The sequence below is a fragment of the Hoeflea sp. AS16 genome (assembly GCF_038900095.1).
Classification (GTDB): Bacteria; Pseudomonadota; Alphaproteobacteria; order Rhizobiales; family Rhizobiaceae; genus Hoeflea.
Map to the genome: position 1 here is coordinate 324834 of NZ_JBBMQQ010000002.1, position 57397 is coordinate 382230.

Consider the following 57397-nt stretch of genomic DNA (forward strand, 5'->3'; position numbering starts at 1 on the left):
CCGGGCATTCTTGAGATGTTCGAGTGAATCCTTTGACGAGGCCAGCATCATTTTGGCGGTGGCATCCACCTGGTTGATGATCGATCTTGCCGACAGCTTGAGCACCTTGGCGCGTTCGCCGTGCGAGATTGCGACCAGGCCCATGCTCGAAAGCGCCTGCATTGCTTCCCGGATCGCCGGCCGGCCAACCTTGAAGCGGGCCATCAGTTCACGCTCCGAAGGCATGTCGTCACCCGGCTGGAGTTCACCCTCGGTGATCAGGTGCTTCAACCGTTCAAGCACCTCATCGGATAGTTTGCGTCGAATTATCGGCCCGGATTGGGTCATGGCGGGGGTGCACTCCTGTTGCGTGCGGTACGAAAGCTGAATCAGCCATGCCACATCTGGAAACCAGCTGCCACCTGTGTGCAATATCCGACCTGTCCAACTGTTAGGATGAGTATACCAGAGCGCTTGCCAGATGGAAGGGCTGACATCTGCCTCGGCGGGGACAGGCGCTGCCGGCAGACCGCTTACCCGTTCGATAGCGCTTTGATCCCGCCCTTCATGTCACCCCGTAGCCCATTGGAGTGTCCCCTGAAAACCCGTAGATTCTGACCAGGCGATCCCGAGGTTCGGTCCGCGGCGGCGGTCGTTGGGTCCGATGGCAAACAGCAGTGTGGCTCTGAAGCGCGGACATCCGCCGATCCTTTTTCAGACGCTTGGTAATGTGAGGAGGTTTCGCGCGGTTGCCGTCAATCCCTGATTCCAAGACGATGGGCCTGTCTTGAAGAAACAAGGATCAACCCATGGAAACCCGAAGCCAGCACCCGGCACAGATCCTGGTAACCGCGCTTGAGCGCCCTGCCTTTACGCTGATGATCGTCTGCCAGATGCTGATTGGCCTGGGGCTGGCGATTGCCCTGGTGTTGAAGGTCTACATGCTGATCTTCACCGACCAGGTTTGCCTGGCAGACGGAAACACGCTCGGCAACATGATCCGCTGCGCGCAGACGGTGGAGCTGCTGGCGCAGTTCCTGATCACGATCGCGGGCTTCCGGTTTGCCGCGCTGATGTTCACGATGGAGCCCTTCCAGCTGCTGGAGCCGTTGCTGCTGACGCTGACGGGAATTCTGCTGCTGTTTCTGTCCGATCTCAGCATTGCGACGGCAACCTGGTACGTTTCGCTGATCATGCTGGTCCTGTTTGGCGCCATCAGCAGTGTTTTTGTCGCGCTACGGGTCTGGGGGCCTTCCAGCCCGCTGCGGAAAGCCGCTGTCGATCCCAAAAAATAAGACGAATGGGTACACAGGCGCACTGCCGGAGATCGGGGATAGGGTCTTCATCCGCCAATCTCTCGCTATCCCCGTCTGTGTCCGGGCTGGACGCAGGGACGGGGGAGTTCAATTGGGAGGAATACGATGAAGAAGGTACTTTTGGGGTCATTGTCCGTGCTTGCGCTTGTCGCAGCCAACGCGACAACAGCGGCAGCCGATGACAAATCCGGGGTTCTCAAGGTTGGCGTTCTCGCAACGCTCGAAGGAACTTACACGGCTCTCGGCGAAGACAGCATCCGTGGCTTGAAAACCGCACTCATGGAAGCGGGCAACAAGGCGGCTGGACGGGAAATCGAAGTCATCATCCAGTCTACCGATACTTCGCCCGACAGCGCCTTGCGCGGCGCGCGCAAGCTGGTCGAGCAGGATGGCGTTTCCATTGTCATCGGGCCGGTCTCAGGATCGGAAGGCATCGCCATCCGTGACTACTCCAAAACGCAGCCGCAGACGACATTCATCAACGGGATTTCCGGTGCCATGGAAACCACGTTTGTGGAGCCGTCCGAGAACTTCTTCCGCTTCAACATCGATGGAGCGCAGTGGTCGGCCGGCCTTGGCAACTACATCTACAACGAAAAGGGCTACAAAAAGATTGCGACCGTAGGCGAGGACTACTCGTTCATCTACACGCAGGTGTTTGGCTTGGTCACCGAATTCTGCGCCGCCGGCGGGGAAGTGTCGGAGCGTCTGTGGGTGCCGCTCGGGACCAAGGACTTCGGTTCGATCATCGCGGCGTTGCCCGATGATGTGGATGCCATCTACCTCGGTCTTGGCGGCGGTGATGCCGTCAACTTCCTCAACCAGTACCAGCAGGCAGGTGGTGATGCCCATTTGGTCGGCGGTACCATCATGGTCGACGGCACGGTGCTGTCTTCCGAAGGCGCGGCCAAGCAGGCGCTGATCGGTACTCCCTCTTCCGGACCGCAAGCCGACACATGGGACGATCCCAAGTGGCAGGCTTTCGTGAAAGCCTATCAGGATGCCTTCGAGCCAGATCAGCGGTTCCCGACACCGTCGATGTTCGCAACCGGCTATTACAACGCCACGAATGCGATGTTGCAGTGCATGGACACCGTGGGTGGCGATCTGTCTGACGGCCAGGTCGCGTTTCGAGGCTGCCTGAGCAATCTGGTTCTTGAAACACCCACCGGGACCATCAAGCTTGATGAAAACCGCCAGGCAATCGGCTCAAACTTCGTATCCGAAGTTGTCGAACTGCCCGACGGTACGCTGGCTACCGAAATGGTTGCCAGGGTGGACAATGTGAACCAGACTTTGGGTATTGATCCCGAAGCCTTTGCCGCCATTGGCCTGCCGAGCCGCGACACCCCGGCTTGCAAAGCCTCTTACTGATCGGTCGCTCATCCGGGCGTCGCTAGCTGCGGCGCCCGGACATTTTCCCTGCAGGCCTTCGGTTAAAGCTATGACGCTCATCACGTATCCGACGCGTGTCCATTTTGCTGATGATGTTGTGGAGATGGCGCTGCATTCCGAGCTGCAGCAGGGCGGATACAAGACGGCGCTTCTGATTTGCGACAAGTCCCTGGCCGATACCGAATTCTACGAACGGGTCAGGGGTGGTTTGCCGCCCAGGATCAAGCCCAGCTTTCTTTGCCTGGAGGAGCATTCGGCACTTTCAGGCGTGGCGAAGAGCCTGCCCGGTCTTTACGACGGCGAGCAACTGGACGCGATCATCGCCTTTGGCAGCGTTCGTGCGTTGGAGATGGGGCGCAAGGCAAGGCGCGCACTGCAGGATGCAACCGGCCATCGGCCAATGCTTTATGCCATACCGGGCGTCGACGGGCTGCCAGATCCCTGCACACGGCAGATTGAAAGCTGGCGCAACGGTTTGCCTTCGGTGCTGATTTTTGATCCGGCCCTGATTCTTTCGACAACCTCGGTACAGACCATTCCATCGGCGATCGTCAGCCTGGTGCGGTGTATCGAGAGTTATCTCAGCGAGGCCTACAACCCGCCCGCCGACGGCATGGCGCTGGACGGTCTCATCCGCGCCGTGGCGGTTTTGGGTGCCTCGGAATTCGGCAGCGACCTGACCATTCGCCGGGAACTCATGGCGGCATGCCTGAATGCAGCGCTGGCCCAGGAGAAAGGTATCGGCCCGACGCAGCTTCTCTCGCGGGCCCTGGCATCTGAATGCCAGACCGTGAAGACCGCCGACGCGGCACGGCTGTTGTTGCCCGGAATCATCAAGGTGACCGAACATGACAGCCGGAAGGAAGCCATCCTGCAGCAGATCATCGCACCCGAAGCGCCAGATCTCGATCAGGCACTCAGGGAGTTCCTGTCCCGCATCCCGCTTTCCTCGCGGCTTTCCGAAATGGGAGCCGTCCCGCAAAACCTGCAACACGCCATTCAAGCCATATCCGGGCGCAACGACATTACCGAGACTGCGGCGGTTGCCGCTCTCGAAGATGTTTACTGAAGGACCACAGCAATGAAACCAATGCTGATCGGTGGTGAATGGGTCACCACATCGCACGGTGTCGAGAACATCAATCCCTCGGATATCAGCGATGTTGTCGATATCTACGCGCAGGCAGGCAGAGCCGAGACGCAGCAGGCGATCGCCGCCGCACAGGCGGCAGCCCCGCAATGGGCGCTGAGCGGTCCCCAGGAAAGGCACGACATCCTTCACCGTGCGGGGGACGAAATCCTGGCGCGAAAGCAGGAGCTTGGCGAACTCCTGGCCCGTGAGGAAGGCAAGGTCCTGCCGGAAGCGATTGCCGAGGTTCAGCGCGCAGGCCAGATATTCCTGTTCTTTGCCGCCGAGGCCTTGCGCCAGCGCGGCGAGATCGTGGCGTCGGTCCGGCCAGGGGTCGGGGTCGAGATCACCCGTGAACCGGTCGGCGTGGTTGGCATCATTGCGCCCTGGAACTTCCCGATAGCGATCCCTGCCTGGAAAATTGCTCCGGCGCTTTGTTACGGCAACGCGGTTGTGTTCAAGCCGGCGGAGCTGGTGCCGGGGTCCGCGTGGGCCTTGGCTGACATCCTGCACCGGGCCGGCGTGCCGGCAGGCGTGTTCAACCTGGTCATCGGTGCCGGCTCGGTCGTCGGCCAAACCATGCTGGATGACGAGCGCATCGATGCGATCACGTTCACCGGATCGCAGGCTACCGGTACGCGGGTCGCCAGCGCCAGCCTGCCGTTCATGCGCAAGATCCAGCTCGAAATGGGCGGCAAGAACCCGTTGGTGGTGCTTGATGACGCTGATCTCGATCTCGCAGTCCAGTGTGCTGTCGACGGCGCCTTCTTCTCGACCGGACAACGCTGCACGGCGTCATCGCGCCTGGTCGTCACACAAGGCATCCACGACCGCTTTGTCAGCGCCGTTGCCGAGCGGCTTGCGTCCCTGCGTGTCGGCCACGCACTTGATGCCGCCACGCATATCGGTCCGGTGGCCGATGCGGCCCAGCTTGCGCAGGATCTGGACTATATCGCCATCGCCCGGTCGCAGGGAGCACATCTGCGCCAGGGCGGAGAGCTCGTCCGGCGTGAGACTGAAGGTTACTTTTTGTCACCTGCATTGTTGACGGAAACTCTACCGGCGATGCGGATCAATTGTGAGGAAGTCTTTGGCCCCGTGGCTTCGGTCATCAGGGTGCGGGACTATGAGGAAGCCCTGTTCGTCGCCAACGATACCGAGTTTGGACTGAGTGCCGGTATCTGCACGACGAGTTTGAAATATGCCAATGATTTCAAACGCAAATCGCAAGCCGGCATGGTCATGGTCAACCTGCCGACAGCCGGCGTCGATTATCATGTGCCGTTTGGCGGGCGCAAGGCGTCGAGCCATGGTTCTCGCGAACAAGGCAGCCATGCGGCCGAATTCTTCACCATTGTAAAGACCGCCTATACTGCCGCTTAAGGTGAATATTTGCATGAATACACGCGGGAAAACAAAGGGATTACGAAATAACCTAGAGTATGAATTTTATGCCTTATGGCTTGCCAATGGCGGTTTTCTACGCCCAGTCTGGTGAGTGTTAAGGGAGCACTGATATGCTGACGCCTCGGCGCAGCGCGATTTGGGAGGATCGCTCGGTGAGTTATGCAGTCTCAGTTTACCACGGTGAATTCGGCCGCGCAGCGCTGTATCACCTGGACAAGACAATCGTCACCCATGCGCATCGCGAGGGGCATCTGATTTTCTACGTTGACGGTGCTGACGCGCAGGTTGAAGTCGGGGAGGAGATGACCGATCTCAACGCTCGCTACGGCACGGCAGTCAGTCCGTGGGAACCGCACAGCTTTCAGGTTGAAGAGGGCACCGCCCAGTTGTGTCTGGTGCTTTACATCAAGCCGATGTGGTTTCTCGAAAACAGCCCATCCGCCGAATTCGCCCTGCGGTTCGGCAATCGGAGGCTGCGCCTGACCCCGGAGATCAATGATCTCGTCATGCGCCTGACCTCTCTTCTGCTCGATGATGACCAGCGTGTGCCGTTTGACCAGCTGTTGTTCGGCCTGACGAAAGCCAGTTTCGACCATTCCTGGCAGACCGTGGTTGAAAACTGCCGCACGGAATCCCTGCGGCGGTTTACCGATTTCCGGGTTCGCCGGTCGTTGCGCCTGATCCAGGAATGCGTCGGCGACAATTTCGAACTTGAAGTTCTGGCACGGCAGGTGGGGTTGTCCCGGCCGCATTTCTTCAAACTGTTCAAGCAGCATGTTGGCGTTACGCCGAATGTTTACATGAACACGTTGCGAAGCGAGCGGGCGATTGACTCCCTGCTGACCGGCGGCAAGTCGATTACCGACATCGCGTTTGACCTTGGGTTTTCGTCCCAGGCGAGCTTCACCCGGTTCTTCTCGTCCAATGTCGGCATATCGCCCAGCGACTATCGAAGGGTTGCCCACGTCAACCCGCCGTCTTTTCCGATGATGTGAAACCCGAACAGACTTGTGGGTATGCGGTTTGCGCAGCCCAACGCCTAATGTCCTCTCATGGCTCCGGATAAGGAGTGAGGAGGAGAAGTCAGGTGAGTAATGGTCGCCCCATGGACGGCGCAGCTGTGCCGGACCCGCGCAGCGGGCCAGTCAGGAAGTTTGCCAGCCGGCATCCCGTCTGGTCGGCGATCATCGTACTGGCGGTTGCCGTACTTCTCTGGTTGATCTTTGCGATATGGCCCGAGGGCCTGGTCGATGCCATCGGCAAAAAGAAGATCTTTCTCAACGCGTTGTTCAACGGCATCACCCTGGGTGGGCTCTACTTTCTTGTCGCCAGCGGTTTTACCCTGATTTTCGGGCTCATGCAGAATGTCAATCTCGCCCACGGGACGCTCTATCTGATGGGCGGTTACGTGGGATTTCATGCCGCGAAGATCACGGGCTACTGGCTGCTGGCGTTTCCGGTGGCCTTTATCGTGGTCGGCGCCTTCGGCATATTGCTGCAGCTGTTCGTCTTCCGCCGGATGGAAGGCGAAGACCTGCGTCAGACCCTGGTTACAATCGGTATCTCCGTGGTCGTGGCGGACCTCATGCTGTGGGGCTTTGGCGGCGACTTCATCAACATCTCGCCCCCGTCATGGCTGTCCGGCCCTGTGACGACATTCCTGGTGACCGCCCAGCGCAGCTCGGGCGAGCTGGTGCTGCTCAAGTACCCGATGGTCCGGATTGTCATTTTCCTGGCCGCGGTTGTGCTGGGCATTGCCATGTGGCTGGCGCTCAACAAGACCCGGATCGGCATGATGATCCGTGCCGGGGTGGATGACCGCGAGATGCTGTCCGCCACCGGCGCCCGTATCCAGATTGTCTTTGTCGGTGTGTTTGCCTTCGGCGCGGGGCTTGCGGGAATGGCCGGCGTGGTCGGCGGAACATTCCAGTCGGTCGCGCCGGGAGAGGATATCCGCTTCCTGCTTGCCAGCCTCGTTGTCGTCATCGTCGGCGGCATGGGCTCGATCCCCGGCGCTGCTCTGGGCGCCCTGCTGATCGGCCTCGCCGAGCAGTTCGGGTCTGTCTATTTCCCGACCTACGCCGTCGTGCTGACGTTCGTCATCATGATTGTCGTCCTTGCATTCCGCCCGCAGGGCCTGTTGGGGAAGGCGTAGATCATGACCGTTCTCGACAGATCCGAAGAGCCGGCCGGCGAAGTCCGCAACTGGTTGGAGCGTGTGCCGCCAGCCTACTGGGTTCTCGGGCTGCTGCTGCTGGTTGTTCCTGCCTTCGTCAGTGACTTCGTCATGTTCCAGATTTTCGGCTGGGCATTCATTCTCGGCCTGATCGCCCTGAGCCTGATGTTTCTGGGTGGTTATGGCGGCATGGTCAGCCTGGCGCAGATGGCCCTTGCAGGCTTTGCCGGGTACATGGTGGCCATCTTCGGAGACAGTGCCATTTCCGGCATTTCGCAAGGCTGGCCCTGGTGGATCACCATCCCGCTTGCCCTGGCACTGACCGTTGTCGTCTCCTGCGCCGTTGGCTGGCTCGCTGTCCGCACGGTGGGGATCTATACCATCATGATCACGCTGGCGATCGCCGCAGCGTTCTTCTACTTCACCCGCCAGAACTACGATCTGTTCAATGGCTTTCAGGGCTTCAACACGGTTCTTCCGCCGGAACTGTTCGGCGTGAACTGGCGCGGACCGGTCGCGTTCTACTATCTCTCGCTGTTCTGGGCCGTCGCGGGCTACGGCGCCGTGCTCTATGTCAGCCGCGCCCCCTTCGGTCTTGCGCTTCAGGGCGTTCGCGACAATCCGCGCCGGATGGCAGCGCTTGGCTACAATGTTACCGCGCACCGGGTTTCCGCCTATGCATTTGCCGGCCTGATCGCCGGGGTCGGCGGCATCCTGCTGACCTGGCAATCCTCACAGATTTCTCCGGGAACAGTGGGTATCGGGGCTGCGATCGACATTCTGGTCATTGCCGTGATCGGTGGCCTGGGTCACCCGATAGGGGCCTTCATCGGTGCCTTTATCTACGTTCTTCTGAAGACCTTCGCGGTTGACGTGCTGGTGGTTCTGGGGCTGGCCGGCGAGCGCTTCCAGCTGGTTATCGGCATCGGGTTCCTGCTCATCGTCTTTTTCTCGCCTGACGGCATTCTCGGTCTGTGGGCGCGTCTGCGTGCACGCAGCAACCGGGATCCGCTCACCGGGCAGGACCGTGGAGGTGACCGGACATGAATGCTGCGACACTCAACCCCGGTCAGGCCGGAGTGGAAAAAGGGGCAGGATTTGCGCTGGAATTGCGCGATGTGTCCAAGTCATTCGGCGCGCTCCAGGCGCTTGGCGGGATCAACATCCAGGTCGGTCCGGGGGAGCGCCGCGCGGTGCTGGGATCGAACGGCGCGGGCAAGACCACGCTGTTCAACTGCATTACCGGGGATTTTGCGCCGACTTCGGGTGCGATCAGGTTTTTCGGTGAGGATGTCACCGGGTTCCCGGCTCACGAGCGGATCAGGCGGGGGCTGCGGCGGACCTACCAGATATCGCTGCTGTTCAGCGGCTTGACGGTTCTCGACAATGTTTATCTGGCCTGCCGTGGCGTGTCGCGCGGGCGCTTTTCCTTCCTCCGGCCGCGCCGCTCGGATCCGCTCGTGCAGACGGCGGAAGAGCTGGTTGAGACGGTCAACCTGGCCGATGTGCGCAACACCAATGTGAGCGATCTTTCCTATGGCCAGCAGCGCCAGCTGGAGATCGCCATGGCGCTGTCGGGAGCTCCCCGGTTCATCCTGTTTGACGAGCCAGCCGCGGGATTGTCGCCAACAGAGCGCCGCGAACTGATCAGCATTCTCAACCGGCTGCCAAGCCATGTCGGTTTCATCATCATCGAGCACGACATGGATGTTGCGCTGCGCGTCAGCGAGCAGGTGACGATGATGCACAACGGCCGCATCTTCAAGGAAGGCAAGCCGGCCGAGATCGAGGACGATCCTGAGGTTCAGGCCCTTTATCTGGGAGGTGAAGCGCATGGCTGAGTCCCGCTCCGGCACCCCTATCCTCGAAGTCCGCGATCTCCACGTCAATTACGGCCAATCGCGCGCACTGCAGGGCGTCGACCTGACGCTGGGCTCGGGCGTTCTGTCCGTGGTCGGCCGCAACGGCATGGGCAAGACGACGCTGTGCAAAGCCATCATGGGCCTGGTTCCCACGACTTCCGGGTCGATTGCCTTCAATGGGCAGAACCTTGCCGGGCTGTCTTCGTCCGAAATTGCCCGCCTGGGCATTGGCTATGTGCCGCAGGGACGGCGGCTTTGGAAATCGCTTACCGTCGATGAGCATCTGCGGCTCGTCGCCACCAAGGGCGGAGCCTGGACGCCCGAACGCATCTACAGCGTCTTTCCGCGTCTGGCCGAGCGCAAGACCAACGGCGGCGCGCAGCTGTCCGGTGGTGAGCAGCAAATGCTCGCGATCGGCCGGGCGCTGCTTCTCAATCCGAAGCTTCTGGTGATGGACGAGCCGACCGAAGGGCTGGCGCCGGTGATCGTCAACCAGGTGGCCGAGATGCTGGTCAACCTGGGGCGCGAGGGCGATATCGATGTTCTGGTGATCGAGCAGAATATCGGCGTGGCCTGCTCTGTCGCGGAACAGGTTGCCATCATGGTCAATGGCAAGGTCAACCGCGTGATGGATGCGGGGGTGCTGGCCGCGGACCGCGACCTGCAGCAAGCCTTGCTCGGTGTCGGCCGTCATGCGCATGACGAGACGCCTGCGAGCGAAACACCGGAAGCGCGCCCGGCGAGTGCCCCGGAAGCGCAGAAAATCACCAAGATATACGTGTCCAATCCGAAGCTGCCGACCCGCTGGAGCGCACCCGTCCCGATCAGTGTGATCCGGCAATCGGCAAGGACGGTCACGCCGGAAGCTGCTGCGGTCAAGACAGCGATGCCGCGCGTGGATACCGGCCGGACCGGCGTCGTCTATATTTGCGGCACGCTTGATACCAAGGGCGACGAGTTGCGCTTCATGCGCGATATCATCAAGGCGCAGGGTGTGCGCGTGGCACTTGTCGATTTGTCGACAAGCGGCAAGCCTTCCGGCGCCGAAGTGCCGCCGACGGCCGTGGCCGGGTTCCACCCGCGCGGTAGCTCCGGTGTGTTTACCGGGGATCGCGGAACCGCCGTCGCCGGCATGACGCTCGCTTTCGAACGCTGGATCGCGCAGCGAAACGATGTGGCCGGCCTGCTGGCCGCCGGCGGTTCCGGTGGAACGGCCATTGTTGCCCCGGCGTTTCGCGTGCCGCCGGTCGGTGTGCCGAAAATCATCGTCTCGACCGTCGCGTCGGGAAACACCGCCCAGTATATCGGCCCGTCCGACATCACCCTGATGCCTTCGGTTGCCGACGTTCAGGGGATCAACTCGATCACCCGCGAAGTGTTGGGGAACGCCGCCAATGCAATGGCGGGAATGGCCAAGGCGCGCAGTGCCGCGAAGCCTGTCGAAGACAAGCCAGCCATCGGCCTGACCATGTTCGGCGTAACGACACCCTGCGTCCAGGCCGTCGCCGCAAAGCTTGAAGCCGATTACGACTGCCTTGTCTTCCATGCCACCGGCACCGGCGGGCGGGCAATGGAGAAGCTGGTATCCTCGGGCATGCTGGCGGGCGTTCTGGATCTGACGACCACCGAAATCTGCGACATGGTCGCCGGCGGTGTGTTTGCAGCCGACGAGACCCGCTTTGACGCCATGATCGACAGCGGCGAGCCCTATATCGGCGCTTGCGGCGCGCTGGACATGGTGAATTTCAACGCGCCTGACACAGTGCCGGAGCGCTATCGCGGCAGGCTGTTCTACGAGCACAATCCGCAGATCACGCTGATGCGGACCACCGTGGACGAGAACATCGCCATGGCCAAGTTCATCGGTGAAAAGCTCAACCAGATGAACGGTCCGGTGCGCTTCTTCCTGCCTGAAGGCGGTGTTTCGGCACTGGATGCGCCGGGCAAGCCGTTCTGGGATCCGGCCGCCGACAAGGCCTTGTTCGAAACGCTCGAGCAGACCGTGCGCCAGACGGCAAACCGGCAGCTGATCCGGGTTCCGCACAACATCAATGACCCCGCCTTCGCCGAGCTCGTGGTCAAGACTTTCCGGTCTTTCCACGCCCGCCCTTCACGACCAGCCAAGAGAGCCTGAACCATGTTTGACCGAGACCAGCTGATCAAGAAATTCCGTGCGATGCGCGATGCCGGGGAGCCGATCATCGGCGGCGGCGCGGGCACCGGGCTTTCGGCCAAGTGCGAGGAAGCCGGCGGGATCGACTTGATCGTGATCTACAATTCGGGCCGTTACCGGATGGCTGGACGCGGGTCCCTTGCCGGGCTGATGCCCTATGGCGACGCCAATGGTGTGGTGATGGAAATGGCCGGAGAAGTCCTGCCTGTCGTCAAGCAAACCCCGGTGCTGGCCGGCGTCTGTGCTTCCGACCCGTTCCGGCTGATGGACAAGTTTCTCGACCAGGTAAAGGACGCCGGGTTCAGCGGCGTGCAGAACTTTCCGACCGTGGGTCTGATCGACGGCACCTTCCGGGCCAATCTCGAAGAGACCGGAATGTCCTACCAGCTCGAGGTCGACATGATCGCGATGGCCAGCAAGAAGGGCTTGCTGACTACGCCTTATGTCTTCTCGGAAGCCGATGCCGCGGCGATGGCGGGAGCCGGCGCCGACATCATTGTCGTGCATCTTGGTCTGACCACCGGCGGTTCCATCGGAGCGGAGACAGGGGTGAAGCTGGCGGATGCACCGGCCCTGACGGATGCCTGGGCCAAGGCCGCGCTGGACGTCAATCCGGATGTCATCGTGCTGGTTCATGGCGGCCCGGTCGCCAGCCCCGAGGACGCCGACTTCGTTCTCAAGAACACGAAATACTGTCACGGATTTTACGGGGCGTCCTCGATGGAACGGCTTCCGACCGAGATCGCGCTGACCGCGCAAACCAAGAAATTCAAGCAAATCGGCCGGTAAGGCCCAAGACGACAGGCGCACGCGCGCAGGAGGATAGACATGACCGGAGAACTCATAGGGCAGCTGATTTTGTGGCTGATCATGGCCGTGATCGTGATCTTCATCGCCTACTGGGTGATGAACTGGCTTTATCGGCGTTCGACCAAGGAAATCGCCTTCGTCCGCACCGGCTTTCTCGGCGAGAAAGTGGTGATCGACGGCGGCGCCTTCGTCTGGCCGATCATTCACGACATCACGCCGGTCAACATGAATTCCATGGACCTTCACGTGGTGCGCGACAAGGAAAACGCGCTGATCACCAAGGACCGGATGCGCATTGATATCGAAGCGTCGTTTTACGTGCGCGTCGAGCAGAGCCGCAAGGCCGTGACCCTGGCGGCGTCGACACTGGGCCGGAGAACACTCGAACCCGAACGCATTCACCAGTTGCTGTCCGGCAAGTTCGTCTCCGCCTTGCGGACCGTGGCCGCCGACATGACGATGGAAGAGCTGCATGAACAGCGCGGCGACTATGTCCGCCGGGTGATGGAAATGGCGCAGGAGGGGCTCAACAAGAACGGGCTCGAACTCGAAAGCGTCGCCATCCTCGATATCGACCAGACCGAGATCGAGTATTTCAATCCGTCCAACCGGTTCGATGCTGAAGGTCTGACCTCGGTGATCGAGGCCATCGAAGGCCGCCGCAAGCTGCGCAATGACATCGAGCAGAGCACGATGCTGCAGATCCGCGCCCGCAACCTGGAGGCGGAGAAAGAATCGCTGAACATCGAGCGCGAGAGCGAAAGCGCCCGCCTTGAACAGGAACGGGAAATCGAATTCCGCCGGGCCCAGCAGCGCACCGACCTGGCCCGCGAACGTTCCGAGCGGGAGAAGGAAGCCGAACAGGCGACCCTGTCGAGCCGTGAGGCGATCGAGACCGCACGGATTTCCAACGACGAACAGATCGCGGCGGCGCGGATCGCTTCCGAACGGCGGATCCGCGAGCAGGAAATCGAACGCCAGCAGGTTATCGACGAGGCTGAAATTTCGACCCGTCAGACTATCGAGAAAGCCAGGATTTCACAGGAGAAGGTTCTCACCGAAGCCCGGATCCAGACCAACCTGGACACCGAGTCTGCAGACATCGCTGCCAAGGAAGCGATCGAGAAGGCCCGCATCGCACAGGAACGCGTGCTGACCCAGGCCCGCATTGCCAAGGAACTGGAAACCGAGGCCAGCGAGATCGACCGCAAGCAGAAGATCGATGCCGCCGGTATCAATGCGCAAGAGATGATCGAGAAGGCAAGGATTGCGCAGCAGCAGGAAATCACCGAAGCAAGGATTGCGCTCGAACGTTCGACGCGCGAACGCGAAATTGCCCGCAACCTTGCCATAGAAGAAGCCGAGATCGCTGCGCGCGAAGCCTCCGAAAAGCTGCGCATTGCGCAGGAAAAATCGGTCTCCCAGGAGCGGATTGCAGCCGACAAGGCCACCCGCACCCTGGAAATCGAGCGCAAGAAGATTCTCGAGGAAGCCGAGATCGCTTCGCAGCAGGCGACGGAAGCCGCCAAGATTGCCCGCGAGAAGACACTTACCGCAGAACGGATTGCATCCGAACTGGCGACACAAAGTCTCGAGATCGAGCGTCGCAAGACACTCGAGACGGCGGAGATCGAAGCAACGGAAATCACGTCCCGCGAGCGCATTGGCCAGCAGGAACGTCTGCGTGCCCTCGAGATCGCCCGCAACGAAGCCATCGATCAGGCCGAGATCGCCAGCCGCGAGGCTGTCGAGAAGGCGCGGATCGCCACCGAGGCACGTACCGCGGTCGAGCGGATCGAGAACGAGGAACGCACCAAGGAGCGCGACCTGGCCCGCGATCTGGCCATCGCCCATGCCGAAACCGCCAAGCAGGAAGCGGTCGAAGCCAAGCGGATCGCCAAGGAAAAGAAACTGGCCGCCGAACGCATTGCCTACGAGCAGGACATGCGCGAACGCGAGATTGCCCGCAACCGGGCCGTCGAAATCGCCGGCGTCTCCGCCCAGGAGGTCATCAACGCCGCCAAAATCAACGAACATGGCAAGACACGTGCCGCGGAAATCATGCGCGATGCTGAAATCCGCAGCCGCGAAATCGAGAAGCAGGAGGCAATCGAAGCCGCCGAGATCTCCAGCCGTCGCCTGATCGAAGGTCAGCGGATCGAGAAGGAAGCCGAAACAACGGCCGAAAAGATCGCCCGCGACCAGAAGATCCGGGATCTCGAGATTGCCCGCAACAAGGCACTCGACGGCGCCCAGATCGCTGCAGACGAGGCCATCGAGGCGGCGAAGGTCTCCAAGCAGAAGACCGTGGACGCCGAGAAGATCCTTGCCGAGCAGGAGCTTGAAGCCAGGAAGCTCGAGCGCAAGAAGGCTCTCGAACAGCTCGAAATCGCCCGTGTCCAGGTCCTGCGCGAAGCCGAGATCGCCAGCCAGGAAGAGATCGAGCGTGCACGTATCGCCTCCGAGCGTGGACTGGACGATGCCCGCATCGGTCACCAGACAGAGCGCCGTCGTCTCGAGATCGCGCGCGAGCGGGCTGTCGAAGAGGCGACAATGGAAAAGGCCATCGCGCTTTACCAGAAATCTCTGGACCAGAGTGCGGCTGCCATCGAGGCGGAAAGTGCCCGGGCCCGTGCTGTGGAAGCTGCCGAGAAGACCAAGACCGCCGGCGAGAAGGAGATCGCCATGCGGGCCAAGACGATCGGTGTCACCGCGGCCGAACTGGAAGCAGAACGCAAGCGGATCGGCGCCGAAGCCGAGAAGATCCGTGCAGCGGTCGAGGCCGAAGCGCAGAAGCTCATCAACGAGGCCGAGAACGTTCTCACCGACGGCGCACGTGCAAGCCTGTTCAAGCGCAAGATGCTGGAACACGTCGAGGGCATCGTGTCTGCGTCCGCCAAGCCGCTTGAGAAGATCAACGACATCCGGATCATGCAGCTGGGCGGCTCCGGCACCCAGGGGCTTGACTGGGCCAATGGCGGCAATGGCGGCGGCAGCGGCGGTGGTGGCAGCGGTTCGCCGAGCCCCACCGACGAGGTCATGAACTCCGCCCTGCGCTACCGCGTCCAGGCACCGTTCGTGGACAGTCTGCTCAGCGACATCGGCATCGACGGGGCCAACATCGCGCGCTCCGACATCTTCCGCAATGCCAGCGACATGTCGCGTGCGGTCACGGAATCCGCCCGCTCGAAGGCAGCCTCCAAGAAGGATGAAAAGTAATGGCCCGCGTCTTTGTTTCATCCGTCATCAACGCCGAAGCCAGCGCTGTCTGGGAGAGGATCCGCGATTTCAACGCCATGCCCAAATGGCACCCGCGGATTCGCGACAGCCGGATCGAGGAGGGATTGCCGTCTGACAAGATCGGGTGCATCCGCAACTTCCACCTTCAGAACGGGGACATGATCCGCGAGCAACTGGTGGGCATGTCGGACTACGACCTGTTCTGCAGCTACGTGATGCTGGAAGGGCCGATGCCGCTTTGGGATTACATGGCCACTTTGCGGCTGACTCCCGTCACTGACGGCGGCCGGACCTTTGCGGAATGGTCGGCGGAGTTCTCCTGTGACCCCGACAAGGAAACCGATCTTACCAATGGAATTGCAACCAACGTGTTCAAGGGCGGTTTCGATGCGCTCAAGCGGCACTTTGGCGGCTGAAGCATACGGTCGAATTCAAGCTGAACCAGGGAAACAGGGTCATGGCAAAGGTTATTCGCAGCACGGTTCTGCCAGCTCCCATCGAGGTGGTCTGGGACGTCCTGCGCGATTTCAACGGGCATGACCGCTGGCATCCTGCGGTGGCAAGCAGCGAGATCGAGCGTGGGCGGGATGCGGACCGGGTGGGGAGCATCCGCCGCTTCAAGCTGACAGACGGATCGGAACTCAGGGAACAGCTGTTGACGCTCAGCGATGCGGAGACCGCCTACAGCTATTGCCTGTTCGATACCCCGATCCCGCTGTTCAACTATGTCAGCCACCTGCGGTTAATGCCGGTAACGGACAGCGACCATACGTTCTGGGAGTGGGAGGGGCGTTTCGATACGCCCGCAGACCAGCATGACGCCATGGTGCGGCTGGTCGGGACAGATATTTACGAAGCAGGGTTCGGAGCAATCCGGACGCACTTGGGATTGGAGAGCTGACATGCTGTCAGTCGAAACATATCAAACAATGGCCGAGGCGGCCGGGGCCATGACCGACCGGTCACGCTTTCTGGGTGGAGGAACCCTGGTCATGCGCGCGGTCAATTACGGTGACCAGAGTTTCGACCGGATCATCCGGTCGCGCCAGATCGAGAACTCGATAAGGTCAGAGTCCGGCGGCATTCGCATCGGGGCCGGCGCAACAATGGCCGATATCCTGGCATCGCGGGAGGTCTCTTTCCTGCACCAGGTCGCACGGCTGATCGGCGGCCCGGCAATCCGCAACATGGCAACTGTCGGGGGCAATCTGTTTGCTCCCCATCCCTACGGAGATCTGGCAACAGCCTTGCTGGCGCTCGACGCACGGGTGGTCATGACCAATGGCCAGGCAGAGCCGATGGAAAGTTTCCTCGCTGGCCGGTCTCATGCCCGCAACCTGGTGACGGCCGTCATCGTTCCGAACGTCAGTGAAACCGAATTCCGCTTTGCCAAGATCAGCCGCGTCAAACCGAAGGGCGTTGCGCTGTTGTCGGTTGCCGCATGGCTGCGTCGCGGCGATGTCCGGCTGGCATGGGGTGGCATGGGACCGACACCGCTGCGTTCGAAGGCGGCTGAACGGGCTCTCAGCAGCGGCGGGCAACTGGATGAGGCGGGTATCGCGCCTGCACTCGCGGTCTGCACGCAGGATCTGCAACCCGCCGACGATGCGCTGGCCACGGCCTGGTATCGCCGCGAAGTGGCGCCGGTTCATCTCAAACGACTGTTGCTGAACGGAGGGCGCCTCTGATGGCAAAAACCCCAATCACCTTCACCCTCAACGACAGCGAAGTGGCGCTTTTCGCCGATCACGGGGCAGCCCTGATCGATGTGTTGCGCCGCGGTGTCGGAGACCTCACGCCGAAACAGGGCTGCGCCCAGGGAACGTGCGGTGCCTGCACCGTGCTGATCGACGGTCAGCCGCATTTGTCCTGCCTGACGCTTGCCGAGACAGTCGAAGGCCGCCGGATCGATACGGTTGGCGGACTGGCCAACGGGCAGCACCTTGATGTCTTGCAGACCACCTTCATGGAAGGGTTTGCGGCGCAATGCGGATTTTGCACTTCGGGCATGCTGCTCGCGGCAAAGGCATTGCTGGAGCGGGTCCCCAATCCTGACCGCGCCGAGGTGATCGAGGCGATTTCAGGAAACCTGTGCCGCTGTACCGGTTATGAGCCGATCGTCGACGCCATCCTGCTGGCGGCCGCAAGAATGCAGGGGAGGGCCGTCTGATGTCATCTGTCGAATTTCGCAAAGACCTGTTTGCCAACGAACGTGACGACACGCTCAAGGAGATCGGCAAGCCGACGATCCGGCAAGACATTCTCGGTCATGTCACCGGCCGTACCCCGTTTTATGACGACCATCTGTTCGACGGGCTGCTGCATATGCGCGCCGTCCGGTCGCCGCATCATCATGCCCAGATAAGATCCATCGACACATCGGCAGCCGAACGCATGCCCGGCGTCCGCCGGGTCGCCACCGCCAAGGATGTGCCGAACAATCTCAACACGCTGCTTTCGCTTATCAACTTCGGCCGTGATGACGAGCCGTTGTGCGCGCATGACAAGGTTCGCTATTTGGGCGAGGCTGTCGCCTGGGTGATCGCCGACACCGAACGCCAGGCGCGTGATGCCTGTGCCGCGGTGCGGGTGGACTATTCGGTGTTGCCGCACGTTCTCGATCCGGAAGAAGCACTGCAGCCGAATGCGCCGGTGGTCAACGAGGTCTATCCCAACAACACCTTTGATTATCACAACACCTACGATCACCAGAAGCTGCGCTTTGGGGATGTCAACGCCGCCTTCGCCCGTGCCGATCATGTTATCGAGGCCGAGTACCAGATGTCCCCGATCGAGCAGGCGCCGATGGAAACCTGCGGCGCTATCGCCGCGCCGGAGACCAACGACCGGTTCGTCTGCTACACCAACACCCAGGCCTTGTTCTTCTCGCTCGGAACCACTGCCAAATTGCTCGACATCGCATCGTCGCGGCTGCACTTCATCGGCGGCACGGTTGGCGGCGGTTTCGGTGGAAAGGTGGATTCGGTTGTCGAACCGACTGCCGTTCTGGGGGCGATGCTTACCGGCCGGCCGGTGAAGTTTGCCTGGGACCGCTACGAGGAAATGCAGGTTGGCGCTCCGCGCGGTGCGGAACGCTGGCGGCTGAAGGACGGGCTGACGCGGGATGGCAAGATCATCGCGCGCGAACTCACCGGGTTCTTCGACAGCGGTGCCTACATGCGGCTGTCGCCCTACGCGATCATCAAGGGAACCGGCCATGTTCCGGGGCCGTATTTCATTCCGAATGTCGCTTCCAACGTGTTTTGCTGCATCACCAACCGGACGCCGGCGACAGCCATGCGCGGCTTCGGCATCACCGCGGTGGATTTTGCGATCGAGTGCCAGATGGACCGGGGAGCCGAAGCAGTCGGCATGAACCCGATCGAGTTCCGCATTCTCAATGCCTACCGCGACGGTGACATGAAGGCGCACCGGCGCAAGGCCAAGAACACCGCCTTGATCGAGTGCTGCCAGGTGGCGGCCGGCAAGGCCAACTGGCCGATCTCGGCGGAGGCTGCCGCGCAGTCGTCACTGACTGGCGGCGGTACGCCGGAACGCGTCGCCATCCCCGAAACGGTAATTGATTCCGAGGGCCGCATCGGTGAACGGCGCGCCGGCCGGACCAGCAGCACGTCGCCTGCCAAAAACGGCACCGGACGCGTGCCTGCGGGTACGCATGGTGTGGCGGTCAGCGGTGCGCCGGTTCAAAATCCGGACATGCAGATCGATGCCGAACGGATCGGTCACAGGATGGGGGCCGAACCCGTGAGTGCACCGCCCGTCGCGGCCGCTCCGGGTGCTCCTGTACGACCGGCGGCTGCGCCATCCTACCAGGCACCGCAGCCGACGCCGCCCATTGCTGCGCCGTCCGGTCCTGCGACCCCAAGCTACGCGCAGCCGGCGCCGCCAACATCAGCACCGGCACAGGCGCCAACCCCAGCCCCGGCACAACCCGCATCCTATGCGCCCCAGCCGGCATCACCGCCGACGCCGCCTGCAGCGCAACCGGCACCCTATGCGCCGGCCCAGCCGTTCTCGCGGGGCGTGAAGCGGCCCGGATCCTCTCCCTTTACCTCCGGCATCAGGAGACGCTGACATGACCATTCACAAAGGTCGGGGCTTTGCCTGCATCAACTATCCGATCGGCATGAACCTGGGTGGCGACCCGTCCCAGGCTCTGGTCCATTCAACCCCGGACGGCAAATTCATGGTTGCCCTGTCCTCGATCGATCTCGGGCAGGGAATGAAATCCGTGACCCGGCAGATCGCGGCTGAAACGCTGGGTGTCCCGGTGGCCGACGTCTATGTCGATACTGCCGACAGTGATACCGGCCCGCACTGCATGGGGTCTTTCGCCTCACGCGGAACGCACCGGGTTGGCAACGCCGTCATCCGGGCCGCCGCGGAAGCGCGCAAGCAGATGATGGAGGCCGCCGCCGAGGAACTGGAGGTCAATGCCAGCGATCTCGATACCGACGGCAAGGGCAACATCCACGTCAAGGGTGCGCCCAGCCGCTCGATCACCATTGCCGAAACCGCCATTGCCGCGCAGTTCAAGCAGGGACGGACCTTGTCTGGGCGAGGCATCTTCCTGATCCCGCCGTCGGAGGCAGATGCCGACACCGGCGAAATGACGCCGGTCACCTGCTTTGCCCACGCCGCCCTCGTCATTGATCTTGAAGTTGATGACGAAACCGGTGAGGTTGAAGTCAAGGAGATCAATTCGGCCTATGAAGTCGGACGCGCCCTGAACCCGCGGCTGGTCGAGCAACAGCTGATCGGTGGAGCATGGATGGGCGTCAGCCACGCGCTCTATGAAACGACGGAACCCTATTATCCGGTGCGCGAGCATGGGCCGGAGGATTTCAACACCTACCTCATGCCTGGCCCCGGCCAGATCGTGCCGCACAACATTGCCGTGCTTGAACGACCGGCAGAAGACGCGCCCTTCGGCGGCAAGGGACCTGGCGAAATGTGCGCCAACCCGGTGCTGCCCGGTATCGCCAATGCGATCTACAATGCGGTCGGCGTGCGTTGCGACCGCCTTCCGATCACGCCGGAGAAAATCCTGCGTGGCCTGCGTGAAAATGGTGGCGCCCGGCCCAAGGGGATGCCCGCCTGATGGCCGTCGTATCCAACATATCGGGGATTACCGATCCCACCGGCTTGCAGCGCGCCCTGATCGACGCGCAGTACCTGGCTGACGATGCGTTGGCTACGACCGCCTATCTGGCGCTGGCGCTGGGCAAGCCGCTTCTGCTGGAAGGCGCTCCCGGCGTTGGCAAGACCGAGGCGGCCAAGGCCCTTGGCGGGGTTCTCGGACGCAACGTCATCCGCCTGCAGTGCTTTGAGGGCATCGATGCGGCGGCTGCCCTGTACGAGTGGAACTACCCGCGCCAGATGCTGGCGATCCGGCAGGCCCAGGAAGGCTTCGTCAACCTCTATTCCGAGGATTTCCTGCTGCAAAGGCCGCTGCTGGAGGCGCTGAGAAACCCCGCGGATTCCCTGCTGCTGATTGACGAGATTGACCGCGCCGACCACGAGTTCGAGGCGTTTCTTCTGGAGTTCCTCTCGGACTTCAGCATTTCCATTCCCGAAACCGGGACCGTGCGCGCCACACGGCCGCCGGTGGTGGTGCTGACATCGAACCGGACGCGCGACCTGCACGAGGCGTTGCGCCGCCGCTGTGTCTATCACTGGATCGACTATCCCAATCCGGAACTCGAAGCCCGCATCGTCATGGCGCGTGCAAGCTCCGTCGCCCATGCAACAGCTGAAGCCGTGGTGGCTTCGGTCGGTTTGCTGCGTGCAGAGCCGCTGGCAAAACCGCCCGGCGTGGCCGAAACCGTGGAATGGGCCGAGGCGGCAACCCTGCTCAATTCGCAAGGCGTTCACTGGCCCGAAGCCTTCAAGCGCGCCATCGGCGTGGCGATCAAGGATCAGGATGATCTCGCCTATCTGTCGTCGCGCCTGGATGCGATCCTGCCCGGAGAAGCCGCATGAGCGAGCTGCCCCGGACCCTCGATCCCTTCGTGCATTTCGCGCAGGTTCTGCGGCAGTCCGGCTTTGCCGTCTCCCCGGACCAAACTGTGCATTTCATCGAGGGTGTCGGGTTGCTTGGCCCGCGCAACATGACCGATATCCATCGTGCAGGCCGGGCGCTGTTCGGCGTTCCGCCCGAGCGGATGGCCGAGTACGACGCAATCTTCAGGGCGGTCTTTCTGGACCAGGTCATCAAGGCACCGGTGGGTGACGATGATGACGACGAATCCGTGGAGGCCTACGAGCCGACACAAACCAGCGTCGAGATCGATGCCGAAGACGACCAGAGCGAGGTGGGCGGCGAGGCCGTCACCGCCGAACGGCTTTCCCGCAGAAGCTTGAGTGACAGTGATGACCGGGCCGCACTTGACCGGCTGGCGCGTGAAGCCGAGCGGGCACTGCCGCGCCGGCTGTCCTACCGCCGGAAATCGGCAAAACGCGGCAACCGCTTCGATTTGAGGCGCAGCCTGCGCGAGGCTGCGCGGCGTGATGGCGATGTGCTGCGGCTGTTTGAAACCCGGCGCAAGACACGGCAGCGCCGGGTGCTGCTTCTGATCGATGTGTCCGGCTCGATGAAAGAGCGGACAGAAGGCTTGATGCGTCTTGCCCATGCCGTCGTGCAAGCGGCGGACCGGGTGGAAGTCTTTACAATCGGGACTCGCCTGACCCGGATCACCGCCGCGTTGCGGCCTTCGACGCCGAACCTTGCCCTGGCGCGTGCCGCAGCCACGATTGCCGATTTCGATGGCGGCACCCGTATCGGGGAAGCCTTGCAGGCCTTCCTCGCGGTGCCTCGCTTTGCCGGATATGCGCGCGGAGCGGCGGTGGTTTTCATCTCCGACGGGCTGGAACGCGGTGCGCCGGATCAAATGATCGAGGCGGTCCGTAAACTGTCCCGAAGCGCCTGGCGGCTGGACTGGCTGACCCCGCTTGCCGCCGATCCGGATTACATGCCGGCGACCGCAGGCCTGAAAGCCGTTCTGCCCATGCTTGATCATTTGGGCAACGGGGCAAACAGCCCCGCCATCGTTGACCATCTCCTGTCCCTGTCGAGGTCCGCATGATTGATGCACATCACCATATCTGGCTGCAGAAGGATCTGCCCTGGCTGCTTGGCCCTGAACAGCCACGTATCTTTGGCCCCTATGGCGCGCTGATGCGCGACTACACCATTGACGAATACAAGTCCGATATCGCGGGGACCGGGATCACCAAGTCGGTCTACGTGCAGGCCAACTGGGCACCCAACTGGTTTGCCGATGAAGTGGCGTGGGTTCAGGACGTGGCGGATGAGCACGGTCTGATTGCCGGGATCGTCGGCTATTCGGATTTCATGGTCGAAGACGTCAGGCCGCAGCTCGACAAGCTCAAGAAGTACCCGCTGATGCGCGGCATCCGGCAGCAGCTGCACTGGCACGAGAACCCGCTCTACCGCTTTGCCAGCGACCCCGATATCTGCCGTGCGCCACAGCTGCGCAGAAACATCGCCAGGCTCGCCGATTACGACTGGTCCTTTGATCTGCAGGTGTTCTCCGGCCAGATGAAAGCGGCAGCCGAGCTAGCGCGCGCGTGTCCGGAAGTGACCTTCATCCTGCAGCATGCTGGCATGAAGGAGGACACGTCGCCTGCAGGGCACAAGGCCTGGCGCGAAGGCATGAAACGTCTCGCCGATTGTCCGAACGTGGTGACCAAGCTGTCGGCTTTCGGGACCTTCATTCATCGCAATGATCCGGACTTCATCGCGCAGATGGTGACCGACACCGAGAAACTGTTCGGTGCCGATCGCTGCATGTTCGGATCGAACTTTCCAATCGAAAAGCTATGGACGAGCTATTCCGAGCTCTTCGCAGCCTTTCAGGATGCCACAGCGGGACTTTCCAAGAAAAAGAGAACCGCGATTTTCAATGATACCGCGGCCCGGATCTACCGGCTGTAACCGTTATTAAAGGGAGGGACCACAATGGCCTTGCAAATTCACGTTCTCGACTTGGGCGATATCGAACTGGAGACCAGCTTTCTGGTCCTGGGGCATGAATGCGGGCGCGTTCGGCGCGTGCCGGTTTACGGCTTTCTGATTACCGGAGGCGAGTATCCGATCCTGGTCGATACCGGCTATCGCGACAACGCCATCATGGAATCGCTCGGCATGCGCGGGTTGCAGTTCCATGACAACATGATCGAGAACCAGCTGGCCAAGCATGGTCTGAAACTGGGCGATATCCGCTATATCCTGCACACCCACCTGCACATCGACCATGCCGGCCAGGACGACAAGTTCCCGATGAACACCACCGTGGTCATCAACCGCAAGGAAATGGAATTCTCCGTCTCCGGCATCATGTTCCCGCAATATCCCAAGCCCGACATCAAGCACCTTGTCGACCGGATCTACGAGCCGGAGGCCATGCGGTTCCTCGACCTGGAGATCACCGGCGCGGAAGAAATCATTCCCGGCGTCTGGTGCGAGCGGGCAGGCGCCCATACCGAAGGCAGCATGAATGTCATCGTCGAGACATCGGAAGGCCTGGCCTGCATCTGTGGCGACGTGATCTATGATTTCAACGACCAGATCGTCAATCACGTCTACACCAACAACGACATGGAGCCGCGCGTGACCGGCAACCACTCGCAGACCAAGCGTGAGGAGAAGGGCGCGATCAAGAAGCTGCTCAACAACTACACCTTCCTGCTGCCAATCCATGACCGGCCGGCCAAGATCGAACGGCAGAAAGTTGTCGGCCGCCTTGGCATGTCGGTGCCGGGACCTTTGACCGAAACCCTTCCGAACCGGCCCTGGTTCGCCGTCTGAGGGGCATGTCCCCGGCCCTGCCATGATGGCAGGGCCGGGTTTTACCAATGGGGATTGATATGGCGCACAAGGCTATAGCGGACGGATTTCACAGCATATTCGATGTCTCGGCCCCGGTTGAACACCTGGCGTCGGGCTTCATCTTCACCGAAGGCCCGTTGTGGCATCCGGTCGAGCAATCCCTGATGTTCTCGGACATGCCGGGCGATGTCCGGCGCAAATACACACCCGGGCGTGGTGTCACCGAGATCGCGCGACCGTCCAACAAGGGCAACGGCATGACCTATGATGCCGAGCTCAACCTTCTGGTCTGCGAACACGCCACCAGTTCGGTGGTGCGCATCCGGCCGGATGGACGGCGCGAGGTCCTGTGCACGCATTTCGAGGGCCGCGAACTCAACAGCCCCAATGACATCATCGCCGCCCGTGACGGCTCGATCTATTTTACCGATCCCACCTATGGACGGCTGGAGCATTTCGGTGTGCCGCGGCCGCTCCAGATGGGGTTCCAGGGGGTCTACCGCCTGCCGCCCAACCATCGCCCGGGGGACGAGCCGCAACTGGTTGTCGACCGCTACCTGTTCACCCAGCCCAACGGCTTGTGCTTTTCCCCCTGCCAGCGCTGGATGTGGGTCAACGACACCGATCAGGCCAATATCCGGATGTTCGATGTGGCCGACGATGGACGCCTGGTCAATGGACGGGTCTTCGCCGGCGGCATCAAGGACGATCAGCTTGCGGGCCTGCCCGACGGCATGAAGGCCGACGAGCATGGCAATGTCTATGTCACGGCGCCCGGCGGTGTCTGGGTCTACTCGTTCCATGGCGAACTGATCGGCAAGATCGAGTGTCCCGAAATGGTTGCCAACCTGCATTGGGGCGGGCCGGACTGGAGCACGCTGTACCTGTGCGCCTCGACCTCGCTGTATCGCGTGCAGACCAGAACACGCGGCCAGCAGGAGGCTTTCATGAGTGCACGTGGCGGAGTTGCTCCTGCAGCATCAACCGCATCAACCGCATCAGCGGCAACACCGGCCCCGGCTGTTGCCTCGCCGCTGATCCTCAAGGACCGGCTGGATTTCCGGATCGACCCGTCCCGCACGGCGATGATCGTGCAGGACATGCAGAACGACGTGATGATCGATGGCGGCGCCTTTGCCGCGACCGGCTCACCCGAGCACGCCCGGCAGCAAAACGTGGTTGCCAATATCGCCCGACTGGTCGATGCGGCGCGGGCGCGGGGAGTGATGATCATCCATGTCTGGATGGTGATCGAACCCGGCGCACCCTATCTGGCGCAGCATGCAGCGCTGATGCAGGGGCTGAAAACCGAAAAGGCGCTGGTGCGTGACACCTGGGGCGTCAAGCCGGCCCCGGGACTCGAGCCGAGAGCCGGGGATCTCGTCGTCGAGAAAATGAGCATGAGCGCATGGGAAACCTCGCGGCTGGAATCCTATCTCCACCACGGCGGCCGTGACACCATCATCAATTGCGGCAGCTGGACCAACATGAGCGTCGAGCACACCGCCCGCACAGGTGCCGACAAGGGCTTTCACATGATCGTGCCCGAAGACGCCTGTTCGAGCATGAATGCGGAATGGCACCAGGTCTCCATCAATTACGCAATGCAGAACGTGGCAACCGTCACCCGGGCAGATGCGGTGATCGCAGCCCTTGGCTAGGCACTGATGCCGGGCGGATAATGCAGGACTGAGTCATCAAAAGACGTTTCATCCGACCTCGCCTGACTGGCGAGGTCGGATTTTCTTGTCCTAGAGCCGGTAAACTCTGGCGGCCGTATCGTGGAAAATTTGCTGCATGGCGGTATCGCCCAGTTCGCTGACGGCGGACATGTGGGCCTGCACCAGCGCCTCGTAGGAGCTCCAGATCTTTTCAATCGGGAAGTTCGAACCGAACATGCATCGCTCCGGGCCAAACATCTCCACGGTTTCGAAGATAATCCGCTTGATCAGCTCGGCATCGACGCGATGCACAAAGGTGCCAAAGCCCGACAGCTTGCTGACCACATTCGGCATTTCTGCCATCGCACGCATGCCGGTTTGCCATGCGGCCCAGCCCTCGACCGACAGGTCTTCGGGCATGCCCGCATGCTGCAGGATGAAGGTGACATCCGGGCAGGCCCTGGCCAGGCCCACAGCCGCCTTCATCTGGCCGGCAAACAACTGCAGGTCAAAGGTCCAGCCGAATTCCGACAGCTTGCGGATATTGTCCTGAACCACCGGTTCCTCTGCCATCGAGGCACTGGCGGCGAAGCGGTAAAGCGGGTTCTCGTGCCAGTGGAATTGCTGCCGGATCCCGCGCATGGCGGGATAGGCGGCAAGCCGCTCCAGCTGCGGGCGGGCATCGCTGAGCGTCATGTCGGCATAGCCGACGATGCCGTGTGGCCAGCCGGATCTGTCGGCGGTCTCCTGTACCCAGCGAACCTCGTCCTCGAACTGGTCGTTCGGCCAGTTTGCCTGCACATAGACCGACTTGGTGACACCCGACGACGCGACGTCATCGAGGTATTCCTCGATCGGGTAGTCGCGCCGTATGGATTCATAATCGCCGAAGATCCGGGGCTGCATCGGCCCCTGCAACCATTTCAGGTCGACCTGACGCCAGATGTGATGATGGCTGTCGATAATGTCCATGACCCACTCCTGTGTTTACGGCCTCAGCCGGCCTGCACGGTCTGGCGCTGTTCACCCAGGCCGGTCACGGTCAGGCGCATTTCGTCACCCGCCTGCAGCCAGATCTGCGGCTTGAAGCCCATGCCGACGCCGGCCGGGGTGCCGGTGGTGATGACATCGCCGGGCTCTAGCTTCATGAACTGCGAGGTGAAGGCAATGATCTCGTCGATGGGGAAGATCATGTCGGCGCTCGAACCGGACTGCATCACCTTGCCGTTGAGTTCCAGCGTCAGGTCCAGCGTCTGCGGATCTGGGATCTCATCGGCGCTGACCAGCCATGGGCCAAGCGGGCCAAAGGTCGGGGCGCTCTTGCCCTTGACCCACTGGCCGGTGCCTTCGGCCTGCCAGCTGCGCTCGGAGACGTCGTTGCAGATCGCGTAGCCGGCGACATAGCTCAGCGCGTCGGCGCGCGAGACCCTGTAGGCAGGGCGCCCGATGACGACTGCCAGTTCGACTTCCCAATCGAGCTTGTTGGCGTTGTCAGGCTTGATAACCGGGTCATTGGGGCCGTTCAGGCTGTTGGGCGCCTTGTTGAACAGGATCGGTTCGGCCGGAATCGGCAAGTTCGATTCCTTGGCGTGGTTGGTGTAGTTCAGACCGACGCAGATGAAGTTGCCGATGCTGGCAAGCGGCGAACCCAGGCGAACGCCCTTGTCGGCTTCAGGCAGGCTGTCGAGATCAATCGTTTTCAGCTTTTCGATCACGTCGCAGCTGATCGCGGAACCGGCAAAGTCTTCAACCACGCCGGAGAGATCGCGGATTGTTCCGTTGTCTTGAAGAATGCCCGGACGTTCCTGGCCTTCGGCACCAAACCTGACGAGTTTCATGTTGTATCCTTTTCTTGATGTGATGTCCGCTCGGTTACAGAAGGAGCAGGGACAGGTAAGGGGTGAAGGTCAAAAGCAGCAGAACGGCCACCAGTGCCGCGACAAAGGGAGCGACGCCGATGGCAACGTCCTTCATGCTGGTTCCCGAGATCCCGGTAATGACAAACAGGTTCAGCCCGATGGGCGGCGTCACTGCCGCGATCTCGATATTGAGAACCAGAACGATGGCGAAATGGATCGGGTGAATGCCGAGCGCCGCAACGGTTGGCAGCAACAACGGCGCAACCACGGTGAGCAGGGTGAAACCGTCGAGGAAACACCCCAGAGCAATCAGCATCACATTGGCGAGCAGCAGGAAGCCGATCGGCGATAGGTTGTATGCGGTGATCAGCTCGACGATGGACTGGGGAATGCCGACCAGCGTGGCGAGCATGCCGATGAACAGCGCACCCGACAGAATGAAGAGGATCGATCCGGTGCCGCGGGCGCTGTCGAGAAAAATCTGCGGCAGGTCGCTGATGCCGATGGAGCGGTAGACGAACATGCCGATGAACAACCCGTAGACGACTGACAGCGCCGCCGCCTCGGTGGGTGTCGTGTAGCCGAGATAGATGCCGCCCAGAACGATGGCAGGCATGCCCAGTGCCGGGCCCGCCTTGACGAAGGTCTGCCACACGGCATGCGGGCTGAAGGCCTCGGTGCGGGTGCCGTAGCCATGCCGGAAGGCAATGGTGAAAGCGACAATGCCGATGGCGGTTGCCGATATCAGGCCGGGAACGACGCCGGCAAGAAACAGGCTCTTGACCGATTGCTGGGACAGTTCGGCGAAGATCACCATCGCTACGCTCGGCGGGATCAGGATCCCCAGGGTGCCGCCTGCTGCCATCAGGCCAGCGGTATAGCGGCGCGGATAGCCCAGCGCTTCCATGGTCGGGATCATCGTCCGTCCCAGGGCGGCAGCCGAGGCAACCGAGGACCCGGTCATGGCGCCGAAAATGGCCGAGGCGCCGGTGGCGCCGATCGAGGCACCGCCGGGGACGCCGCCAACCAGGCTTTGCATGAAGGCAAAGAGGTGCTTGGCAAAGCCGGAACGCAGCATGATGTTGCCGGCGAGAATGAAAAACGGCACGGCCAGCAGCACGAAGCTGTCCAGCGACGAATAGATGGACTGCGCCACCTGCGTCAGCGACGTCGCGCCCGTGGCCAGGACAAAGGCGAGGCCTGAAAGCCACAGCGCAAAGCCGACCGGAACGCCGATCACCAGCAAGAACAGGATGAGGCAGACGAGAAGAATGGACATTTGGGTTATTCCCCGGTTTCGCGCTGGGTGGCCTGTCCGGCGCCGAGCAGGCGCAGGACGAGCCGCAAGCTGATCAGCGCGAAGGCGATGGGTACGATCAATTGGGCAACCCAGACCGGGAACGGCAGGTTGGAATGCGCAAAACTCAGGTTGAAGCGGATCGATTCCTTGACGAAGACGACGCCGAGCCATGTGGCCGACAGGGTGAACGCCAGGCACAGAAAATCCGCGAACCAGCCGAGCCGTTTCTGGGCCCGCTCGCCAAGCAGGCTGACGATGAACTCGACGCGGATATGATCATTGCGGCGTGTCAGCCCGATGGCGCTGAGATAGACCAGCATGATCAGCAGAACCCGGGCGAATTCTTCAGACCAGGGAAGGGAAACACCCCAGAATGTCCGGGACGTCATGTCGTAAGTCACCAGAAGAAAGACTCCTGCGAGGCTGAGGACGGCAAGGCCGTCCTCAGCTCGGGCCAGGATATTGCTGACCTTGTTCAACATCACTTGCTGTAGGATTCGAGTTCAGTCATCAGATCGGTGCCGATCTGCGATTCGAATTCCGTCCAGACCGAACGTGTTGCCTTCATCCAGTTGTCGCGTTCTGCTTCCGACTGCATGTGAACGGCAACGCCGGCAGCGCGCAGGTCATCCAGCGCCTTGTCGGAGGCTTCTTCCGAGCGCTTGCGGTGGCTCTTGGCAACCTCGGTGGCAGCTGTCTGGATGATTTCACGAAGCTCGGGGTCAAGTCCGTTCCACCATGCGGTGTTCACGGTCCAAGGATAGAAAGCCATGTAGTAGGGCGCGTAGGTCACGTGCCGGATGCTCTCTTCCCACTTGTAGACGGTGTAGCTGTCGGTCGGAACGTTCAGGCCGTCGATGACGCCCTGCTGAATGGCCGGCGAAATTTCGCCGAAGTTGATCGAGACCGGCTGGGCGTTGAGTTTCTGCAGCATGGCAAGATTGACCTTGCCCAGACCGCGGAACTTCAGTCCGGCCATGTCTTCGGGATTGATCAGCGCCGTTTCGCGGGTGCCGGGAACAAGGTAGTCGAACGGCAGGATGCCGATTACGGTTGCGCCCTTTTCTTCGGTTTCGGCATAGACCCGTTCAAAGAACTTGTCGTCGATGGCCTTGTAGAAGGATTCCTTGGTCGGGAATGCGTAAGGCAGTTCCGACACGGCGCTCCTTGGCGCAAGTGCGCTCCAGTAAGCGGAAATCAGCGTCGTCATTTCAGCATCGCCGCGCAGGATTGCCTGCACGAGATCGAGGCCGCGATAGAGGCTGCCGCTTGGGAAAAACTTGACTTCGATCCGTCCGTCGGACCGCTCTTCAACGATCTTCTTGAATTCCTGGTTGGCGGCGCCAGGCGTGATTTCCAGCGAATACTCGACCGGGAACCGGATCGTGACTTCCTGGGAAACGGCCGGCGCGGCATACAAAGTCATGCCTACGGCTGCGAGGGCCAAAATGGTCTTCATAAATTCCTCCTCCTGCTAAAGATATCTATTGCATGAGCCACCCTGTTGATGGCAACATTGTGCATGATCTAAAACACTTTCGAAAGTTTGGCAACCTTTAGATGATTAGCAGAAGCACGAAAGCATGGGAAATTTTGCGCAACGCGATCGTATCGGGGCGATTGAAGCCCGGTGCGCCGTTGAAAACCTCTGAACTTCAGGAACTGTGCGGGATGAGTGTCTCGCCGGTCCGGGAGGCACTGGCACGCCTTGTGGCGACGGGTCTTGCGACCGCCGAGCACAATCATGGATACCGCGTGGCGCCGCTCAGCGCGTCTGACCTGCAGGATCTCGTCGACACTCGGATCCGCGAGGAGTCCTGGGCGCTGAAGCGGTCAATCGAGAATGGCGATGAGATGTGGGAGGGACGAATTCTCTCCAGCCTGCATGTTCTCGAACGGCTGCCGAGGGAAAACCCCGAAGACCAGAGCCTCTACAACGAGCAATGGGAAACCCGTCATTCCGATTTTCACAACACCCTGATTTCCGAATGTGGCTCCAAGCTCACGCTTGGCTTTTGTGAAACCCTGCGTGACCAGAGTGACCGGTACCGGAGATTGTCGCTTGTTCTGGAAGGCGGCGGGCGGAACGCCAGGAATGAACACCGGGAAATTGCCGAGGCGACAATCGCGCGTGACGCGCCGCGCGCGATTGAAGCGCTGTCCTCGCACTATTCGATGACAGCACGGTACCTGCTGGAAACTTATGTCGAGGAGTGAAGCTCAAAGGCCGCATTGCGCTGGAGCGTTCTTGACGCGGGATGGCCCCGGGAAAGTGCGCTTGCTTTCCCTGGTCCAGGTGACGGTGGGGCTCAGGTCACATGAAAGCCCGGCGGCGCGTGTGTGGTTATGACCGAGATAAAGGAGAGGGTGAAATGAACAATTATGATTATGCGGACAAGGTTGCGGTCGTGACCGGCGGCGCCAACGGCATCGGAGCTGCGGTTGCCGAGCGAATGGCCAGATCCGGCGCACGTGTGGCGATATGGGACATGGATATCGGTTCACCGGAAGCCAAGATTACCGCGATCGCCGAGGCGAACCGGTTGCTGGTTCAGGTCGATGTCAGTGATGCAGACGCGGTGGCGGCTGCCTTTGCCAAAACCGAGGAAGCCTTCGGCAAGGTTGATATCCTCGTCAACAGTGCCGGGATTGCCGGTCCGACCAGCACACTGGCCGAATATCCGCTTGAGGTGTGGCGCAAGGTGCAGCAGGTCAACGTGGATGGCACGTTCTTGTGCTGCAAGGCCGTGGTGCCTGGCATGATGGCCCGCAATTACGGCCGGATCGTCAATATCGCGTCGATTGCCGGCAAGGAAGGCAATCCCAATGCCTCGGCCTACTCGGCATCCAAGGCCGCGGTTATCGCGATGACGAAATCACTGGGCAAGGAATTGGCAGGGCAGAACATCGCCGTCAATTGCGTGACACCGGCGACCGCCCAGACACGGATTCTCGAGCAGATGAGCCCCGAGTTCATCGACTACATGCTGTCAAAGATCCCGCGCGGCCGGTTTGTCACGGTCGACGAGATCACCAGCATGGTGATGTGGATGTCCTCGGAGGAAAATTCCTTCACCACCGGCGCGGCTTTCGATCTGTCTGGTGGCCGGGCCACCTACTAGAGCTGCTGCGGGCACAGGACTTGCTGCAATCGAAACAATCGAATTTCATACCAGCAGCGCCCCGAGGGGCGCTGCTGGCGTTTTGAGCTGACGGGATTTTCTTGCCGGGTTCCCGGCCGCGGCGTCTGCAAATGGAGAACGTGGCGATTGCTTGCCGGCGCTGATAGTCTCGGGCAGGAGCGGGGATCAGACCCGGCGAAGGCCGTGCTGGTTGAGCAGGTTGATGAGCATGTCCTTGGCCTCGGTCCTGTGTCTCCAGTGGATCTGTCGCGCGTCCGTGGAATCGCCCCTGGCAATGGCCTCGTAAAGTGCGCGGTGGTCTTCGTTGGATTTCCTGGGCATTGGCCGCATATGCAGCGTCAGGGCCCTTGCCCGTCTGACCTGATCGTTGAAATTGGAAACGATTGTCTGGATCCGCTTGTTGCCGCCCAGGCGGACAAGTTCGTCGTGGAAGGCAGCATCGGCGCGGGCCCAGCCCTCGCGATCATTGGCTTCCACGCTGGCTTCCATCTCAACGGTCGCGGCCTTGAGCCGGGACAGTTCTTGTTCGGAATAACGCGCTTCGGCGGCAAGCGATGCGGCCAGGCTTTCAAGCTCGGTCAGCACCTCGTAGATTTCGCGCATGTCATCGGCTGACAAGGCCGATATCCGGACGCCCTTGCGCGGGCGGACTTCCAGCAGGCCTTGCGATTCGAGAACGAGGGTCGCCTCGCGGACCGGTGTTCTCGACATGCCGAGTTTTTCGGCGAGTTCGCTTTCAAGGTGATCCGACCCCGGAGGCAACTCGCCCGCAAATATCAACGCTCTGAGTGCATCCACTGCCCGAATACTCTGAGACTTTGATTTTGCTTCCACGGACACTCTAAACCCCTTGTTTCCGACCCTCGTTTGCTGACCGGTAGATCGCTTCTTCGACCTCTATAACACGAAGATAATCGGCTGCAGTATTTTCGAATGGCCCGCTTCCCATGAGACCATCGACAACGTGGCGCTGAAGTGCAAACACGCAATCGCCGGCAAAACCGCGCCAGTCCCGTGGCTCGAGCAGGGTCCGGGTTTTGGTCTGGCCGAAAGAGCGAAGATGCAAGGCGCCGTTGCCGGACAGGGTGATGGTGCCGGTGGTGCCTTCCAGCAATGCCTCGCCCAGGGTCGTGCGGGTGTTTTCGGATGCATGATCGAGATGGCGGTTGCCGTCGAAGATGGCCCGGACGCCGTGATCGAAATCGAAAATGATGTAGCCGGCATCCTCGCCCGCGATCACCGGGTTCATCTTTCTCAGGTCGGCATAGACAGCGTTGATGTCTCCGAGCAGGAACCGGAAGGTATCGATCCAGTGCACCGCGGTCTCGTGGACGAGAAAGCGCTCCATCTTCTGAAAATACGGCTGCCGCGAGAGATAGGCATCGGGGCCTTGTCCGTCACCGGTCCGCAAGCGGAAGGTCAATTGATGAACATCACCGATCTCGCCGGCAGCCAGAGAGCGCGCCATTTCCCGGTACCATGGCTGGAAGCGGAAGTTTTCATGCACGATCAGCGGAACGCCCGCCTTTTCTGCAAGAGAGACAGCAATCCGGGCTTCCTCGAGTGAGGCGCAGAACGGCTTCTGGCAGATGATTGCCTTGACGCCGTGATCCAGCGCCGCCTTGATTGCAGCCAGATGGGTTTCGGGTGGCGTGATGATGTCGAGAAGATCCGGAGACGTGGCTTCGAGCATTTGCTCGAGACCGGCGAATGCCGGATGACCGGTCTGCCGGGCCTTTTCGATGTTCCGGTTGGCTATGCCGACCAGTTCCACCTCTTCAATCCGTTCCCAGGCGTCGAAGTGAAACTGGCTGAAATATCCCGCGCCCAGGCAGGCGACCCGCAAGGTTTTGTCCACGATCATGCCTTTTCCGTGATTTGTTCCAGAACCGCATCGGCGGCTGCTTCGGTGCCGCTGGTTCCGCCAAGATCGCGTGTCAGGACGCTGCCGTCAGCGACCACCTTGTAAACGGCGTCGCGCAATTTCGCCCCATCGGAGACCATTTTCTCGATGTTGTGCTTTGTGCCGAGCCAGTCAAGCATCATCGCGGCTGACAGGACCATGGCGAATGGATTGGCCACGCCCTTTCCGGCGATGTCGGGGGCCGAGCCGTGGCAAGGCTGGAACACGGCGTGGTCGTGGCCGATATCTGCGGATGGCGCCAGTCCAAGCCCGCCCATGATGCCGGCGCCGAGATCGGAAAGAATGTCACCGAACATGTTTTCCGTGACCAGAACATCAAACAGCCAGGGCTTCTCGACCATCCAGAGTGCAGTGGCGTCGACATAGGCGTGGTCGGCGGTCAGCTCGGAATATTCCTTGGCCACGCCATCGAAGATCTCGCGGAAAAAGGCAAAGGCGCGAAACACGTTTGCCTTGTCGACGCAGGTCACCCGGCCCTTGCCAGTGCCCAGGGCCTTGCGCTGCCGGGCATACTCGAAGGCAAAGCGGAACAGCTTTTCGCTGGTCTTGCGCGTGATCAGAAGGGTTTCGCGCGCCTCGTCCTTTGTCACTTCTCCCTTGCCCTTGGAATGAAACAGGCCCTCGGTGCTTTCCCGGATCAGCACGAAGTCGATCGACTGGCCACCGGAAAGCTTGAGCGGGGTGGGCTGGCCCGGCACGACCCGCACGGGGCGCACGCCGGCAAACAGGTCGAGTTCGATCCGCAGATCCAGTTGCGGGGAAATCTCGGTGCCGTCCTTGTAGCGAACCGATGGTAGACCCATGGCTGCGAGCAGTATTGCATCGGCGCGCCGTGCCGTCTCCATCGAGGCGGATGGCAGCGATTCTCCGGTCTTGGCATACAAGGCGGCGCCAGCCGGAGCCTTGGTGAAAGCCAGCTCGTAATCGGGCTGCCCTTTTGCCAGGGCTTCCAGTATGCGCATCGTCGGGGCTGTGATCTCCGGCCCGATCCCGTCGCCCTCGAATACTGCGATTTCGAATGAATGGACCATGAATTTCCCCTGAGTGATGAACCGGCATTGAAAGGGCCGGATGAGCCTGCAAAACGAATTTGACAATGAATTTTTTAATGTATACGTTAAATAATTGCAACACAGATTTTTTGCCTGGGAGGACAACATGAAGACTCTGATCAAAACGCTGGCCGTCACAACCGCATTGATGGGCGCGCTTGCCACATCCGGATACGCCCAAACGGTTCTGAAGTTCAGCCATACCGACAATCCTGGCGGTTCGCGTCAGGCTGCAGCCGAGGTTTTTGCCGAGAAGGTGAAGGAGTATACGGAAGGTCGGTATGAAGTCCGCATCTTCCCGGCCGGACAGCTCGCAAATGACCCCAAGGCCATCGAACAGCTGCAGCTGGGCGGGGTTGATTTCACCGTTTCGGCCACGGGCTCCTATGCCACGCACCTGACAACGCTCAACCTGACCGCGATGCCTTTCCTGGTCGACACCTATGAGCAGGGCTGGGAATTTTATGACAATTCCGAATGGCTGAAGGGTGAATTCGACAAGCTGCCTGAAGTCGGTTTCCGGGTTCTGTCGACATGGGAAGCCGGTTTCCGCAGCTACACCACCAAGGACCCGCTGACATCGCCCGCAGATGCGGTCGGCAAGAAAATGCGCGTGTTTCCGAACGACATGATCCGCTGGACCATGGAAGCTGTCGGCTTCCAGACCGTGGTGATGCCGATCACCGACGTCTATCTTGCGATCCAGCAAGGCACAGTCGACGGTCAGGAAAATCCGGTTGATACGATCAAGTCGCTCCGCTTCTACGAAGTGGCGCCCTACATCACCCTGACGCGCCATGTTTACAGCCCGCTGCCTTTGACGGTGTCTGAAAAGACCTGGCAGAGTTTCTCGGACGCGGACAAGGAAGCGGTCAAGAAAGCCGCCGTCGAATCCTCCGCCTTCAGTCGTGACCTGGTCAAGAACTCGGTCAACGCACAGCTCGAGGAAATGACTGCCGCCGGCGCCAAGGTGTCGACACCTGAAATCGGCCCCTTCCGCGATGCGGTTGCATCGGTCTATGACAAGGCCCGTGGCGTTTACGGCGCCGAGGCTGTTGACAAGGTGTTGGCTGATGCAGCCAAGATCCGTGAGATGATGCCAGCGAAATAAGTCTTCGCTTTCGGTGAAACCTGGATCAGGGCCTTGATGGTCCTGATCCTTTTGTCTGGGGCTTCGGCATGGATTACAGGGTTACCTACCCGTTCGCGTTACGGGTCTTGAGCGGCCTGATCGACATTTGTCTCGTGTTGGGTGGCATTTCAATCGTCACGCTTGTCTTCGTCAATGCGACGCTCAGGGGCGCGGCGGGGTTCGATCTTGCCTGGTCCCTCGAAGTCACCGCCTTTCTTCTGCTCTGGACAACCTTTCTTGGCTGTGCCGCGGCAATCGCCCGCGGTGCGCATATGCGCGTCACCGAGATTGTCGAGATGTTCTTCCCGGCAAAGGCCCAGCGGTTCCTGTCGGTCGCGATCAACATCGTGGTGATGGTGACAATGGTCAGCCTGATCGTAGAGGGATACTCGATTTCCAGCCATACCTGGGCCCAGAGAACGACGGTCCTGTACTGGCCTGTCGGCTTTCTTTACGCCTCGATGCCGGTCGGCATGGGGCTTTCGCTGATTTTTCATGTCTTCAATACGCTGCATGACTGGCGTTCGCCGCCGGACCGTGATGGTCCGCCGATCGCCCATCATGTCGATGGTGCCGATACGGGAGCCGTGCTGTGATCCTGCTGTTTGTCATTGCGGTGTTTCTCACCACCGTTTTCATCGGGGTGCCGCTGGTCTGGGCCATCCTGATCACCGCGATCCTGCCGATCCTCGTGTTCGACCTGGGCTATCCGCTGCAGGCGCTTTACCTCAATTTCATAGGCGGGGTTGAGCCCAACCACTTCCTTGCCATCCCGCTGTTCATCGTCGCGGGTGAATTGATGAGCCGCGGCGGCGTTGGCCTGCGCATCATCGGGTTTGCCCGCGCCGCCTTCGGCTTCATGCCGGGCGGGCTTGGCATGGTTGTGGTCGGGGCCTCGATGATATTCGGCGGCATTTCCGGATCGGCAATCGCCGACAGCGCCGCCATCGGCGCGGTGATGATCAAGAACATGGCCAAGGAAGGCTACGACAAGGCGTTTGCCGCCGGTCTCGTCGCTGCTGCCGGTACCATCGGCATCATCATTCCGCCGTCGATCCCGATGCTGATCTACGGTTTTGTCGGCAACGTCTCGGTGGCCGATCTGTTTCTCGCCGGCATGGTGCCGGGCATCATCTTCGGTCTCGCGTTCATGCTGGTCTGTTACTACGTCGGCAAATCCACCGGCTGCGATCCCGGGGGGCGCACCACCACACGCGCCGAATTGTGGAGTTCGTTTGTCGGAACAGCACCGGCGCTGTTCATGCCGATCCTCATTCTTGGCGGTATTTTCAGTGGCTGGGTGACACCCACCGAGGCCGCGGCACTGGCCGTGGTCTACGGGCTGGTGGTGACGATCTTCGTCTACCGGGATTTCCGCATCAAGGATCTGCCTCAGCTGATGATCGATGCGTTCGTGACCAGCGCCACGGTGATGGTGGTGATCGGAGCAACGACGGTTCTCGGCTGGCTGATCACGCTTGAACAGATGCCGCAGGTTCTCGTCGGGTTTGTTCAGGACCTGTCTTCAAGCCCCTGGGTTTTCCTCATTCTGGTCAACCTGGTGCTGCTGGTTCTCGGCCTGGTTCTCGATCCGGTGCCGGCGATCCTGCTGACCGCCCCGCTGTTCCTGCCGACCGCACAGGCCTTCGGTATCGATCCGGTGCATCTGGGCGTCATCATGACCTGCAACGTGGCCGTCGGCCTGTTTACCCCGCCGGTGGGGGCGACGCTCTACGTGGCGTCGCGCATATCCGGGGTCGGGGTGCTTTCCATCGCGCGCAGAATGGGCATGCTGTATTTCGCGGCGATCTGCGCGCTGCTTCTCGTGACCTACGTTCCCGCGGTGTCGATGACGATGGTCCACCTGTTCCGTTAAGTGAGGTTGTTATGTTTGCTGTCGTTGTGACGTTCAAAATCAAGGCCGGCATGATCAACGAGTTCATGCCGCTGATGCTCGAAAATGCACGGGCCTCGCTGCGGGACGAACCCGGTTGCCATCAGTTTGATGTCTGCACCGACGAGGCGCAGCCTGACAGCGTGTTTCTCTACGAGCTTTACTCGGATCTCGCCGCGTTCGAAGCCCACCAGCAGACTCCGCATTTCCAGCAATTCGGCACGACCGGTGGTCCGATGGTCGAGGCCAAGGATGTGCGGACTTTCGCGCAGGTCCACCGATGATCTGGGAAGTCTATGCGCTCAAATATGCCGACCGGAACAGCCGCACGCGCAAGGACAGTTTCATCTTCGATGACAATCATGACCAGCCGCATGCGATGGACTATTTCATCTGGGTGCTGAAATGCGGCGATGAGGTAATCCTGGTCGATACGGGCTATGACGAGGCCGAAGCCCGGCGCCGGGAGCGGCCGATCATCCGGGAACCTGCCGCCGCCCTGCAGGGCATCGGCATTAGACCCGAAGACATCACCCGCCTCATCGTTACCCATCTGCACTATGATCATGCGGGTGGTCTCAACCAGTTTCCCAACGCGACCATTCACCTACAATCCGCCGAGATGGCATACGCCACCGGGCCCTGCATGTGTCACGACACGCTGCGGATGCCGTTTTCCGCCGATCATGTCTGCGAGGCGGTCAAGCGGGTCTATTCGGGGCGGGCGATTTTTCATGATGGCGACGGCGAAGTTGCCGATGGCGTGACAGTGCATTGCATCGGTGGCCATTCGCGCGGACTGCAGGCGGTTCGGGTGCGGACGGCGTCGGGATGGCTGTGCCTGGCGTCTGACGCCGCGCATTACTATGAAAACGTGTTTTCCAGAAAACCTTTTCCGATCGTTGTCGACATGCAGAACATGCTTGACGGGTTCGACCGGATATCGGCGCTTGCCAGTGACCGCAGCCTGCTCATCCCCGGCCACGATCCGCTGGTGATGAGCCTGTTCGAGCGGGCAGGGGCAGACTATGCCGTGCGGCTCGATACGGGTCCGGCAAGGGAGTTCACGCTGTGAAGATCGGGGTTGTCGCGGATGATTTCACCGGTGCCTCCGACATCGCACTGACCCTTGCCGAAGCCGGCATGAACACGCTTCTGCTGGCGGATATTCCGGGCGAAGCGTCACCGGCCTGCGACGCGGCCGTGATCTCGTTGAAATCCCGGACAGCACCGGTTGCCGATGCCGTCGAGCAATCGCTGAAGGCCTGTGACTGGCTGGTCGCGCAAGGTGCCGAGCAGATCATCTTCAAGGTCTGTTCAACGTTCGATTCCACAGACAAGGGCAATATCGGCCCGGTCCTCGATGCTCTGGCCGTGCGCCTGGACGAGCGCGCAGTCATCGTCTGTCCGGCCTTTCCGGAAAATGGCCGAAGTGTCTACCAGGGGCACCTTTTCGTCGGCGACAGGCTGCTGAATGAAAGCGGCATGCAGAACCATCCCTTGACGCCGATGACCGATCCGGACCTGCGGCGCGTGCTGGCGCGCCAGACAATCTGGCCGGTGGCGCATGTGCCCATCCGGACAGTTTCGGTGGGTGCCGAGGCGGTATCCACGACGCTTGAGACGCAGACGGCAATGTTCATTGTCGACGCCATCGGGGATGACGATCTTTATACCATCGGCACTGCAGCCAAGGGCCGCAAGCTCCTGTGCGGTGGCTCGGGCATCGCGCTTGGGCTGCCGCGCAATTTCGGTTTTCAGCCCGGCTCTCCGTCCTGGGCCGGAGTCTCGGGTAAGGGCGTGGTCCTGTCTGGCTCCTGTTCGCTGGCGACGCGGGCGCAAATCGGCAAATACAAGCAATCCGCACCTTCGCTTGAATTGACCGCCGAAGGGATTATGGCCGGTACTCACACTGCAGAGACTGTTGCCGACTGGGTGATGGCGCAGACGCATGATGCGCCACTGGTCTATTCCTCGGCGGAGCCCGAAGTGGTCAAGGCCGCGCAGGAGCGCTATGGCCAAACGGTGGTCGCCACCCGGATCGAGGGCCTGTTTCATGACCTTGCCGCCGAACTGGCGCGTCGCGGGGTTAGCCGCATTGTCTCGGCAGGCGGTGAAACCTCCGGCGCGGTGGTCAAGGGGCTTGAGGCCGGGACACTGGCTGTCGGGATACGGCTTGCAGCCGGGGTTCCGGCTTTGAGGGTCGACGACCGGGCGCTGGTGATCGCGCTGAAATCCGGAAATTTCGGTGACGAGGACTTTTTTGCAACGGCCATGGCAAAGCTGGCGGGGGATCAATGAGCGAGGAAACCACGGCCCGGGACGGAATAGCCCGCTGGGCAAAATCGATGTTTGACCGCGGACTGACAAACGGCTCGTCCGGCAACATCTCGGTGCGATTGTCCGATGGCCGGTTGCTGGTTACGCCAACCGGTTCCAGCATGGGGTTCATTGATCCGGCGCGCATCAGTCTCATCGACACGACGGGTCAGCTGGTCAGCGGCGATGCGCCGACCAAGGAAATCCCGCTGCACAGTGCCTTTTACGAAACCCGGTATGGTGCCGGCGCGGTGGTGCATCTGCACTCGTGCCATTCGGTGGTGTTGTCAGTGCTGCCGGAGACCGATCCGGACAACGTCATTCCGCCGATCACCGCCTACAGCGTGATGAAGCTTGGCCGCGTCAAGCTGCTGCCTTATTTCATGCCCGGCGATCCGGCCATGGGTGACGCCGTGCGCGGTCTGCTTGGCAAGCGTTCGGCGGTTCTTCTCGCCAATCACGGACCGGTCGTTTGCGGCAAGGATCTCGATGCGGCTGTCTATGCCATGGAAGAGATGGAGGAAGCGGCAAAGCTGACCCTGATGTGCCGTGGCCTGTCGCCGAACCTTCTGACAGAGGAACAGACCGGCGCCCTGGTACGGAAGTACAATCCCGAAAGCTGACGCGCATGTTTCGAGGGCGGTGAGTAAATATCGGCTTGGGGAATGTGCGACTGGCGGGAAAGCCGATGTCCCGCCTGCCTGGTGTCATGACCGGCCTGCTCGTGGGTGAGCAGGCCGGCTCGAGCAATTGTTAGCCCAGAACGGAGACGGATTGGGTGATGTCGCCAAAGAGGTTGTCACCGGCGGCGGTTTCAGCGCGCATCTCGACCCGGTCACCATGCTGCATGAACGAGGTCCGGGCTTCGCCGTGCTTGATGGTCTCGATGGCACGCCGCTCGGCGATGCAGCTTGAACCGACGCTCTCGTAGTCCTTGTTCGAAACCGTGCCGGAGCCAAGGATCGTACCGGCGGGCAGATCGCGCGAATAGGCGGCATGGGCGATCAGCTGGTTGAATCCGAACTTCATTTCGTCACCGTTGGTGCGGCCGAATTCCTCGCCATTCAGACGGATCTGCAGTGGCAGGCAGACACGGTTGTTCTGCCAGCCCGTCCCCAGCTCGTCCGGTGTGACGGCGAGAGGTGCGATGCCGCAGGCGGGCTTGCATTGCAGCCAGCCAAAGCCGGTGGCCATCTCGATCGGACCCAGCGCGCGCAGGCTCCAGTCATTGATCAGAACGATCAGCCGGATGTATTTCCCGGCATCTTCGGCCTTGGTACCCATCGGCACGGCATCCAGGATCACCCCGTATTCACCTTCAAAATCGATCCCGTCCTTGGCCGAGGGAAAGACCGCTGTTGCCGTTGGCGGCAGAAAACGATTGGACATGCCCTGGTACATCAAGGGGCGCTCATTGAGGCCGACTTCGGGCAGGCCCCAGGCTTTCTGCAGCAGCAAGGAGTGGGTTTCAAAGGCCGAGCCGTCGAGCCATTGCCACGCACGCGGCAACGGCGCGAGCATGGCATCGGCGGTAAGCGGCTGCGCACCGGGGGCCTCGCCCGCATTGAGCTTGTCATACTGGGATTTCCAGGCCGAGGCGTTTTCAGTCCATGTTTCAAGCGCCTGCTGCAGGGTCTCGACCTTTTCCGCAGCGACTGCGTGCTTTCCGTCGCGCGAGGCGATGTGAAGCCGTCCGTCAGGTGTGCCGTTGGCGAGCGTAACGAATTTCATTGGCATGTGCTCCTTGTGTCGTCTTCGCGGGCGCCGTCTCGCGTGAGATCCTGCACCCTGAATTGATCGGTTATGTTTCCGTCGGCAAACTTCAAACGGCTATTCCATCGGTCGCGCCGTTGACGAAAACCCTGGTTGTTGTCGGTACGGCATTGGCAATCGTGGCAATCGCCATGCAGGCATCGCGGCAGATTGCGACAAGCTCCCGGATTTTCTCGTCGGGCTCGTCGCTGTCGATCAGCACGTGACAGCTGTAGGCGTCGCAGCGCCCCACGCCTTGTCCACCGTTCTGCGGGTCAGGCTGCAGGGTGGCGTACTCGGCACGGATCTCGACCTTGATCCTGCTGATTTGCATGGGGGCCTTGTGCAGGTAGCCCTTGATGTGGGTCAGCAGGCAGAAGGCAACGCCCATGATCAGATACCCCAATGGCGAGGGGGCCGTATCGTCCCCGCCCATCCCCGTGCCTTCGTCGCATATCACTTCCCAGCTGCTGTAATCGGGCCGGGGGCTCAGGATCACGCCGCGCTTGCGCTGGCCTTCGCCTGGTTCGGCGATGACATGGTAGGGAAAGCAGACGGGTTCACCCGGCTTGATCCTGGCTTTTTCATACGGTTCGAAAGATTGCAGCTCCGGCGGATTTTCGGTTCGGGTAACGATGTGCACTTGGTGCTTCCTCAATTCGTGGTCCGGTCGGTGTCCGCCAGGCCGGAAGGGGCTGGAACCGCGGCAACGGCGGCGATCTGGTGGCCCTGAAAGTTCCGTGTCCCAAGAAGTTTCAGGGCCTGTCGGTCGTCACCACTGCCGCCGCGGCGCAGCGGATGATGGTGTCGGCGCCACTCAGTCCCTGAAGACTGCCACCGGCCGGCACCAGCCGGCGCTTGCATCCTTGACCTTGACTGGGAAGCAGATCACCTCGAAGCCGAAGGCGGGGAGGGTGTCCAGCGCCGCCATCTTCTCCATGTGGCAATAGCCGCGCACCATTCCGGCGCGGTGACCTTCCCAGATCAGCGAGGCATCGCCGGTCTCCGCCACTTTCTCCGCGGTGTGCGTGAAAGGCGCGTCCCAGCTCCAGGCATCGGTTCCCGTCACCCGCACACCCCGTTCGGTCAGGTAGAGCGTGGCCTCACGACCCATTCCGCAACCGGTGCCGACATAGGCGGGCGTGCCATAGGCGTCGGCTGCGGCGGTGTTGACCAGCACGATGTCGCCTTCGCGCAAGGTGTGGCCGATGCGGGCAAGTTCGTCTTCCACGTCCTTGGCGGTGGCGACATAGCCATTGCCGAAATGACGGAAATCCAGTTTCACACCCGGGCCCCAGCACCATTCCAGCGGCACCTCGTCGATGGTGATGGCGCGCTTGCCGCCGTCCATTGTGGAATGGAAATGGTAGGGCGCATCCAGATGGGTGCCGTTGTGGGTGCTCAGGGTAACCTGTTCGACCGCCCAGCCCTCGCCGCCAGGCAACTGGTCGCGGGTGACTCCGGGGAAAAATCCGAGCACCTGCTCTGCCGTGGTGTCATGACCCATGTAGGCAATCTTTGGCCCCAGGCCGGGCGGGTCGGCGTAATCGGTGTTTTCCAACGGCCGGGACAGATCGACAAGTTTCATGAGACTCTCCGTTTGAAAGGGGTCAGCGCCCCAGAAGTCCGGTTGCGATAACCGGGAAAGCGATTACGAGGCCCAGACAGACCAGCATCATCAAGGCGAAGGGAGCCGCACCGATGAAGATGTCCTTCAGGCTGATGTCGGGGTCATTCAGGGTGGATTTGATCACGTAGACCGAGATGCCGAAGGGCGGCGTCAGCAGTCCGATTTCGACGGCGATGACCGTGATGACGCCAAACCAGACCAGATCGACATGCAGCCCGGCCATCACAGGCAACATCAAGGGCACCAGGATCAGCATGATCGAGCCGCTGTCGAGGATCATGCCGAACAGGATCACCACCAGCACATAGAGCAGGATGATCGACAGCATGCTCATGTCGGCGCCGGCAACCATCACGCCGAACTGGGCGGGGACACCGGAAAAGGAGAGCATCCGCGAATACATCTGCGCGGCAATGATCAGGAACGATATAGCTGCCGTGATCAGGCCGGTTTCAACCAGGACCCGCCACAGGGCCGCCAGCGACAGCCGGCGTTTTGCGACGCCGATGATCAAGGCCCCGGCCACACCCACCGCGCCGGCTTCGACCGGTGTGAAGAATCCGAGGTAGAGCCCGCCCAGGACAAGGCCGATCAGCAGTGCAATCGGCATGCCCTTCGAGATGACTTCGGACGGAGGCATCGTCTCGGTGCCGGAACTGAGCGCGCGGCCAATGAAGCCGGGCGCGAGATAGGCCATCAGAATCGTGCCGACGCCAAACAGCAGGGCCAGAAGCAGGCCCGGACCAACACCGGCGAGAAACAGGTCGCCGATGGATTGCTCGGCCAGCAGGCCGTAAAGGATCATCAACAGACTTGGCGGGATCAGCATGCCGAGCACCGAGCTGCCAGCCACCACGCCGACGGAATAGCGGGCGGTGTAGCCATGGCGGCGCAGCTCCGGCACCGCGAGCTTGGTGAATACGGCAGCCGAGGCAATGGATATTCCGGTTATGGCGGCAAATATCGTGTTGGCGGCGATGGTGCCGATGCCAAGCCCGCCCTTGATGCGTTTGAACATGGCGTTTGCGACATCGAAGGCATCGCGCCCCATGCCGCTTTCCGACACCAGGAAGCCCATCAGAACGAAGACCGGAACCACGCCGAAGAAATAGCTGGAGATTGCGTCATTGGCGGCAAGGCCGAGCATCTTGGCGGCCAGAAGCGGTGTGCCCTTGATTGCCCACACGCCAACAAAGGAACACAGGATCAGGGCAATCGGCACATAAAGCCCGCCCAGAACCAGCGTGCCCATTGCCAGCAGGCTGATCATGCCGATGGCAAAGTCGGTCATTCGATTGCGCCCCTGGTTACACGCTGGATGATCCGGGCGAGAAATTGCAGGGCCAGCAGCGTTCCGCCGATCATGATCATCAGCTTGGCCGGCCAGGTCGGCATGGTGAAATTGCCGACGGCGCCGACAAAATCATTGCGGGTGAAGGCTTTGACCAGGATTGGCCAATGGGCATAGAGAATTGCGCCAATGACCAGCAGTCCCAGGATCTCGAAAACGATCTCCAGCAGATTGGCTGCGCGCGGTGCGCGCGAGCGCAATGTGGTGATCACGGCGTCCGACTGGGTGAGCCGTCCGGCCTTGAGCGCCTGGGGCACCTGAAGAAAGACGATGGCCACGATAGAGAGTGACACCATCTCCGGTACGCCGGGCAGCGGTGTGCCGAACAGGTTGCGGCCCAGCACGTCGATGCAGATCATCAGGACCAGCCCGACGATCAACATCGTGCCGCCGATATTTGCCCCCTGCGTGGCCAGATTGAGGACACGCAGGGGGAGGGATGGCGATGACATTTATTCTTTGTCCCAGTCGCGCAGCGGCTTGGCGCCCCCGGCCCGCATGCGGTCCATGTATTCGGCCAGTACGCCTGAACCGTCCTTGCCGGCAGCGTCGAGGCCTTCGGCCCATGTCCTGGCGGCATTGTCCATTCCGCTTGCCCACTGCTCACGCAGCTCGTCGCTGGCGTCGGTGATCGTTGCACCGGCGGCGGCCATCTTGTTGAAGGCAATATCGACGAAGGCTTCAAGGTCGCCGATGTACCATTCGGCAGTCATCTCGGATGCGGTGCGGAAAGCAGACTGCACGTCCTCCGGAAGGCCATCCCACCAATCCTTGTTCGCGCACAGCGAGCCGGCGTACTGGGCGCCAAGCCCGGCCTTGGTGATGTAGGGGGCGACTTCGTAAAGCTTGCCCGGGAAAGCGGCGGAGGCGAAAACGATCACCCCGTCATACACACCGGTCTGCAGTTCATTGTAATACGTGGTCAGGTTGCCCTGAACGCCAACCGCGCCGGTGCCCGACAGCCAGTTGATGGCAGCGCCGGGGGCGGCAATCTTGCGGCCTTCGAGATCGGCCAGCGAGTTGACCGGGAAATTGGTCATCAGGGTGTAATCGTCAATCGATGTCGGTGCGCCAAGATAGACAACATTGTTGTCCGTGTAGGCCTGCTGCATACGGGCATCCTCGACGTGGAGGTCGTGCATCGTGTCTGCAACAAGACGCGCATTGGCGCTGACGAAAGGCGTGTAATAGGTAACGTTCTGAACCGCCATTTTGGCAGGATCGAACAGGCTGGAGCAGACGCCGATTTCGGCCAGGCCGGCCTCGACGGTTTCAAGCTCTTCGCCGACGCCGGCAATCGCGCCGCCATATTGCTCCGAGAAGGTGATCGTGTGGCCAGCTTCGGCCAGTTTCTCGGTCACTGTGGGAATGAATGCCTCCGGCAGCATCTTCACCCAGCGGAAGACCGGCGGATGACCGGCGACGATGGTGACGTTGTAATTGTCGGCAAACACGGCGGTCGACGACAGGAGAATAAGCGCAGCAGCGCCCAATCCGGCAAATTTCATGGTGTCCTCCCAAAAAGACCACGCGCTGCCGGGCTCCTCCCTGCAGCCGTGACTTGGGCCGGAGCTTAACGCGAATGCCGCAAAGTAAGGAAATTGATATTGACGCTACCCGTCAGTGATGATGTTAATACCTCGTGCATCTTGAGAAACTCGACCTGAACCTGCTTGTCGTCATTGACGCGCTGTTTCGCACCAGCAGCGTGACTGATGCGGCCGCGGAGCTGAATCTGACGCAATCTGCGGTCAGCAGCGCGCTCAAACGCGCGCGGGCGCATTTCGAAGACGAGATCTTCTTCTACGACGGCCAGAGGATGAGCCCGACACCCTTCGGTCAGTCGATCGCGGGCATCGTGCCCGAAATGGTGACGCGGCTTCGCGCGCTTTCACGGATGCGGGCCACAACAGACCTGGTGTCGCTCAACCGCCAGTTTACGGTGATCGCGTCAGACTATGTGGCCGCCGTCTGCCTGTCGGCTGTTTCCAAGCGGCTTTCCCTGGTTGCACCAGACGTGTCGCTGGCGGTGGTGCCGTTCAGCGAGGATTCGATGGACAGGTTCCATCGCGGCAAGATCGATTTCATGATCGGGCCTTCCTACTGGTCGGCAGCGAGTTACAAGCGTGCCGCGCTGTTCGAGGATGGCTTCGAGTGCATTGTCTGCAAGACCAACCCTGTCTGCAAGACCGGGCTGACGTTTGAAAAGTTCCAGGATTCGCCGCATGTGGTCACAAACTTCTTTGTCGGCGAAGGCAAAAGTCATTTCGAGAACTGGCTGGATGAGCAGAATTTCGACATCAAGATTGTCGCGTCCCTGCCCAGTTTTGTCGTGCTTCCGCATTACATCTCCGGCACCGCCAACATTGCAACCATACACAAGCGGCTTCTCAGCCAGATCGGACATTTGAAGGATCTGGTCTGCTTCGATCCGCCCTGTGACATCCCGCCATTGACGGAATACCTTACCTGGAAAGAGCATCAGGAATTTGATGTCGAGGCAACGTTGATGCGGGAGTTCATGCTGGAGATCGGAAAAAGCATCTAGGCCGGCCGGGCGTCTCCCCCAGGTTTTGCCGTCACATCAACCGGCCGAGGATATCGGTGAGCTTCGCCACCTCGTTTTCGCCCAGCAGGTTGCAAATCGCATCATCCTGACTTTGAACCACGTCGCGGATCTGGGCCATGCGTTTGCGCCCCAGATCGGTGAGCATCAGGTTGACCTGCCGCTGGTCGCTCTTTCCAGCCTGACGGTGCACCAGCCCGTCCATGACCATGCGGTCGACCATCTTGGTCAATGTCGGCGGGTTCATCAGCACGATTTTGGCCAGTTCGCCCATGGTCTGACTCGGTTGTGCGTCCAGCGTCTCGAGCACGCGCCACACCTCCACCTGCACCCCGTGTTCCTTCAGTGCTGCCGTCAGCGACTGGTGTACGGCGCGGTGCGCTGCGGCCAATGTGTACGAGATGTAGGATTCGATCGGGCTTTTCATGTCACTTCCCAGAAGACGTGGTGCGTAGAAAATAGTTGACTTGGAAAATAATTTCAATTGCAATGAAGAAAAACCAACAAGCACGGCTGATAGGGGACACGTGCATGGAGTTTTCCCGGGCCACAGTGGCATTTCCGGCAGAGCTGAATGACCTTCGCGACTGGGCTTCTGTGAGCTCGGCGGGGTTCTATCGCGTGGCGTTGCTGATTCCCATGTGCGGATCCGCCGGACTTTGGGCGCCGTCGTGCATTTCATCGGCCCAGCTCGCCGTGGAAGAGATCAATCGCGGCAATGGCATCAATGGCTGCCAGGTCCAGCTGATCATGATCGACTCGGCGCTCGAGGCGAAGGAACCGGTCGAGGAAGTCGTCAATGACCTGATCGAGGCCAACGCCATAGACGCGATCGTCGGCATGCATATCAGCGCCATCCGGCAACGGCTGAGCAAGGTCGTGCGCCAGCGGGTGCCCTATATCTATACTCCGCTCTATGAGGGCGGCGAGAACACGCCCGGGATCTTTGCCATCGGCGAAACGCCGCATGAGCAGCTGGGCCCCGCCATCGAGACGCTGCAGCAGCAGTTCAGGCCCAAGCGCTGGGCGCTGATCGGCAATGATTATGTCTGGCCGCACACGTCCCATTCCTATGCCAAGACCAGGTTGAAGGAACTGTCCGTCGGCCTTTGCTACGAGCGCTACCTGCCGTTCGGCGTGCGCAACATGGCGCATTATGTCGACGAAATCGCGCATTCGGGGGCGGAGGCGCTGCTGATCTCGCTGGTCGGCCAGGATGCCGTGACCTTCAACCGGGCATTCGGTGCGGCGGGACTGGATGGCAAGATGATCCGGCTGTCATGCTGCATCGAGGAGAACGGGCTGCTTGCTTGTGGCGACCGCAATCTCAAACGGTTCTTTTCCTCGGCGAGCTATTTCGGCTCGCTGAGAACCGATGGCAACTGCGCCTTCAAGGAAAGCTATTACGGATTGCACGGCGACAAGGCTCCGGTGCTCAATGTCATCGGCCAGTCGACCTATGAGGGGGTTCATTACCTGTCGGCGCTGATGGACGACAAATCCGCTGATTGGCGTGGGCGCAACATCCTTTCCGGACCGGCCTTCCGCTATCGAAGCGTGAAGCGCGCCTTTTCTCCGAAGCGGCCGGTGGCACGTGCCCCGATCTATCTGGCCCGCGCCGACGGGATCATGTTTGAAGTGCTAAAACAGATATAAATCAGTGGCTTGCCAATTTAATTGAATTGGAAAATATTTTACTTGAAAAGGAAAATAAAATTCTCCATGGTTATGTGACGCCGATACCTCCGGTCTCAAAAGGGGGAAGGCAATCGACATGCCGTTGGGGGATTTGGCCTTGGTCTGGTTTTTTTCGCTGCTCGCTCTTGCGCTCCTGCTGATCATCGCGATCTGGTTTTTGCAGCGCTATTACGCCAAGGCGACGCTGGATACGGCGCTTGTCCGCACCGGGTTGGGTGGCAGGCGTGTCATCATTGACGGCGGCTGTTTCGCCTTGCCGATCCTGCACCAGATCCAGCGGGTCTCGATGGGGTCGGTGACTTTTCCGGTCCACCGCAAGGGGCGTGAATCGCTGTTGACGAAAGATCAGCTGCGCGCCGACATCGAAATGGAATTCGAGCTGAGGGTCGAGCCGACGCCGGAAGGCATCGCCACCGCTGCGCAGGTGCTGGGAATGCGGATCGCTCGTGGTGGCGACGCAATCCGCGAGGTCGTCGGCGGTGCCCTGATCAACGCCATGCAGGACGCCGCGGCCAGGCGCAATCTGGGCGACATTCATCTCGACCGTTCCGGTTACACCTCGGAAGTGACGCAATCGGTGGCGGAGCATGCCGCGCGGCTGGGGCTGGTCATGGTCTCGACCTCGCTGGTCAGCGTTGATCAGAGCGATCTGAGCCAGCTGAACGAAGGCAACGCCTTCAACGCCCAGGGCATGCGGCGGCTTGCCGAAATGGTCGCCGAACAGCGCAAGGCGCGGGTCAAGGTCGAAACCGAGACCGAAATCGCCATCCGCGAAAGCCGGCTGGCGCAGCATCAGAAGCAACTGGAGTTGCAGCGCGCCGAACAGGAAGCCGAAATTGCCCAGCAGGAACATCTCAAGCGCATGCAGTCGGAAGCCCGGGCGCGATCGGACCAGGCCGAGGCCCAGGCCGAGTTCGCGACCGAACAGGCCCGGATCGAGAAGACGCAACGGGTGAAGGCAGCCCAGGTTGCCAATGACGAAGCGCTGCGGCGTGCCGAGATGGCGGCGGTGCTGGCGCTTGAGGAAACCCGGATCGAAAACGAGGTCCAGCTTGCCAAGCGACGGATCGAGGAGGCCTCGACCAAGGCAGCGGAAGAGGACGCTCGGGCGCAGGTGCTGCTCGCGGCCGAACGGGTGCAGGTGCAGAAAGAGCGCGCCATCGTCGAGCGGGAGCAGGAAATTTCCAGCCTCAGGCAGAAGAAGGATATCGCCCTGGAAGATGCACGGGTCCAGAGCGACGTGGACACCATGCTGGCCAAGGCCAAGGCCGAGGCCGAGGTTGCCCGGACCATTGCCGAGACAGAGCAGCGGCGCATGGAGGCGGAGGCCGCCGGACGTCATGCTCTCAACCAGGCCGAGAACACACTGAGCGAATCCGTCATCCGGATGCGGCTTGAGGAGCGCAAGCTCGACCGGCTGCCCGAGATCATGACCCAGATGATGAAGCCGGTCGAAAAGATCGATTCCATTCGCATCAACCAGATCAGCGGCATGGGAGGTCCTGCTACCGGCAGCGCCGGCGGCACCGGCGTCGACAACGCCTTTGGCGCCGCGATGGACCAGATCCTCGGAATGGCCGTGCGGCTGCCGGCAATGAAGCAGATGGGCGAGGAAATCGGGTTGGACTTTGACGCCAACCTGGCCGGGCGCACCGCCGATTACGCCCAGCGAACCAAGCAGAAAGACAAGGACTGAGACCACCATCCCGGTTGCCCGGGCGCAATCCAATCATTTCACGGAAGGAATACGACATGTCGATCAACAGACGCCATTTTCTAGCCTCCGCCGCCGCCGCAACCGGTGTCGCCATGCTGCCGCGCGCGGTGATGGCCGCCGACACGATCAAGCTGGGCTCGGTTCTCGATGTTTCCGGTATCTTTGACGCCTACGGTAAGCCGATGGATGTGGCGATGCGGCTGGCGGTCAGCCAGATCAACGCGGCGGGCGGCTTGCTCGGCAAGCAGGTCGAGGTTGTCGGTTACGACACCCAGTCCGACATGGCGCTCTATTCCCAGTATGCGCAGCAGCTTGTCCGGGAGGATAAGGTGGATGTGGTTCATGGCGGCATCCTGTCGGCGTCGCGCGAGGCGATCCGGCAGACGCTGCACAAGAACAAGACGCTCTACTTCTACAACGTGCTTTACGAGGGCGGTGTGTGCGACCGCAACATCTTCATCAACGGCGTGACGCCGGCGCAGCAGGCCGAAGCGCTCGTGCCATATGCGATGGGGAAATCCGGCAAGAAGGTCTATATCGTCGCCGCCGACTACAATTACGGACAGATCACGGCGCGCTGGCTGCAGAAATTCATTGCCGACAATGGCGGTGAAACGGTGGGCGTTGACTTCTTCCCGCTGGATGTCTCGGATTTCGGCTCGACCATTGCCAAGATCCAGACTGCGGGCCCGGACCTGGTGATCGCGCCGCTGGTGGGAGGCGCACATCTGTCGTTCTTCCGGCAATGGGCAGCGGCAGGCATGAAGGACCGGATTGCGCTGGCCTCGACCACGTTGGGTGTGGGCAATGAACACAAGGTGCTGACCGCCGAAGAGGGCAACGGCATCATGGTCGCCTACAATTACAGTCAGGAACTGGATACGCCCGAGAACGCCGCTTTCAAGGAGGCCTGGGTGGCTGCCGGTGGCGAACCCGGTGGCATGCACGAACTGTCCGTGTCCAACTATCACGGGGTGCTTACCTGGGCCGAGGGCGTGCGTCTTGCCGGATCTCTGGAGCGCGACGCGGTTGTCGAAGCGCTGGAAACCGGCATTTCGATCACCGGTCCGGGCGGCAAGGTGACCGTCGATCCGAAGACCCATCATGCGGTTCTCGATGTTCACCTGATGGACGTCGAAAACCAGGGGATGCGGGTTGTCGAAACGCTGCCTCAACGCCAGCCGATCGACACCCAGGCGGTCTGCGATCTCAGCGCCAACCCTGACGACAACACGCAGTACGAAATCCAGATCTGACACCTTCCCAAGATGAGGGCGGGGCCGCCGGACGCGTGGCCCTGCCGTTCACCTCCCAATTTTCCAAGGCCACCCGTTCATGGATCTGGTATTCGTCATCATTGTCGAAATGCTCTACGCGGTCGCTTCGCTGGTGTTGATCAGCGCTGGCTTGGCCATCGTGTTCGGCATGATGAAGATCATCAATCTGGCGCATGGCGAGTTCATGATGCTGGGCGGCTACGTGACGATCACGGCCGTCTCCCTGGGCGCCAATGTCTTTGTGGCCATGCTCATCATCGCGCCGCTTGTTGTCGGCCTGATCGGGCTGGTGGTCGAACGGCTGGTGATCCGCCATCTCTATGGCCGCCTGGTCGACACGATGCTGGCGACATGGGGGTTGAGCCTGTTCTTCATAGGCTTGGCGACCACCATCTTCGGCAACACCACGACGGGAATCTCCACGCCGATTTCTGGCTTCACGGTCGGAGACTACCAGGTCAACGGCTACAATTTCTTCATCATTCTCATCGCCATCGTGCTGCTTGGCCTGATGTATGCCGTGCTCAAGGGCACCCGGCTGGGGCTGATCGCGCGCGGTGCGATGCAACTGCCGGAGATGGCGGCAGCGCTCGGCTACAGCCCGGAACGGATCTACATGGCAACGTTCTTTTGCGGCTCGGCGCTTTCGGGGCTGGCGGGTGCTATCCTGGCGCCGCTGGTCGGCCTGGTGCCGACATCCGGCGGGGCCTACATCGCCAAGGCCTTCATCACCGTGATTGCCGGCGGTCCATCCCTGATCACCGGATTGATGGCCAGTTCCGGGCTTTTCGGCCTGATCAACCAGATCTTCACCTTTGCGGTCTCACCGGTCATGGGTGAGGTGGCGCTGCTGGTTGCCGCGGTGGTTCTGCTCAGGCTGTTGCCGCAGGGCGTGACCGGCCGGTTCTTCCGGGGCAGGATGTAATGGCTTCCTTCTGGGCAAAAGAGGTTCCGGCCACCATCCTCGTCGCGGCGGTGCTGATGTGGGTCATGCCGATGATGATCGGCACCTATACGCTGACCGTGCTTGTGATCTACGGAATGCTCGGTTTCAGCCTCGGGCTGATCTGGGGTTTTGGCGGGATCCTGTGTTTCGGCCAGGCGGCGTTCTTCGGGCTTGGGGCCTACACCTATGCCATTGCCGCCATCAATATCGGCGACAGCACCATTCCCATGCTGCTTGCGGTTCTGGTTCCGGCCGTGTTTGCCGCATTGCTCGGCGCGATGATGTTTTACGGGCGTCTGACGGATGTCTACCTTGGCGTGATCACGCTGGTGGTCACGCTGATCCTGTTCAAGTTCATCAACTCGACCGCCGGCCCCGAATATGTGATCGGCAAGGCGCGGCTCGGCGGCTTCAACGGCATTCCTGGCTTTCAGACCCTGAATGTGCCGGGACAGCCGAACGACTATATCTACGGTGATCCGTACTATTATTTCTGCGCCATCCTGCTGCTCATCGTCTATCTGCTGGTCAGCTGGCTTTTGAAATCCTCCTTCGGGCGTGTGGCTGTCGGCATTCGCGAAAACGAAGTCCGGGTGGCGCTGATGGGCTACGATGTCCGCGCCCGGAAGACGGTGCTCTTTGCGGCAGGTGCTGCGATCGCCGGACTGGCCGGTGCGCTGTTTGCCAATTGGGGCGAGATCGTCACGCCCAATCTGTTCAGTCTCGGCCAGTCAGCCGAAATCATCATCTGGTGCATCGTCGGTGGTCTTGGCACCCGTATCGGCCCGATCGTCGGTGCGGCAGGCCTTGCCTATCTCAAGTTCCTGCTCGGTCAGCAAAGCATGATCGACAACACGCTGCTGACAGGCATCATTCTCGTCCTCTTCGTATTGTTCCTGCCAAAGGGGCTGGTCCCGGCGATTGCATCCTTGTGGCGCATCAGCTTTGGCCGCCGCCGCAAGCTGCCACGGCATGGCGCGCGCCGCATTCGCAACGGGGGCGTTGGCAATGGCTGAAGTCGTGCTTGAAACCGTTGGCCTGACAATGCGGTTTGGTGGTGTCGTCGCCAGCGACAATGTCGACTTCAAACTGAGGGCCGGAGAGTTGCGTTGCCTGATCGGGCCCAACGGCGCCGGAAAATCGACGTTTTTCAAATGCGTCACCGGACTTTTGACCCCGACCGGCGGACAGGTTTTCATGCGCGGGCACGAAACCACCGGCTGGAACCCGCATCAGGTCGCCGCCCTCGGCGTCGGCATCAAGACGCAGGTACCCAACCTGATGGACGGCCTCGATGTCTTCGAGAATATCTGGATGGCGGCACGGCGGTTTCTGCCGATGCAGGATGCAATGCGCAAGACGACGGAGGTGATCGAGCGGCTGGCCCTTGGTCCCATCGCGCGGACCGAACTGGGACGGCTGGCGCATGGTGAACGGCAACGGGTGGAGCTTGGCCTGGTTGTTGCCGGCGATCCCTGGCTTGTGCTGCTTGATGAACCCGCCGCCGGCATGAGCGCCGACGACGTGGAACGGATGAGCGACATCATCCGCGAGATGACACGTACAGCCGCCGTGGTGATCGTCGAGCACGACATGCAGTTCATCCGCTCGATCGCCAATACCGTCACCGTTTTCCATCAGGGCGCGGTGTTGATGGAGGATCATGTCGACCGCGTCATGGCCGATCCCACGGTGCGCAACGTCTACCTGGGAAAGAAAGCGTGATCATGGCCGAGGATCAGAAGAGCTGCCTGGATCTCAAGAGCCTGTCTGGTGGCTACGGCAAGGTGCCGATCCTGCACGGGATCGAGTTTTCGGTGGCGGAAAACGAGGTTGTGGGCATCCTGGGCCACAATGGCATGGGCAAGTCCACCTTGCTCAAGACCATCATGGGTTTCCTGCCGGCCAGTTCGGGTGCGGTGCGGTTTCACGGTGTCGAGATCACCCGCCTTTCACCCTATGAACGGGCCGGGCTCGGCATCGGCTATGTGCCGCAGGGACGCGGGATTTTTCCGCAATTGAGCGTGCGCGACAATCTGCGTTTTGCCTGGCACGATTATTCCGGCGGCAGCGAGGACGAGGTGATCGAGGCGGTTCTGGCCGATTTCCCGCGGCTGGCGCGGCTGCTCGACCGGATGGGCGGCGCCCTGTCGGGCGGCGAACAGCAGTTGCTGGCGCTGGCGCGCAGCCTGATGGGCGATCCGGAGTTCCTGCTGCTTGACGAGCCGACCGAGGGAATCCAGCCCTCGATCATCGAGGAGATGTCGGAAACCCTGCTGCACCTGCGTGAGCGGCGCGGGCTTTCGATCCTGCTGGTCGAGCAGAACTTCGATTTCATCGCCGACCTGTCCGACCGGGTGCTGGTGCTGGAGCGCGGGCGGATTGCCGGCGAACTCGGCAAGGCGGACCTGGCCGACCAGGCCAAGGTTGACCAGTTCCTGGGTTTCGGCGCCGCGCGCTCGACCCGCGGCAATCTGGCGGGGGCGGCAAATGCAGCGCCCGGCCCGGTGCCGACGCCCTCAAGGCCGCAGCAAAACAATGCGCCTGTTCCCATCACCCCCCAGCCTTCGGTGACAAGCATGACTATCAAACGCCCCAGCCTTTCGCAGATGCGCGCCATGGCGAGCCGTTTCGGTATGAACCTGACGGACGCGGAACTGACTGAGTACAGCCAGATCATGGAACCCTATATCCAGGCCTATGACCGGCTTGACGCCATGCCGGACAATCTGCCGGAGGTGCGCTATCCGCGTTCGCCCGGGCGCTTTCCCGATGCAACGGAAAACCCGCTCAACGCCTGGTACGTCAAGACCGAGGTGCGCGGTGCGCCCGACGGGCCATTGCGCGGCAAGCGCATCGCACTGAAAGACACGATCTGCCTTGCCGGTGTGCCGATGATGAACGGGTCCTCGATCATCGAGGGCTATACGCCGGAAATCGACGCCACCATCGTCACCCGGTTGCTGGATGCCGGGGCGGTGATCGCGGGCAAGGCCCATTGCGAAAACTTCTGTCTTTCCGGCGGCTCGCATACCAATGCCAAGGGACCGGTGCACAATCCGTGGAAGCGGGGCTACATGGCCAATGGTTCGTCGAGCGGTTCGGCGGCCCTTGTCGCGGCGGGCGAGGTGGATATGGCCATTGCCGGCGACCAGGGCGGCTCGATCCGGCTGCCATCCTCGGCCTGCGGCGTCTATGGCATGAAGGCCACCCACGGGCTGGTGCCCTATACCGGCGTGATGCCGGTGGAGATGACCATCGATCATGTCGGTCCTGTCACCTCCACGGTGGCCGACAATGCGCTCTTGCTCGAGGTGCTGGCGGGCGAGGACGGGCTTGACCCGCGCCAGTACAATCCGAAGATCTATCGTTACACCGAAGCGCTTGGCCGGGGTGCGCAGGGACTGCGGATCGGGATCCTGAAAGAAGGGTTTCACCGGCCCGAAAGCGAGGCCGATGTCGACCAGAAGGTGCTGGCCGCCGCGGACAGGTTCCGGCAATTGGGCGCCATGGTCGAGGAAATCTCGGTGCCCGAGCACAACCTGGCCGTCGATTGCTGGACGGCGATCACGGTCGAAGGTCTGCAGGACCACATGATGCACGGCAATATGGGCGGCACCAATTACCGCGGACTGTTCCTGCCATCGATGATCGACCAGATGTCGCACTGGCGCAACCGTGCCGACGAACTCAGTCATTCACTCAAGACCTGCATGTTTCTCGGCGAGCATTTCCAGACCCAGTACCGGGGGCGGTTCTACGGCAAGGCGCAGAATCTCATGCGCCGGGTGAATGAGAAATATGCCGAGGCGCTGAA

54 protein-coding genes and 1 pseudogene (2 of these 55 only partly in view) are annotated in these 57397 nt (G+C 61.1%); 39 read left to right on the forward strand and 16 right to left on the reverse strand.

Annotated elements, in window-relative coordinates; all coding sequences use genetic code 11:
* On the reverse strand, positions 1-327 hold the beginning of the coding sequence (locus tag WNY80_RS06910; RefSeq protein ID WP_342886613.1) for a transcriptional regulator NanR. The gene continues 387 nt to the left of window position 1, outside the view; 327 of the gene's 714 nt are visible here — the first part of the coding sequence; its start codon is at positions 325-327; the stop codon falls past the left edge of the window.
* A 461-nt stretch (positions 328-788) separates the two neighbouring features.
* Here WNY80_RS06910 and WNY80_RS06915 point away from each other — a divergent pair, with 461 nt between their 5' ends.
* From WNY80_RS06915 to WNY80_RS07020, 22 genes and pseudogenes are all read left to right on the forward strand, one after another.
* A complete protein-coding gene (locus tag WNY80_RS06915) occupies positions 789-1274 on the forward strand; it encodes a hypothetical protein (protein ID WP_342886614.1) in 486 nt (161 codons plus the stop codon).
* 126 nt (positions 1275-1400) lie between these two features.
* Complete coding sequence (locus WNY80_RS06920) at positions 1401-2669, forward strand: ABC transporter substrate-binding protein (protein ID WP_342886615.1); 1269 nt, start codon at positions 1401-1403, stop codon at positions 2667-2669.
* A 70-nt stretch (positions 2670-2739) separates the two neighbouring features.
* Positions 2740-3759 carry an iron-containing alcohol dehydrogenase gene (locus tag WNY80_RS06925; protein WP_342886616.1) on the forward strand — a complete coding sequence of 340 codons (1020 nt, stop codon included), beginning with the start codon at positions 2740-2742 and terminating at the stop codon, positions 3757-3759.
* A gap of 12 nt (positions 3760-3771) precedes the next feature.
* The gene (locus WNY80_RS06930; RefSeq protein ID WP_342886617.1) at positions 3772-5202 is read left to right on the forward strand and encodes an aldehyde dehydrogenase family protein; all 1431 of its coding nucleotides are present in this window, start codon (positions 3772-3774) and stop codon (positions 5200-5202) included.
* Between the two features lie 176 nt (positions 5203-5378).
* Complete coding sequence (locus WNY80_RS06935; RefSeq protein WP_342886618.1) at positions 5379-6221, forward strand: AraC family transcriptional regulator; 843 nt, start codon at positions 5379-5381, stop codon at positions 6219-6221.
* A 110-nt stretch (positions 6222-6331) separates the two neighbouring features.
* Complete coding sequence (locus WNY80_RS06940; protein ID WP_342886939.1) at positions 6332-7381, forward strand: branched-chain amino acid ABC transporter permease; 1050 nt, start codon at positions 6332-6334, stop codon at positions 7379-7381.
* 3 nt (positions 7382-7384) lie between these two features.
* Positions 7385-8449, forward strand: coding sequence for a branched-chain amino acid ABC transporter permease (locus WNY80_RS06945; protein WP_342886619.1), 1065 nt, complete (start codon positions 7385-7387; stop codon positions 8447-8449).
* Positions 8446-9243: an ABC transporter ATP-binding protein gene (locus tag WNY80_RS06950; RefSeq protein ID WP_342886620.1), complete on the forward strand. Its 798-nt coding sequence runs from the start codon at positions 8446-8448 to the stop codon at positions 9241-9243. Before WNY80_RS06945 ends, WNY80_RS06950 begins: the two co-directional genes overlap by 4 nt.
* The gene (locus WNY80_RS06955; protein WP_342886621.1) at positions 9236-11398 is read left to right on the forward strand and encodes an ABC transporter permease; all 2163 of its coding nucleotides are present in this window, start codon (positions 9236-9238) and stop codon (positions 11396-11398) included. The genes WNY80_RS06950 and WNY80_RS06955 overlap by 8 nt, the downstream gene beginning before the upstream one ends.
* Before the next feature lie 3 nt (positions 11399-11401).
* On the forward strand, positions 11402-12226 hold the full coding sequence (locus WNY80_RS06960; protein ID WP_342886622.1) for a phosphoenolpyruvate hydrolase family protein: 825 nt from the start codon (positions 11402-11404) through the stop codon (positions 12224-12226).
* Between the two features lie 39 nt (positions 12227-12265).
* Positions 12266-15466, forward strand: a complete 3201-nt coding sequence (locus WNY80_RS06965; protein ID WP_342886623.1) for a flotillin domain-containing protein — start codon at positions 12266-12268, stop codon at positions 15464-15466.
* A complete protein-coding gene (locus WNY80_RS06970) occupies positions 15466-15903 on the forward strand; it encodes an SRPBCC family protein (RefSeq protein WP_342886624.1) in 438 nt (145 codons plus the stop codon). The genes WNY80_RS06965 and WNY80_RS06970 overlap by 1 nt, the downstream gene beginning before the upstream one ends.
* A 41-nt stretch (positions 15904-15944) precedes the next feature.
* Positions 15945-16388 carry an SRPBCC family protein gene (locus tag WNY80_RS06975; RefSeq protein WP_342886625.1) on the forward strand — a complete coding sequence of 148 codons (444 nt, stop codon included), beginning with the start codon at positions 15945-15947 and terminating at the stop codon, positions 16386-16388.
* Between the two features lies 1 nt (position 16389).
* Positions 16390-17175, forward strand: coding sequence for an FAD binding domain-containing protein (locus WNY80_RS06980; protein ID WP_342886626.1), 786 nt, complete (start codon positions 16390-16392; stop codon positions 17173-17175).
* Entirely contained in the window at positions 17175-17657 is a 483-nt protein-coding gene (locus WNY80_RS06985; RefSeq protein ID WP_342886627.1) for a (2Fe-2S)-binding protein, read from the forward strand. The genes WNY80_RS06980 and WNY80_RS06985 overlap by 1 nt, the downstream gene beginning before the upstream one ends.
* Positions 17657-18991 (forward strand): annotated as a pseudogene (locus WNY80_RS06990) (molybdopterin cofactor-binding domain-containing protein); the annotation flags it as partial. The gene WNY80_RS06985 and the pseudogene WNY80_RS06990, both read left to right, overlap by 1 nt.
* A 592-nt stretch (positions 18992-19583) precedes the next feature.
* Complete coding sequence (locus tag WNY80_RS06995) at positions 19584-20609, forward strand: molybdopterin cofactor-binding domain-containing protein (RefSeq protein WP_342886628.1); 1026 nt, start codon at positions 19584-19586, stop codon at positions 20607-20609.
* Positions 20609-21490, forward strand: a complete 882-nt coding sequence (locus tag WNY80_RS07000) for a MoxR family ATPase (RefSeq protein ID WP_342886629.1) — start codon at positions 20609-20611, stop codon at positions 21488-21490. The genes WNY80_RS06995 and WNY80_RS07000 overlap by 1 nt, the downstream gene beginning before the upstream one ends.
* Positions 21487-22593, forward strand: coding sequence for a VWA domain-containing protein (locus tag WNY80_RS07005; RefSeq protein WP_342886630.1), 1107 nt, complete (start codon positions 21487-21489; stop codon positions 22591-22593). Before WNY80_RS07000 ends, WNY80_RS07005 begins: the two co-directional genes overlap by 4 nt.
* Positions 22590-23465 carry an amidohydrolase family protein gene (locus WNY80_RS07010; protein ID WP_342886631.1) on the forward strand — a complete coding sequence of 292 codons (876 nt, stop codon included), beginning with the start codon at positions 22590-22592 and terminating at the stop codon, positions 23463-23465. The genes WNY80_RS07005 and WNY80_RS07010 overlap by 4 nt, the downstream gene beginning before the upstream one ends.
* A gap of 24 nt (positions 23466-23489) precedes the next feature.
* Positions 23490-24338, forward strand: a complete 849-nt coding sequence (locus WNY80_RS07015) for an N-acyl homoserine lactonase family protein (protein ID WP_342886632.1) — start codon at positions 23490-23492, stop codon at positions 24336-24338.
* A gap of 59 nt (positions 24339-24397) precedes the next feature.
* Positions 24398-26020, forward strand: coding sequence for an isochorismatase family protein (locus WNY80_RS07020; RefSeq protein ID WP_342886633.1), 1623 nt, complete (start codon positions 24398-24400; stop codon positions 26018-26020).
* Positions 26021-26110: 90 nt separating this feature from the next.
* Here WNY80_RS07020 and WNY80_RS07025 read toward each other — a convergent pair whose 3' ends face one another.
* The 5 genes from WNY80_RS07025 to dctP all read right to left on the reverse strand — a co-directional run bounded on the left by WNY80_RS07025 (position 26111) and on the right by dctP (position 30638).
* Positions 26111-26992: an amidohydrolase family protein gene (locus tag WNY80_RS07025; protein WP_342886634.1), complete on the reverse strand. Its 882-nt coding sequence runs from the start codon at positions 26990-26992 to the stop codon at positions 26111-26113.
* 23 nt (positions 26993-27015) lie between these two features.
* A complete protein-coding gene (locus WNY80_RS07030) occupies positions 27016-27858 on the reverse strand; it encodes a fumarylacetoacetate hydrolase family protein (RefSeq protein ID WP_342886635.1) in 843 nt (280 codons plus the stop codon).
* A gap of 34 nt (positions 27859-27892) precedes the next feature.
* A complete protein-coding gene (locus tag WNY80_RS07035; protein ID WP_342886636.1) occupies positions 27893-29158 on the reverse strand; it encodes a TRAP transporter large permease in 1266 nt (421 codons plus the stop codon).
* 5 nt (positions 29159-29163) lie between these two features.
* Entirely contained in the window at positions 29164-29580 is a 417-nt protein-coding gene (locus WNY80_RS07040; RefSeq protein ID WP_342886637.1) for a TRAP transporter small permease, read from the reverse strand.
* Positions 29581-29660: 80 nt separating this feature from the next.
* The gene (gene dctP / locus WNY80_RS07045) at positions 29661-30638 is read right to left on the reverse strand and encodes a TRAP transporter substrate-binding protein DctP (RefSeq protein ID WP_342886638.1); all 978 of its coding nucleotides are present in this window, start codon (positions 30636-30638) and stop codon (positions 29661-29663) included.
* A gap of 101 nt (positions 30639-30739) precedes the next feature.
* Here dctP and WNY80_RS07050 point away from each other — a divergent pair, with 101 nt between their 5' ends.
* Complete coding sequence (locus tag WNY80_RS07050; protein WP_342886639.1) at positions 30740-31396, forward strand: GntR family transcriptional regulator; 657 nt, start codon at positions 30740-30742, stop codon at positions 31394-31396.
* A gap of 155 nt (positions 31397-31551) precedes the next feature.
* Positions 31552-32301, forward strand: coding sequence for an SDR family NAD(P)-dependent oxidoreductase (locus WNY80_RS07055; protein ID WP_342886640.1), 750 nt, complete (start codon positions 31552-31554; stop codon positions 32299-32301).
* Positions 32302-32487: 186 nt separating this feature from the next.
* Here WNY80_RS07055 and WNY80_RS07060 read toward each other — a convergent pair whose 3' ends face one another.
* Genes WNY80_RS07060 through WNY80_RS07070 form a run of 3 tightly spaced genes read right to left on the reverse strand, consistent with a single transcriptional unit; the run spans position 32488 to position 35277 of the window.
* A complete protein-coding gene (locus tag WNY80_RS07060; RefSeq protein ID WP_342886641.1) occupies positions 32488-33120 on the reverse strand; it encodes a GntR family transcriptional regulator in 633 nt (210 codons plus the stop codon).
* 43 nt (positions 33121-33163) lie between these two features.
* A complete protein-coding gene (locus tag WNY80_RS07065; protein WP_342886642.1) occupies positions 33164-34186 on the reverse strand; it encodes a Gfo/Idh/MocA family oxidoreductase in 1023 nt (340 codons plus the stop codon).
* The gene (locus tag WNY80_RS07070) at positions 34183-35277 is read right to left on the reverse strand and encodes an isocitrate/isopropylmalate dehydrogenase family protein (protein ID WP_342886643.1); all 1095 of its coding nucleotides are present in this window, start codon (positions 35275-35277) and stop codon (positions 34183-34185) included. Before WNY80_RS07070 ends, WNY80_RS07065 begins: the two co-directional genes overlap by 4 nt.
* A 127-nt stretch (positions 35278-35404) precedes the next feature.
* Here WNY80_RS07070 and WNY80_RS07075 point away from each other — a divergent pair, with 127 nt between their 5' ends.
* The 7 genes from WNY80_RS07075 to otnC all read left to right on the forward strand — a co-directional run bounded on the left by WNY80_RS07075 (position 35405) and on the right by otnC (position 41266).
* The gene (locus WNY80_RS07075; protein ID WP_342886644.1) at positions 35405-36409 is read left to right on the forward strand and encodes a TRAP transporter substrate-binding protein; all 1005 of its coding nucleotides are present in this window, start codon (positions 35405-35407) and stop codon (positions 36407-36409) included.
* A gap of 68 nt (positions 36410-36477) precedes the next feature.
* Positions 36478-37026: a TRAP transporter small permease gene (locus WNY80_RS07080; protein ID WP_342886645.1), complete on the forward strand. Its 549-nt coding sequence runs from the start codon at positions 36478-36480 to the stop codon at positions 37024-37026.
* Positions 37023-38306 carry a TRAP transporter large permease gene (locus tag WNY80_RS07085; RefSeq protein WP_342886646.1) on the forward strand — a complete coding sequence of 428 codons (1284 nt, stop codon included), beginning with the start codon at positions 37023-37025 and terminating at the stop codon, positions 38304-38306. Before WNY80_RS07080 ends, WNY80_RS07085 begins: the two co-directional genes overlap by 4 nt.
* 11 nt (positions 38307-38317) lie before the next feature.
* A complete protein-coding gene (locus WNY80_RS07090; protein WP_342886647.1) occupies positions 38318-38608 on the forward strand; it encodes a putative quinol monooxygenase in 291 nt (96 codons plus the stop codon).
* Complete coding sequence (locus tag WNY80_RS07095) at positions 38605-39399, forward strand: N-acyl homoserine lactonase family protein (RefSeq protein WP_342886648.1); 795 nt, start codon at positions 38605-38607, stop codon at positions 39397-39399. Before WNY80_RS07090 ends, WNY80_RS07095 begins: the two co-directional genes overlap by 4 nt.
* On the forward strand, positions 39396-40625 hold the full coding sequence (otnK, locus tag WNY80_RS07100) for a 3-oxo-tetronate kinase (protein WP_342886649.1): 1230 nt from the start codon (positions 39396-39398) through the stop codon (positions 40623-40625). The genes WNY80_RS07095 and otnK overlap by 4 nt, the downstream gene beginning before the upstream one ends.
* On the forward strand, positions 40622-41266 hold the full coding sequence (otnC, locus tag WNY80_RS07105) for a 3-oxo-tetronate 4-phosphate decarboxylase (RefSeq protein WP_342886650.1): 645 nt from the start codon (positions 40622-40624) through the stop codon (positions 41264-41266). The genes otnK and otnC overlap by 4 nt, the downstream gene beginning before the upstream one ends.
* Before the next feature lie 130 nt (positions 41267-41396).
* Here the strand turns inward: otnC and WNY80_RS07110 are convergent, their stop codons facing one another.
* The 6 genes from WNY80_RS07110 to WNY80_RS07135 all read right to left on the reverse strand — a co-directional run bounded on the left by WNY80_RS07110 (position 41397) and on the right by WNY80_RS07135 (position 46884).
* Positions 41397-42374, reverse strand: coding sequence for a fumarylacetoacetate hydrolase family protein (locus WNY80_RS07110; RefSeq protein WP_342886651.1), 978 nt, complete (start codon positions 42372-42374; stop codon positions 41397-41399).
* Between the two features lie 91 nt (positions 42375-42465).
* On the reverse strand, positions 42466-43038 hold the full coding sequence (locus WNY80_RS07115) for an OsmC family protein (RefSeq protein ID WP_342886652.1): 573 nt from the start codon (positions 43036-43038) through the stop codon (positions 42466-42468).
* Positions 43039-43212: 174 nt separating this feature from the next.
* A complete protein-coding gene (locus WNY80_RS07120; protein ID WP_342886653.1) occupies positions 43213-43983 on the reverse strand; it encodes a cyclase family protein in 771 nt (256 codons plus the stop codon).
* A gap of 22 nt (positions 43984-44005) precedes the next feature.
* Positions 44006-45316, reverse strand: a complete 1311-nt coding sequence (locus WNY80_RS07125; RefSeq protein ID WP_342886654.1) for a TRAP transporter large permease — start codon at positions 45314-45316, stop codon at positions 44006-44008.
* Complete coding sequence (locus WNY80_RS07130; protein ID WP_342886655.1) at positions 45313-45828, reverse strand: TRAP transporter small permease; 516 nt, start codon at positions 45826-45828, stop codon at positions 45313-45315. Before WNY80_RS07130 ends, WNY80_RS07125 begins: the two co-directional genes overlap by 4 nt.
* Complete coding sequence (locus tag WNY80_RS07135) at positions 45829-46884, reverse strand: C4-dicarboxylate TRAP transporter substrate-binding protein (RefSeq protein WP_342886656.1); 1056 nt, start codon at positions 46882-46884, stop codon at positions 45829-45831. It abuts the gene before it with no gap.
* 134 nt (positions 46885-47018) lie between these two features.
* Here WNY80_RS07135 and WNY80_RS07140 point away from each other — a divergent pair, with 134 nt between their 5' ends.
* Positions 47019-47924, forward strand: coding sequence for a LysR family transcriptional regulator (locus WNY80_RS07140; protein WP_342886657.1), 906 nt, complete (start codon positions 47019-47021; stop codon positions 47922-47924).
* Between the two features lie 31 nt (positions 47925-47955).
* On the opposite strand, the gene WNY80_RS07145 is transcribed toward WNY80_RS07140, so the two are convergent.
* The gene (locus WNY80_RS07145; RefSeq protein WP_342886658.1) at positions 47956-48369 is read right to left on the reverse strand and encodes a MarR family transcriptional regulator; all 414 of its coding nucleotides are present in this window, start codon (positions 48367-48369) and stop codon (positions 47956-47958) included.
* 104 nt (positions 48370-48473) lie between these two features.
* Between WNY80_RS07145 and WNY80_RS07150 the strand changes: the two genes are divergently transcribed.
* The 7 genes from WNY80_RS07150 to WNY80_RS07180 form a co-directional block, all read left to right on the forward strand.
* Entirely contained in the window at positions 48474-49598 is a 1125-nt protein-coding gene (locus WNY80_RS07150) for a substrate-binding domain-containing protein (RefSeq protein ID WP_342886659.1), read from the forward strand.
* A 139-nt stretch (positions 49599-49737) separates the two neighbouring features.
* On the forward strand, positions 49738-51336 hold the full coding sequence (locus WNY80_RS07155) for a flotillin domain-containing protein (protein ID WP_342886660.1): 1599 nt from the start codon (positions 49738-49740) through the stop codon (positions 51334-51336).
* Positions 51337-51392: 56 nt separating this feature from the next.
* Positions 51393-52613, forward strand: a complete 1221-nt coding sequence (locus WNY80_RS07160) for an ABC transporter substrate-binding protein (protein WP_342886661.1) — start codon at positions 51393-51395, stop codon at positions 52611-52613.
* A 79-nt stretch (positions 52614-52692) separates the two neighbouring features.
* Positions 52693-53559 (forward strand): branched-chain amino acid ABC transporter permease, encoded by an 867-nt coding sequence (locus tag WNY80_RS07165; RefSeq protein ID WP_342886662.1) that lies wholly within the window; start codon positions 52693-52695, stop codon positions 53557-53559.
* Positions 53559-54596 (forward strand): branched-chain amino acid ABC transporter permease, encoded by a 1038-nt coding sequence (locus WNY80_RS07170; RefSeq protein ID WP_342886663.1) that lies wholly within the window; start codon positions 53559-53561, stop codon positions 54594-54596. Before WNY80_RS07165 ends, WNY80_RS07170 begins: the two co-directional genes overlap by 1 nt.
* Positions 54589-55305, forward strand: a complete 717-nt coding sequence (locus tag WNY80_RS07175; protein WP_342886664.1) for an ATP-binding cassette domain-containing protein — start codon at positions 54589-54591, stop codon at positions 55303-55305. The genes WNY80_RS07170 and WNY80_RS07175 overlap by 8 nt, the downstream gene beginning before the upstream one ends.
* Positions 55306-55307: 2 nt before the next feature.
* A protein-coding gene (locus tag WNY80_RS07180) for an amidase (RefSeq protein ID WP_342886665.1) crosses the window boundary here: on the forward strand, positions 55308-57397 show its 5' portion. It continues 274 nt past the right edge of the window; only the first 2090 of its 2364 coding nucleotides appear in the window; it begins with the start codon at positions 55308-55310; its stop codon lies off the right edge, out of view.

Coding starts and splice junctions, on each gene's coding strand:
- WNY80_RS07055 (WP_342886640.1), top strand. CDS start 31,552: ATGAACAATTATGATTATGCGGACAAGGTTGCGGTCGTGACCGGCGGC.
- WNY80_RS07025 (WP_342886634.1), bottom strand. CDS start 26,992: ATGGACATTATCGACAGCCATCATCACATCTGGCGTCAGGTCGACCTG.
- WNY80_RS06945 (WP_342886619.1), top strand. CDS start 7,385: ATGACCGTTCTCGACAGATCCGAAGAGCCGGCCGGCGAAGTCCGCAAC.
- WNY80_RS06925 (WP_342886616.1), top strand. CDS start 2,740: ATGACGCTCATCACGTATCCGACGCGTGTCCATTTTGCTGATGATGTT.
- WNY80_RS07080 (WP_342886645.1), top strand. CDS start 36,478: ATGGATTACAGGGTTACCTACCCGTTCGCGTTACGGGTCTTGAGCGGC.
- WNY80_RS07130 (WP_342886655.1), bottom strand. CDS start 45,828: ATGTCATCGCCATCCCTCCCCCTGCGTGTCCTCAATCTGGCCACGCAG.
- WNY80_RS07150 (WP_342886659.1), top strand. CDS start 48,474: ATGGAGTTTTCCCGGGCCACAGTGGCATTTCCGGCAGAGCTGAATGAC.
- WNY80_RS07165 (WP_342886662.1), top strand. CDS start 52,693: ATGGATCTGGTATTCGTCATCATTGTCGAAATGCTCTACGCGGTCGCT.
- WNY80_RS06965 (WP_342886623.1), top strand. CDS start 12,266: ATGACCGGAGAACTCATAGGGCAGCTGATTTTGTGGCTGATCATGGCC.
- WNY80_RS07065 (WP_342886642.1), bottom strand. CDS start 34,186: ATGATCGTGGACAAAACCTTGCGGGTCGCCTGCCTGGGCGCGGGATAT.
- WNY80_RS06960 (WP_342886622.1), top strand. CDS start 11,402: ATGTTTGACCGAGACCAGCTGATCAAGAAATTCCGTGCGATGCGCGAT.
- WNY80_RS06985 (WP_342886627.1), top strand. CDS start 17,175: ATGGCAAAAACCCCAATCACCTTCACCCTCAACGACAGCGAAGTGGCG.
- WNY80_RS07015 (WP_342886632.1), top strand. CDS start 23,490: ATGGCCTTGCAAATTCACGTTCTCGACTTGGGCGATATCGAACTGGAG.
- WNY80_RS06970 (WP_342886624.1), top strand. CDS start 15,466: ATGGCCCGCGTCTTTGTTTCATCCGTCATCAACGCCGAAGCCAGCGCT.
- WNY80_RS06995 (WP_342886628.1), top strand. CDS start 19,584: ATGACCATTCACAAAGGTCGGGGCTTTGCCTGCATCAACTATCCGATC.
- WNY80_RS07030 (WP_342886635.1), bottom strand. CDS start 27,858: ATGAAACTCGTCAGGTTTGGTGCCGAAGGCCAGGAACGTCCGGGCATT.
- WNY80_RS07090 (WP_342886647.1), top strand. CDS start 38,318: ATGTTTGCTGTCGTTGTGACGTTCAAAATCAAGGCCGGCATGATCAAC.
- WNY80_RS06950 (WP_342886620.1), top strand. CDS start 8,446: ATGAATGCTGCGACACTCAACCCCGGTCAGGCCGGAGTGGAAAAAGGG.
- WNY80_RS07145 (WP_342886658.1), bottom strand. CDS start 48,369: ATGAAAAGCCCGATCGAATCCTACATCTCGTACACATTGGCCGCAGCG.
- WNY80_RS07135 (WP_342886656.1), bottom strand. CDS start 46,884: ATGAAATTTGCCGGATTGGGCGCTGCTGCGCTTATTCTCCTGTCGTCG.
- WNY80_RS07020 (WP_342886633.1), top strand. CDS start 24,398: ATGGCGCACAAGGCTATAGCGGACGGATTTCACAGCATATTCGATGTC.
- WNY80_RS06975 (WP_342886625.1), top strand. CDS start 15,945: ATGGCAAAGGTTATTCGCAGCACGGTTCTGCCAGCTCCCATCGAGGTG.
- WNY80_RS07095 (WP_342886648.1), top strand. CDS start 38,605: ATGATCTGGGAAGTCTATGCGCTCAAATATGCCGACCGGAACAGCCGC.
- WNY80_RS07070 (WP_342886643.1), bottom strand. CDS start 35,277: ATGGTCCATTCATTCGAAATCGCAGTATTCGAGGGCGACGGGATCGGG.
- otnC (WP_342886650.1), top strand. CDS start 40,622: ATGAGCGAGGAAACCACGGCCCGGGACGGAATAGCCCGCTGGGCAAAA.
- WNY80_RS06940 (WP_342886939.1), top strand. CDS start 6,332: ATGGACGGCGCAGCTGTGCCGGACCCGCGCAGCGGGCCAGTCAGGAAG.
- WNY80_RS06915 (WP_342886614.1), top strand. CDS start 789: ATGGAAACCCGAAGCCAGCACCCGGCACAGATCCTGGTAACCGCGCTT.
- WNY80_RS07050 (WP_342886639.1), top strand. CDS start 30,740: ATGATTAGCAGAAGCACGAAAGCATGGGAAATTTTGCGCAACGCGATC.
- WNY80_RS06980 (WP_342886626.1), top strand. CDS start 16,390: ATGCTGTCAGTCGAAACATATCAAACAATGGCCGAGGCGGCCGGGGCC.
- WNY80_RS07075 (WP_342886644.1), top strand. CDS start 35,405: ATGAAGACTCTGATCAAAACGCTGGCCGTCACAACCGCATTGATGGGC.
- WNY80_RS07170 (WP_342886663.1), top strand. CDS start 53,559: ATGGCTTCCTTCTGGGCAAAAGAGGTTCCGGCCACCATCCTCGTCGCG.
- dctP (WP_342886638.1), bottom strand. CDS start 30,638: ATGAAGACCATTTTGGCCCTCGCAGCCGTAGGCATGACTTTGTATGCC.
- WNY80_RS07125 (WP_342886654.1), bottom strand. CDS start 45,316: ATGACCGACTTTGCCATCGGCATGATCAGCCTGCTGGCAATGGGCACG.
- WNY80_RS07035 (WP_342886636.1), bottom strand. CDS start 29,158: ATGTCCATTCTTCTCGTCTGCCTCATCCTGTTCTTGCTGGTGATCGGC.
- WNY80_RS07160 (WP_342886661.1), top strand. CDS start 51,393: ATGTCGATCAACAGACGCCATTTTCTAGCCTCCGCCGCCGCCGCAACC.
- WNY80_RS07120 (WP_342886653.1), bottom strand. CDS start 43,983: ATGAAACTTGTCGATCTGTCCCGGCCGTTGGAAAACACCGATTACGCC.
- WNY80_RS07005 (WP_342886630.1), top strand. CDS start 21,487: ATGAGCGAGCTGCCCCGGACCCTCGATCCCTTCGTGCATTTCGCGCAG.
- WNY80_RS07175 (WP_342886664.1), top strand. CDS start 54,589: ATGGCTGAAGTCGTGCTTGAAACCGTTGGCCTGACAATGCGGTTTGGT.
- WNY80_RS07000 (WP_342886629.1), top strand. CDS start 20,609: ATGGCCGTCGTATCCAACATATCGGGGATTACCGATCCCACCGGCTTG.
- WNY80_RS07010 (WP_342886631.1), top strand. CDS start 22,590: ATGATTGATGCACATCACCATATCTGGCTGCAGAAGGATCTGCCCTGG.
- WNY80_RS06930 (WP_342886617.1), top strand. CDS start 3,772: ATGAAACCAATGCTGATCGGTGGTGAATGGGTCACCACATCGCACGGT.
- WNY80_RS07110 (WP_342886651.1), bottom strand. CDS start 42,374: ATGAAATTCGTTACGCTCGCCAACGGCACACCTGACGGACGGCTTCAC.
- WNY80_RS06920 (WP_342886615.1), top strand. CDS start 1,401: ATGAAGAAGGTACTTTTGGGGTCATTGTCCGTGCTTGCGCTTGTCGCA.
- WNY80_RS06955 (WP_342886621.1), top strand. CDS start 9,236: ATGGCTGAGTCCCGCTCCGGCACCCCTATCCTCGAAGTCCGCGATCTC.